Source organism: Pinisolibacter sp., from assembly GCF_036782435.1.
Classification (GTDB): Bacteria; Pseudomonadota; Alphaproteobacteria; order Rhizobiales; family Ancalomicrobiaceae; genus CALBKH01.
Map to the genome: position 1 here is coordinate 1 of NZ_DAIPZB010000032.1, position 56,325 is coordinate 56,325.

The window sequence follows — 56,325 nt, forward strand, 5'->3', positions numbered from 1 at the left end:
GCATCAAATCAACATGATGGTCCAACCGCGCACAGGTCTCCTCATACCATCGGCCGTTGGAAATGACCGATGGTGTTCCAGACGCGAATTTCTCATGCCTCTGACGCAAATGAGAAATTCGCGTGTGTTCGAAGGCCGGGTGCGTCAGCACCTTCGGCCTCTGGTATCAGCCCCGCCCCCGCGCCACCTCTTCGACGAGATCGGCGAGCCGCGCCACCGCGTCGGCCTTGCCGGCGGCCTTGGCCGCATTCGCGGCCTCCGCCAATTGCTCCGGGTCGGTCATCGCTTTCCCGAGTTCCTCGGCGAGCCGCTCCGGCGTCAACTCGTCCTGGCGGATCGGCCAAGCGCCGCCGGCGGCCTCCAGCACCGCGGCGTTGGCCGCCTGATCGTGATCGAGGGCGCCGGGAAACGGCACCAGGATCGCCGGACGACCGATCACCGCCAATTCGCCGACGCTCGATGCGCCGGATCGGCACACCACCAGATGCGCCGCGGCGATGCGCGCCGGCAGATCGACGAAGAACGGCGCCACCTCCGCCTCGACGCCCAGCCGCGCGTAGGCCGCCTTCACCGCCTCCGCGTCCTCGGCCCGTGCCTGTTGGACGAGACGGAGCCGCGCCCTGGACGCCGGATCGAGCTTCTCGATCGCCGGCGGCAGCGCTTCCGAAAAGAACCGCGCCCCCTGGCTGCCGCCGAAGACCAGCAGTCGAAAGTCGCCGTCGGGCGTCGGCGTCGCGTAGGGCACTCGTGACGCCGAGATCACCATGTCGCGCACCGGATTGCCGGTGTGCACCGCCTTGGCGCCGTCCGCCCCCATCATCCGCGTGCCCGGGAACGACAGCGCGATGCGCGTGACGCGCTTCGCCAGTGCCCGGTTGGCGCGCCCCATCACCGCGTTCTGCTCGTGCAGGACGGTCGGCACACCGCGCAGCTGCGCCGCGATCATCGGGGGGAAGGTCGGGTAGCCGCCGAAGCCGACCACCGCATCGGGACGGATCCGACCGATCAGACGAAACGCCTGCCACGTGCCCCGAGCCAGCGTCGCCACGGTGCGGGCGAGCGAGATCGGATCGCGCCCCTTGAAGGTGGCCGAGTGGATGATGTCGATCGCCCGGGCCGGAAAGGCGCGGCCGTATTTGTCGGCACGCTCGTCGGTGGCGAGTTCCACGGCATGGCCGCGGCGACCCAGTTCGGCGGCGAGCGACTCGGCTGGGAAGAGATGGCCGCCGGTTCCCCCGGCGGCGAGCAGGATGGTGAGGCTCATGGGTCGCGTCCCCCGTGGGGCTCCGATATCAACTGAGCGGATGAAGTTCCGACCGGTTCGGAACGTCATCCGCGAAGGCGAGCCCGAACGGGCGGCGGCCGGTCGGGCCGTAATTCCAAAGGCCGAAGGTGCTGACGCACCCGGCCTTCGAACACACGCGAATTTCTCATTTGCGTCAGAGGCATGAGAAATTCGCGTCAGGAATACCATCGGTCATTTTCACTGGCCGATGGTAACGCTCACGAATTTCGGACGAGTCCGGAATTCGTGAGCCCGGTATCAGACCGCGTGCGGCGTCGCTCCGATGCCGCTCTCCATCGCCTCCAACCGGATCGGCGCGGCGAAGCGCGTCGCCTGCGGCCGACGGCGGGTCAGCGCCAAGAGGCAACCCATCTCGAACGCCGTGGCGATCAGCGACGAGCCGCCGTAGGAGATGAACGGCAGCGTCATGCCCTTGGCCGGCATCAGCTGCAGGTTCACCGCGACGTTGATGCCCGACTGCACGCCGATCAGCACGACGAGGCCGACCACGGCATAGCGGATGAAGGGCTCGTCCTCGCGCATGGCGTGCGAGAGGCCGCGGAAGACGATCCAGGCGAAGATCGCCACCACCAGGGCGCACATGATCAGCCCGTATTCCTCGCCGATGACGGCGAAGATGTAGTCGGTGTGGCTGTCGGGAAGCAGGCGCTTCACCGTGCCCTCGCCCGGGCCGCGGCCGAACCAGCCGCCGTTGAGGAAGCTGTCGTGCGCCTGCTGCGCCTGATAGCCGTCGGCGGTCATGTGGCCGCCCTTGGCCGAGCCCTGCTTGTCGAAGAAGCGATTGATGCGGGCGTGGACGTGCGGCACGAAGGTGTAGGCCGCCCACACGCCGACGACACCGGCGCCGCCGAGGCCGACGATCCACCACAGCGACATGCCGGCGACGAAGAACACCGCGACCCATGCCGCCGAGGCGAGGATCGTCTGGCCGATGTCCGGCTGGGCGACGAGCAGCGCCGCGACGACGATGAACAGCAGGATGGCGAGCGCGTTGCCGGGAACGTTGAGATCCCGCCGCGTCTGGTTCTCCGCGAAGAACCACGCCGCCAGGATGACGAAGGCCGGCTTGACGAACTCCGACGGCTGCACCGAGACGCCGAGGAGATTGATCCAGCGCCGCGCGCCCTTGACCTCCTGGCCGAAGAACAGCACCGCCACCAGCATCACCAGTGACGCGGCGAAGACGAGGAGCGCCGCCCGGCGGATCCCGCGCGGCGTGAGGAACGAGACGCCGAACAGCACCGGCAGGGCCAGCACGAAGAAGGCTGTGTGGCGCTTGACGAAGTGGAAGCTGTCGGAGGCGCCGATGCGCTCGGCCACCACCGGCGAGGCGGCGAAGGAGAAGACCACCCCGGCGACCATCAGCACCACCGCAGCGGCGATCAGCGTCCGGTCGACCGTCCACCACCAGGATGCGAAGAGAGAACGATCGGTACGGTTCATGGCCCCACCCTTTCGAGTCCCGGGATCGCCCTCACCAGGGTACGGAAGTGATCGCCCCTGACCTCGAAGTTCTTGAACTGGTCGTAGGACGCGCAGGCCGGCGACAGGAGCACCACCGGCTCCCCCGCCCCGTCGGCCGCCGCATCCGCCGCCGCGAGTTCGAGCGCCCGCTCGATCGTGCCGGCGCGCTCGAAGGGCACGCGGCCCTCCAGCGTCGCGGCGAACTCGTCGCTCGCCGCCCCGATCAGATAGGCCTTGGCGATGCGGTCGAAGAAGCCGTCGAGCGAGGTGATGCCGCCCGACTTCGGCTTGCCGCCGGCGATCCAGTAGATGCGCTCGAAACTGGCCAGCGCCTGGGCGGTGGAATCGGCGTTGGTCGCCTTGGAGTCGTTGACGAACAGTACCCGCCCCTTGCGGCCGACCTGCTCCATGCGATGGGCGAGGCCGGGGAAGGTGGCGAGACCCGCCGCGATCGCGTCCGGGGGCAGACCGAGCGACCGGCAGGCCGCCACCGCGGCGCAGGCGTTCTGAGCGTTGTGGCGGCCGCGCAACGAGCCGATACCGGCGAGGTCGGCGATGATCGTCTCCACGCCCGCCTTCGCCTCGACGATCGTCGTGCCGCGCGCGAAGACGCCGTCGGCGAGCTCGCGCGTCGCCGAGATGCGGACGACGACGTGGCTCTCCGCCTCGATGCGGTTCGCGATCTCCGCCGACAGCGGATCGTCGACGCCGATCACCGCCGTTCCCGCCGCCTCGACCAGCCGCTCCTTGATGGCCGCGTAGTTCGCCATGGTGCCGTGGCGATCGAGGTGGTCCTCGGAGAGGTTGGTCAGGATGCCGACCGTCGGATCGAGGCTCGGCGCCAGATCGATCTGGAACGACGAACACTCGACCACATAGGTGCGCTCCGAACCGAGCGGGTCGAGCGACAGCACCGCCCGGCCGATGTTGCCGCCCATCTGGCTGTCGCGCCCGGCCGAGCGCAGGAGATGATCGATCAGCGCCGTCGTCGTCGACTTGCCGTTGGTGCCGGTGATCGCCACGAAGGGCGCGGTCGGTGAGGCACGACGCCGCTGGCGGGCGAAGAGTTCGACGTCGCCGATGATCGGCACGTAGGCCGAGCGCGCCATCCGTACCGTCCAATGCGGCTCGGGATGGGTGAGCGGCACACCCGGCGCCAACACCAGCGCCTCGACCTCACGCCAGGTGATCTCGGCGAGCGACACCACCTCGAGGCCGCGCTTCGCCGCCTCGGCTCGCGGCCCTTCGGCATCGTCCCACACGCGCAGATGCGCACCGCCGGCGGCGAGCGCTTCGGCCGTGGCGAGACCGGAGCCGCCGAGCCCGAACAGCGCCACGGCGCGATCCTCGAAGATGTCGACCGCGATCATCGCCTCACCTCAACTTCAGCGTCGCCAGCCCGATCAGGGCGAGGACGACGGCGATGATCCAGAAGCGGATGACGACCTGCGGCTCCTTCCAACCTAGCTGTTCGAAGTGGTGGTGGATCGGCGCCATCTTGAAGACGCGCTTGCCGGTGAGCTTGAAGCTCGCCACCTGGATGATCACCGACATCGCCTCGAGCACGAAGAGACCGCCGACGATGCCGAGCACGATCTCGTGCTTGACCGCCACCGCGACCGACCCGAGCAGGCCGCCGAGCGCCAGCGAACCGGTGTCGCCCATGAAGATCGCCGCCGGCGGCGCGTTGAACCACAGGAAGCCGAGCCCCGCCCCGACCACGGCGCCGAGCACCACGGAGAGTTCACCGGCACCGGGCACGTGGTTGATGCCGAGATAGGCGGAATAGTCGACGCGGCCGGTGAGATAGGCGATCGCCGCGAAGGTCGCCGCCGCGATCATCACCGGCACGATGGCGAGGCCGTCGAGCCCGTCGGTGAGGTTCACCGCATTGCCGAAGGAAACCACGACGAAGGCGCCGAAGACGATGAAGAACCAGCCGAGGTCGATGAAGAAGTCCTTGAAGAAAGGAAAGGCGACCGCCGTCGGGTGCGCGCCGCGGGCCATCCACACCATCACCGACACGGCGATGCCGGCGATGATGAATTCGAGCGCCAGACGCTGCTTGCCCGAGAAGCCCTTGTGGCTCTGTTTGGTGACCTTGAGATAGTCGTCCCAGAAGCCGATGGCGCCGAAGCCGAGCGTCACCGCGGTCACCGCCAACACGTAGATGTTGGAGAGGTTGGCCCACAACAGCGTCGAGAACAGGAAGCCCGACAGGATCATCAGCCCGCCCATGGTGGGCGTGCCCTTCTTGGTCAGGAGATGCGAGGCCGGCCCGTCCTCGCGGATCGGCTGGCCCTTGCCCTGCTTGACCTTGAGCGTGGCGATGATCGCCGGCCCGAACATGAAGACGAAGAGGAGCGCCGTCAGGATCGCCCCGCCGGTTCGGAAGCTCTGATAACGGAAGAGATTGAAGAGAATGAACCGGTCGGAGAGTTCCCCGAGAACGTAGAGCATCGGTCGGCCTCTCCGTCAGGCGTCTTCCGCGAGGGCGCGGGTGGAGGAAAAACGGGACTTCAGGGTCTCGACCACCGGTCCCATGCGGCTGCCGTTCGATCCCTTGACCATCAGCGCGTCGCCCGGGCGGATCGCCGCGACGAGTTTCGGCTCGAGCTCGGCGGCGGTCGGCGTCCAGGCGCCCTGAAGGTCGGTCGGCAGGGCGCGCCACAACGCGTGCATCAGCGGACCGGCGAGGAAGACGCGGTCGACCCGCGCCGCTCGCAGCGCCTCGGCGAGACCGGCGTGCAGTGCCTCGCCCTGCGTCCCCAGTTCCAGCATGTCGCCGAGCACCGCGATGCGCCGGCCTTCGAGCCCCACCGGCGTGTGGGCGAGCAGGTCGATCGCCGCGCGCATCGACGCCGGATTGGCGTTGTAGCTCTCGTCGATCAGCACCGCCTCGCCGTGTCCGAGATGCAGCGTGTGACGTTCACCGCGCCCTTTGGGCGGCGCCATGTCGCCGAGCGCCAGACCGGCCAGAGCGAGGTCGGCGCCGGCGAGCGCCGCCGAGGCCAGCACCGCCAGCGAATTCTTCACGACGTGCATGCCCGGTGCGCCGATCTTGTAGGTGATCGCCTCGCCGAGGACCGTCGCCATCACGGTGGAATTGTCGGCCTGCAGCGAGGCGCGTTCGAGATGCGCCTCGAACCCCTCGCCGATGCCGAAGCGGACGACGCGGGCCCCCTCGGCGCGCGCCGCATCGACCAGGATCCCGGCTTGCGGCACGTCGCCGTCGACGACCGCCGCACCCTCGGGCTCGAGGCCGGAGAAGATCTCCGCCTTCGCCTCGGCGATCGCCTCGACGTCGCGAAAGAACTCGAGATGCACCGGCGCCACGGTGGTCACCACGGCGACGTGCGGCCGCACCATGGCGGTGAGCGGCGTGATCTCGCCGGCGTGGTTCATGCCGATCTCGAAGATGCCGTAGGCGCAATCGGCCGGCATCCGGGCGAGGGTGAGCGGCACGCCCCAATGATTGTTGTAGGAGGCGACCGACGCGTGGGTCTTGCCCTGGGCCGCGAGCACATGGCGCAGCGCCTCCTTGGTCGAGGTCTTGCCGACCGAGCCGGTCACCGCGACGATGCGCGCCGAGGTCCGCGCCCGCGCCGCCCGGGCGAGCCGGCGCAGCGCCTCGAACACGTCGTCGACCACCACGAAACGGCCGTCCGCCGGCAACGCCCCGAGCTTCGCCTCGGAGACGACGCAGAGGCTCGCGCCGCGCTGCAACGCCACCTCGACGAAGTCGTGGCCGTCGCGGGCGTCGCCGACGATGGCGAAGAACGCCTCGCCGTCGCCGATCGTCCGGCTGTCGATCGAGATGCCGGTGATCGCCGCGCCGGGCGAACCGACGACCCGTCCGGCCGTGGCGGCGACGAGATCGGCGAGGGTCCAGAGCGGGGCGGTCATCGGCGAAGATCCTCGAGGGCGGCGGCCACGGAGTCGTGGTCCGAGAAGGGCAACGTCGTCTTGCCGACGATCTGGCCCGTTTCATGGCCTTTGCCGGCGACGACCAACACGTCCCCCGCTTCGAGCATCGCCACCGCTTCCCGGATCGCCCGACCACGATCGCCGATCTCGATCGCGCCCGGCGCCGCCGCGAGGATCCGCCGGCGGATCTCCGCCGGATCTTCCGAACGCGGATTGTCGTCGGTGACGATCGCCACGTCGGCGAGCCGGGTGGCGATCTCGCCCATGATCGGCCGCTTGCCCGGATCACGGTCGCCGCCGCAGCCGAAGACGACGATCAGCCGCCGCTCGGTATAGGGGCGCAACGCCTCGAGCACCTTCTCCAGCGCATCGGGCTTGTGGGCGTAGTCGACGAAGGCCGGCGCCCCCGCCGCCGTCGCCCCGACGAGATCGAGCCGTCCCGGCGCACCCTCGAGATGGTCGAGCGCCGCGAGCGCCGCCTCGACCGGCAGGCCGGTGACGATGGCGAGGCCGCTCGCGACCAGCGCGTTGGAGACCTGGAAGGTGCCGAGGAGCGGCAATCGGACGGTGTGGGTCGCCCCCGCCGCTTCGACGGTCAGCACCTGCCTGCCGGCTTCGGCTTCGACCCCGACGAGCCGCAGGTCGGCGCCGTTGCGCCCCACCTCGAACACCCGCCGCCTCGCGGCGCGCGCCCGTTCCGCCGCCCGTAGGCCGTCGGCGGTGTCCATCTCGACGACCACCGGCCCACCGACGGGAACCAGATCCTCGAACAGGCGCATCTTGGAATCGAAATAGTGTTCGACCGTCGGGTGGTAGTCGAGGTGGTCGCGCGACAGATTGGTGAAGGCCCCGGCGGCGACGCGGACGCCGTCGAGCCGGTGCTGGTCGAGCCCGTGCGACGACGCCTCCAGCGCCACGTGGGTGACGCCCTCGTGCGCCAGCATGGCGAGATCGCGGGCCAGATCGACCGGGTCGGGCGTGGTCAGCGAACCGTAGGCGGCGCCGTCCGGTTTGACGATGCCGATGGTGCCGATCGACGCCGCGGCGAGCCCCTGGTGTGCCCAGATCTGGCGGACGAAGGCGGCAACCGAGGTCTTGCCCGAGGTTCCGGTCACCGCGACGATGGTCGCCGGTTGGTCGGCGAAGACGCGCGCCGCGACCAGCGCCAGCGCCCGGCGCGGATCGTCCGTGGTGACGACCGGCACGCCGACGTCGCCGAGTTTCGCGTCGCGACCGGCGAGGATCGCCACGGCGCCCTTGTCCACGGCCTGCGCCGCATAGGTCGCGCCGTCGGCCTTCGTCCCGGCGAGCGCCGCGAACAGGAACCCCGGCCGGACCTTGCGGCTGTCGGCGGTGACGCCGACGACCTCGGGGTCCGCGGCGGTGACGCCGACGACCTCGGGGTCCGCGCCCCCGATCTCCGCGACGATCCCTCGGGTGAGTTCCCTGAGGCGCATGAACCAGAACCCCGTTCATCCCGTCCGTCGCGGCCGCGGCCGGCGGACGAGTTCAGTTGGAAGCGACCGTGGGCTTGCCCTGGTCGTATCGCGGCATCACCCCCAGGATGGGCGCGATGCGACGGATGATGGCGCCGACCGTCGGCGCCGTGTTGAGGCCCGCGGTGGCGGCGCCGACGTCCTTTTCCGCCTTGGGCTCGTCGAGCACCACCAGCACGACGAACTGCGGGTCGTCCATCGGGAAGGCCGAGAGGTACGAGTTGAACCGCTTGTTGCCCGAATAGCGGCCGTTCTCGAGCTTTTCCGCCGTTCCGGTCTTGCCGCCGACGAGATAGCCGGGCACGTCCGCCTTCGAGCCGGAGCCACCCGATCCCGGCGTGTTGTTGAGCCGGAACAGGTAGCGCATCTTGTCGCTCGTCTCCGGCCGGATCACCCGGACCGCGATCTTCTCCGCCTCCTCGCGCGTCCGCTTGAAGAAGGTCGGCGAGATGAAGAACCCGCCGTTGACCACCGCCGCGCCGGCGACCGCGGTGTGCATCGGCGTCACCGAGATGCCGTGACCGAAGGCCTGGGTGGCGGTGGAGACCTCCGAAAGGCGTTTGGGATAGAGCGGCGCCGCGACTTCGGGAAGCTCGGTGTCGAGTTTCCTGTGGAAACCGATCTTGTCGAAGAAGGCGCTCTGCGCCTCCGGACCGACCTTCAGCGCCATCCGCGCCGAACCGATGTTCGACGAATAGATGAAGATCTCCGGCACGCTCAGCACCCGCCCCTTGGCGTGGAAGTCCGAGATCTTCTGCGAGCCGAAGTGGAGCGAGGCGGAAGCGTCGAAACTGTCGTTGAGACCGACCCTGCCGCTGTCGAGGGCGAAGGCCGAATTGAAGGTCTTGAACACCGACCCCATCTCGAACACGCCGGCGGTCGCCCGGTTCATGTTCTGCTTCTCGAGCGCCTGCTCGGGGTGGTTGGGATCGAAGTCGGGCAGCGACGACATCGCCAGCACTTCGCCGGTCTTGGCGTCGAGGACGATGCCGATCGCCGCCACCGCGTGGAAGCGCCGCATCGCGTCGGCGATCTCGTCGCGCACCACGTGCTGGACCCTGAGATCGAGCGACAGCCGCCGCGCCTTGAGGCCGCGATCGACGACCAGCCCGGTGGCGCGCAGATCGGCGAGCCCCATCTCGTGGTCGACGTATTTCTCCAGCCCCGAGATGCCCTGGTTGTCGACGTTGACCGTGCCGAGGACGTGACCGGCGAGCCCGGCGCCGGGATAGAAGCGCCGATTCTCCTCCATGAAGCCGATGCCGGGGATGCCGAGACGGAAGATCTTCTGTCGCTGCTGCTTGGTCACCTCGCGCTTCAGCCAGACGAACCCCGCCTTCGACGACAACCGCTTGCGGATGGTCTCGTCGTGCCGCATCTCGGGGATGACCGTGGCGAGCGCCTCGATCGCCTCGTCGACGTCGAGGATGCGCTTCGGCTCGGCGTAGAGCGAGGCCGACTTCACGTCGGTCGCCAGGACCTCGCCGTTGCGATCGAGCAGGTCGGGCCGCGCGGTGGAGACCTGCGAGCTGCCCGAGGCGAGCGCGTCGGAATGATCGTCGCTGGCGACGCCGAGATCGACGAGCCGCATCGCCACCGCGAAATAGACCGTCGCGAAGGTGAGGCCGGCGACGACGATGCGGCGACGCGACGCCGAGAGGTCGCGCACCGCCCGCGCTTCCGGGTGTTCGTGCTCTTCGGACTGCTCGGCGATGTCACTCATGGACACGAGACCTCACCGGTTGGCTTTCGCCGGCGACTGGGCCGGCACGGGGACGACGATCTTGGGAACCAACATCAACGGCGCGCCGGTGGCCGGCGCCGCCTTCGGCTTCGCCACGCTGCCGGTCGTCGCCGGTCCGTCGTTGCGGGTGCCGGGCAGACGATCGAGCAGCTTGCCGATGCCGGCGCTCTTCTCGCCGCCCTTCTCCGGCTGGGCGAGCTTCACCGAGCCCTTCGGCGTCGGCGTCGCCACCGGGGCCGGCGCATCGCCGCTCACCGCCGGCTTGAACGGAATGTCGTCGATCGTCGCGATCTGGGTCGGATCGAGCGGATCGAGTTCGAGATAGGAGTGGTAGCGCTCGACCAGATCCTGCAGACGCTTGGGCTGGTTGAGCAGGCTCCACTCCGCCTTCAGCGTGGCGATGACGTCGCGCTCGGCGTCGATCTTGCGGTTGATCTTCGCCACCCGCGCGGTCGCCCGCTCGGCCTCGTATTTGAAATCGTAGACGATCGCCGCGCCGACGAGCATCAGGATGACCAGCAGGATGTTGATGGTCCTGAGCATCAGCGCCCTCCCCGCCCGCGCGTCTCGACCCGCGGCAGGCCGAGTGCCTCCGCATCGATCGGCCGCGCCGGCGCACTCGTCCTGACCGCCGCCCGGAGCTTGGCCGAGCGCGCCCGCGGATTGCCGGCGATCTCCGCCTCGTCCGCCTCGTCGACGCCCCTGGTGAGGAGCTCGAACGTCGCCGGCGCCACCGTGGCGATCGGCGCGTGGCGCGAGCCGCCCGGCGCGAGCTTCGAACGATCGGCGAAGAAGCGCTTGACGATGCGGTCCTCGAGCGAATGGAAGGTGACGACCACCAGCCGCCCGCCCGGCTTCAGCACCCGTTCGGCGGCGGCGAGCGCCCGCACCAGTTCGCCGAGTTCGTCGTTGACGTGGATGCGCAGCGCCTGGAAGACGCGCGTCGCCGGATGGATCTCGTGTGGTTTGGCGCGGATCACACCCTCGATCAGCTTGGCCAACTGCCGCGTCGTGGTGAAGGGCGCCTCCTTGCGTGCCTCGACGATGGCGCGCGCCACCTGACCCGAGCGCTTCTCCTCGCCATAGGCCCAGAAGATGCGGGCGAGCATGCCGACGTCCGCCGTGTTGACCACGTCCGCCGCGGTCTCGCCGTCGTCGCCCATGCGCATGTCGAGCGGCCCGTCGAGGCGGAAGGAGAAGCCGCGTTCCGCCCGGTCGAGCTGCATCGAGGAAACGCCGATGTCGAGCACCACGCCGTCGACCGCGTCGATGCCGAGCGCCGCGACGTGCTCGTCGAGATCGCCGAAGACGCCGGGCACCAGGGTCAACCGTCCCTCGGACGCCTCGACCAGCGCCTGCCCCGCCGCGATCGCCGTCGGATCACGATCGATGGCGATCACTCGCGCGCCGCTCGCCAGAATCGCACGGGTGTAGCCGCCGGCACCGAAGGTGCCGTCGACGTGGGTTTCGCCCGGCTTCGGCGCCAGACGCTCGATCACCCGACGCAGGAGGACCGGCAGATGCGGCGCGGTCGCCTCGCTCATCGTCCCTCCTCCGCCGATCCGCCGCCGAGCCGCCGCTCTGCGACGCCCGTGCGAACCCTCGTCCCCGACACGCCGACGCGCGTCCACCGAACTCGTCCGTCCCGCCGCCCGCCCCACGCGCACGACCGAACCGCCACGGCCGAAGGACGCCGCGCCGCGGATCGCCGGCGCGATCGCGGAAGGCTCCCTGGTCGGGTGAATTCGAAACGGGATGGCGCGGAATACCATGGGATCATTCGAGCGATCAACGAAACGCCGGCGCGTTTCGACCCGAACCACGCCCTTCTCCCATTGAAACTCCTTTAGGGTTAATCGGTCGTTTACGGTCGACCGATCCTCCCCCGAGAAATGCCGAGGGCCGATCCGTTGCGGCTCCGCCGACGCCGGTCTGCTCGCGCACGATCTCGCGCCGCCGCACCGCGTCGGGAAGGAGGAGAGAAGCGCCAGTCGGCCTGTAAGCCGGGTTCTGTATGGCGGGGCTCGCGCCCCACGTGGCGGCCATTCGTCTGGGACGCCCGTTGCCGGACGCCTCGCGCAACCAACCCGGGCGACTGGTCCGGAAAAGACTGGGCCGAAGCCCGCGCCGCCCCTATTCGGTCTTGCTCCCGGTGGGGTTTGCCGTGCCGTCCCCGTTGCCGGGTCCGCGGTGGGCTCTTACCCCACCTTTTCACCCTTACTCCCCTGGAACCTCCCGAAGGAGGTCTCCGTCTCTCAGCCGAACATCGGATGTTTCCGATGTTCGACTGGAACACGGCCGCCGGTGGACCGACGCCGGTATCGAAACCGGACATCGGATGTTTCCGATGTCCGCAGGAGAGCGGTATCTTCTCTGTGGCACTTTCCCTGAGGTCGCCCTCGCCGGTCGTTGACCGGCACCGTCTTTCCGTGGAGCCCGGACTTTCCTCCCCGAGTGAGACACCCGGAGCGGCCGCCCGGCCGACTGGCGGGGGACACATGAGCCCTGACGGGCGCGGGGTCAAGGGGGAGGTCGACCTCGTAGGGTGCGATGAGCCGCAGGCGAATTGCACCGGCGGCCTCACCCGCGACACGTATTCCTCACAGTTCGAAAGCGGAGCGATGCCCACATTCCAAGAAGACGTTACAAATCAAGATCTAAAATTCGCTTGCGTTCCTCATCAAGGTCGGACAGCCTTAAATAATTGACATTTGACATGCATATTGAAATAATAATAGATATTGTAGATACAAACGATAGCATTGGATCTATATCTCTATTATAACTAAAATTTAAAATTGTATCTATAACAAAAATAACCGGAGAAACTACACACATCCACTTTATTGCGTGGGATGATACACCGCGAGCTTCGAAAGACATCCTACCAACAGACTTATTACGATCATAGAATCGGAGCGAAACTGGGATTGCGCTATGACTTTCGATTTTATTTAGATACTTATTGAGAAATCCTATCTGCAAATCATTGTGAATGTATATAGAGATAAAATAATAAGAAATAAACGGAATTACCAGCAAGAAGAAATGAGGAGCATAAATATTAATATAATTACCCTGCGCAATTCTAGTAATTATAAATCCTGCAGAAAACGCTGTTATCGTTTGCATGTGGCCGATATTTATGGAAACACGAGAAAGAACCCTTGAGTTCAACTCGGCCTGCAGTGAAGTAAATAGCGTCTTACTGTCAGTAGGTTGATCACACATAATTTTAACCTGTTCGTTCCGGTCAATTTCGAATGACGACATATTGAGGCCTCACCCGCGACACCTACCGCTCCCGGTTCGACAGCCGGCCGACGCCCTACGCCGAAGAGGCGCCGCCGGTGCAATTCGCTCGCGCGCATCGCACGTTACGGCCGCCGTCGCCGCCCGGCCTCACCCCATCCCCGTCACCGTCTTGGCCTTGCGGCAATAGTCGGCAGCCGCCGGGGAGATCCGTTTGGTGCGGATGCCGCCCTTGTATTTGGCGATGGCGAGGCAGGCGTCGCCCTTGGCTTCTTTCCAGGTCCAGCCGAGTTCGCGCATGCCCCAGACGATGTTGGTCTCGGGATCGAGGAGCTTCTCCGTCGGCCCCTTGTAGCCCTGGTAGCGCGCCGTCGACGGCATCACCTGCATCAGCCCGACCACCCCGTGGGTGCCGCGTAGATTCGGCTGGTATTTGCTCTCCACCCAACCGACGCCGACGGCGAGCCACAGCGGCACCTTGTTGGCCGCCGCCTCGCGTCGCAGAAGCGCCATGTAGGGCTCCGCCGCCCTGGGGATCTTCTTCGGCTCGCCGAACACACCTTCCGCCGCGATCGGCGCCGCCTCCGGCGTCGGCCCGCGCACCGGCTCCGGTTCGAGCGAGGCGAGCCGCAACGTCGGCTCCGCCGCCGCCTCCGTCCCGCCGTCCGCCGGCCGCCGACGCGGCAGCGGTACGTTCATCGGCCGCGGCACGAAGGCACCGGCCAACGCCTGTGCCGTCGGCGCCCCGACGAAAACCCGATCGGTCGGCTGCGACGACATCGTCGTCGGCGCATAAGCGGCCATCGCGTCGCCCGCCATCGCCGCAACGGCCGGCGCAACCGGAATGTTCGGAACCGCCACCGGCACCGCCGGGCGTTCCACCGCCACCACGCCGGGCTCGACCTCGGCGATCGCCGCCGGCGGCGGCTGCGCCGGTTCGCTCCGCGTCGCCTCGACCTTCGGCGGCGGCGGGGTCGCCGCGCGCCGCGATGGGAAGAGATCGAAGGCCGCCCCCACCGGATCGGCCGGCGCCACATCGCCCGGGTCGGGCGAAAGACGCGCCGCGGCGGGCGCGATCTCGCGGTCGCGGCTGTCCTTCGCCGCCGGGCCGATCGACTGGGCATGCGCCGCCATCGCCACCAGCGTCGGCGCGATCAGCCCCGCCCTGCGGATCATCCGGAGCGCCCGCCGCCTCATGCGACCGCCTCCCGTCTCTCACGTTCTTCGAGCAGGGCGCGCAGGGTCGCCACCGTCCCCGGATCGGCGATGCCGTCGACGCGAGACGGGCGGAAATGCCGCTGGAACGCCTCGACCACCGCCGTGGTGGCGCCATCGTAGACGCCCGTCACCTCGACGCCGTAGCCGTGCAACCTCAGCATCGCCTGCAACGCCGCGACCGGCGGCGAGGCTTCGCCGGGGGCGAGCACGTGCCCCTCGCCGCGCTCCACCGGCGCCACCCACAGCCCGACCCCGCCGCGCGCCAGACGCGCCCACGGGAAGAGTTCGCCGGGGTCGCGCTTGCGCCCCGGCGCGATGTCGGAATGCGCCAGCACCCGGTCGGCCGGGATGCCGTTGCGGGCGATGATGTCGCGCCCGAGCGCGATCACCGCGTCGATCTGCTTGTCCGGGAACGGCCGGTAGCCCGGATGGACCTCGACCGGCGTCGCCGGATCGCGATCGGGCGAGAGGTTCATGTCCCACCAGTGGCCGGGATTGACGATCTCGATGCCGATCGAGGCGGAATTGACGTCGGCGTCCTCGCCCCAGGCGCCGCGCCCGGCGTGCCACGCCCGCCGCATCTCCGGCACCAGTTGGGTGATGCGGCCGCCCTCGTCGACGACGTAATGGGCCGAGACCTCCGAGGCCGGCATCGTCAGCCAACGGATCGCCCGCTCGGCGGCGCCGAGGCCACGCCCCGCCGGCATGCCGGTGTAGTGCAGCAGCAGCATGTCGGCGGGCGCATGGGCGAAACGCCCGCGCCGTTCGCCGTGATTGGGCGACGGACGCACCTCGTCGACCAGCGGCGTATCCGGTTCGAAGGCCACCGCCTCGGGGATCTCGGTCATGGGGGCATTCTACTCCGCCGCAGCGACGTCCGCCACGGTCCCCCACTTCCTCACTTCGCCAGCCCGCGTTCCAGGCGCACCGCCTCCCAGGCGGCGTTGAGCGCAGCGAGCCGGTCGGTGAGGATCGCCATCGCCTCGTCCGGCAGCCCGTGGGCGAAGTGGCGATCGGGATGGCATTCGGCCACCGCCCTGCGCCACGCTTTCTTCACCGCTTCGTCTTCGGCGTCGCGCGCCACCCCGAGCACCCGATAGGGATCGGGTCCGCGTCGCTTGACGAAACCCGCGGCGATCGACTCGAAGCGACGATCCTCGACGCCGAAGATCTCGGCCACTCGTTCGAGGAAGGCCATTTCCCGCTCGTGCACGAAGGTGTCGGCGGCGGCGATGAGGAAGAGCCCCTCGAGCACGTCCTCGAGGAACACCCGGTCGCCCTTGGCGAGATCGCGGATGCGCGCCGCATGGACCTCGTAACCGGCGATGTCGCGCTGCGCGAGATCGAACAGCCGCTCGACGTTCCTCTCCTCGCCCGGCGGAATCTCGACCACCCGACGGAAGGTCTGGACCTCTTCCGCCGTGACGATACCGTCGGCCTTGGCCATCTTGGCGGAAAGCGCGATCAGCGCCACGGTGAAGGCGACCGGCCCGCGCGCCGCCGCCCGCTCGCCGACCCACGACGAGATGCGGTCCCACAACGGCGACAGACCCGTCAGATCGCCGACGAAACCGGCGACCTGCGCCAGATTCTGCCACAGGCCGGCGCGCAGTTCGCGCACCTCTTCGAGCGCCTCGTCGAGCCGCTCCTCGACAGCCTCCGAGCGCTCGTCCCACCGCTTCCCCGACACCGGCCCCTCCGTCCGATACGATGACGTCCGCCGACGCCGCATCTCACCTTTTTGCGACGCCGTCGAAACGTCGAACATTGCCGGATCGTCGCATGCGTGCTTTCTAGCTGTCCAGGCGGGGCGAGCGACCCCGACCACGATCGGCGCCCACCGTCGCGCGCCCGAGGGATGCGGAATGACGTTCGACGACAAGCCGGAACCGGTCCGGCGGGCAGCCGGTTTCTCCGTCCACGTCTTCACCGCCTCCGGCGGCGCGGTGGCGCTGCTCGCCCTCTATGCGGCGATCGAGCGTGATTTCGCCATCTGTTTCGCCTGGCTCGGCCTCGCCCTGTTCATCGACGGCATCGACGGCACGCTCGCCCGCGCCGCCAAGGTCCACGAGACCGCGGCGCGCATCGACGGCGTCGTCCTCGATCTCGTCGTCGATTTCCTCACCTATGTGCTGGTGCCGGTGATCGCCCTGTGGCGCTCCGACCTGATGCCGACCCCGGTCGCCTTCTGGCTCGGCCTCGTGGTGACGCTCGCCTCGACGCTCTATTTCGCCGACACCCACATGAAGACCAAGGACCACTGGTTCCGCGGCTTCCCGGCCCTGTGGAACATCGCCGTCCTCTATCTCTTCGTGCTGCGCCTGCCGTGGATGGTCTCGGCCGCACTTCTCGTTCTCGGCACCGTCGCGATGTTCGTGCCGGTCGTCTTCGTCCACCCGCTCCGGGTGGTGAAGCTGCGCATCGTCACCATCGCCGTCACCATCCTGTGGTTCGCCCTGGCCAGCGCCGCCCTCGTCCAGGGGCTCGTGGTCGACTGGCCCATCAAGGTCGGCTTCGTCGTGGTGGCGCTCTATTTTCTCGCCCTGCCGTTGGTCCGCCACTCGCCCTGGGCGGAGTGAGCGACATCCGATGCGGGCGCCGACCGAGTGTGCCGGATCGTCGCCCGGGTCGCGGCCGGTCGGCTCCACCCGAGGCGTCACCACCAGGATTCCCCCATGCACGGTAAGGACGTTCGGTCGAAGAGCCTGTCGGTCGTCCACCGCGACACGGTCGCGCTCCACCCGACCGATCTCGACATCGCCGCCGGCGAGTTCTTCTCGATTCTCGGCCCCACCGGTGCCGGCAAGTCCTCGCTGCTGCGTGCCGTCGGCGGCTTCCTCACCCCGACGCTCGGTCGCGTGATGATCGGTGGCGTCGACGTCACCGATCTCGGCCCCGACCGCCGCCCGACGGTGACGATCTTCTCCGAGCCGGCGCTCTTCCCGCGCATGAGCGCGATCGACAACGTCGCCTTCGGTCTCGAGGCGCGCGGCGTCCCCCGGTCGACGCGCCGCACCCGCGCCGCCGAACTGCTCGACCGCGTCGGCCTTCCCGGTATCGGCGAGCGTCGTCCCGCCGACCTCGACGCGGCCGAGCGCAGCGGCGTCGCGCTCGCCCGCGCTCTAGCCGTCGAACCGGCGGTGCTCCTCCTCGACGAATGGCTCGCCGCCGTCGCGCTCGACCGCCGCCGCGACCTGCGCGCCGCGTTGAAGACGATCCGGCGCGACACCGGCACCACCGTGCTCGCCATCGGCGACGACCACGGCGAGGCCCTCGCCCTGTCCGACCGGGTGGCGGTGATGAACGCCGGTCGCATCGAACAGGTCGACACGCCCGATCGGCTCTACGGTCGTCCGTCCTCGGCCTTCGTCGCCCGCTTCGTCGGCGAGCAGAACGTCCTTCCCGGCCGCGTCGCCGAAGTGCGCGGTGCCCGCGTCGCGGTGGAGACCGCCGTCGGACCCGTCGTCGCGACCGCCCCGGGTCGCATCGCGCCCGGCGATGCGGTGGAGGTGATGATCCGCCCCGAACGCCTGCTGCTCGACCACGATCGCCGCGACGGCGGCCTCGCCGAGGCCGATGCCGAGGGCTGGAACCACCTGCGCGGCGATCTCGTCGGCCGCAGCGTCGAAGGCGCGACCATCGCCTACGACTTCGCTCTCGCCGACGTGCACCTGCGCATGCACCGGCCCAATCTCGGGCGGCGCGAACTGCTGATCGCCAGTCTCCACGCCCTCGCCGTCCATGCCGACGACGCGCTCGCCTTCCCGGCCGCAGCAACGGGAGACGGCGATGGCTGAGGTCTTCCGCGCCTTCGGTCTGCGCCTCGGCGCCGTGATCTGGCTCCTGGTCGGCGTCTGGGTGATCGGCCTCGTCACCGCCCCCTTCGCCGGTCTCGTCCTCCGCTCGGCCGTCACCGTCGAGACGAAGCCGACCGAAGCGGGCCTCGAACTCCGGCGCATCGAGGACGACCTCGCCGCCACCCGGCGCGACTGGGAACGCGCCACCGACCCCGAACGCCGCGCCGAACTCGACCGCCGCATCCGCCTGCTCGCCGATCGCGCCCGCTGGTCGGTGCGCCAGGGCGGCGAGCCGACCGTCGAGCCGACCATCGCCAATTATGCCGAGCTGGTGGGCACGCCCGGCCGCGCCCTCCTCTCCGGTCTCGGTCTTTCGCTGCTGACCACCGCCCTCACGCTCGTCGTCTGCTGGCCCGTGGCCTGGGCGGCCGCCCTCGCCGCGCGCGGCGCCCGGGCGCCGCTGCTTCTCGTCGCGCTGGTGCTGCCCTACGGCCTGCTCGAGCCGCTGCGCCTCCATGCGTGGCGGCTGTTCCTCGGACCGACCGGCCTCGGCGGCGATCTCGGGGCGTCGTGGTCGATCCTGCCGGCGATGATCCACACTCAGGCGGTCCTCATGATCCTGCCGATCGTCGCCGCCTTGCGGCGCTTCGATCGCCGGCTGGTCGATACGGCGCGCGATCTCGGGGCGTCGCACTCACGCATCCTCACCCGCATCGTCCTGCCCCAGGCCGCTCCGGGCCTCGCCGTCGGCGCGGCCGCGACCTTCCTGGTCTCCTTCGGATCCTTCGCCGTGCCGTGGATCATGGCCGGTGGCCGTGGCGGCGGCGGCTTCACCCTGCTGTTGTGGCAGCGGATCGCCGCGGCCGCTGGCGAAGGCCCCACCGCGGCCTTCGCGGTCACCGCCGCCGTCGTCGGCCTTCTCGGCGCCCTCCTCCTGTTGCGGCTCTTCGGCGTCCGCCCTTGCGACTTCGCCCTGCGGAGGTGCCGGTCGTGACCGAACCCCGCCGAAGCCTCGTCCGCATCCGGCGCGATCTCCCCGTCGGCCTCGTCCTGCTCTTCCTGTTCGCACCGATCCTCGTGATCCTCGCGACCCATCTCGGCCCGTCGTTCTCGGCCGCGGCATCGGGATCGCCGGCGCGCGGCGTCTCCGCACTCCTCGCCGACGCGGCGCTGATGCACGGGCTCGGCGTCTCCCTCCTCGTCGGCCTCGTGGTGACGGCGGTGACGGTCCCGCTCGGTCTCACCGGCGCTCTGGCTCTCGATCGGCTGTCGGTCCGCACCGCCGCGGTTCTCTTCGCAGCGATGGTCGCGCCGATCCTGGTCCCCGGTCTCGCGGTCGGTCTGGCGACGTCGGTCTTCTGGCACCGGTTCGGCATCGAGAGCGGTCTCGGGCTCGCGATCCTCGCCCAGTCGAGCCGGATCGCCGCCTGCACGACGACGCTCTTCCTGTTGCGGCTGGCGAGCCTCGACCGGGCCCTCGAACACGCCGCCGTCGACCTCGGCGCGTCGCCGGCGCTGGTGATGCGGCACATCCTCGCCCCGCATCTGGTGCCGGCCGTGCCGCTCGCCGCGATCGGCGCCTTCGTCCTGTCCTTCGTCGACCACGATGCGACCATCGCCGCCATCGGCACCGAACGAACCTTCGTCACCGAGCTCTCGGCGCGGATCGTCGCCGGCTCTTCCCCGGCGGTCGACGCCACCGGCCTCGTCGGCGCCCTCCTGGTGACCGCGGCGCTCGTCGTGGTCGTGATCCGAGCGTGGGTCGCCCGACGTCCGGGGTGAGACCCACACGGTCCGCGACCGACCGGCCCCTCGCCGTCACGACGCCCGGTCGGAATGCGGCGCCCGCGCCTCGTTCTCCCCCGCCACCGCTTCCGTCTCCGGTTCGCCCCAGGTCTCGACCGTGGCGAAGCCCTCGAGGCCGTCGCGATCGTCCTCGAAGGCGTGATCGACCTCGACGAAGGTGTCGGGATAGAAGCCGTTGAAGCGGGTCCTCAGCGACAGCGAATAGGCGCCGATGTGGCCGATCTCGATGAAGTCGCCGGTATCGACCGTCGACGGCAGCCAGAACGGCCGCGACAGGATGTCGACCGAGTCGCAGGTCACGCCGCAGATGCGGAAATCATCGAGCCGGGTCGGATCGCCCACCCGCCGCTTGCGCGCCGGATCGGGGATGAGGCGGGCCGGCAGGGTGATCTTGCCGGTCCAGCTGTCGGAGAGCGACCCCCAGATCCCGTCGTTGATGTAGATGCGCTTGCCATCGCGCAGCAGGACCCGCACGATCACCGACAGCGAGCGGGCCACCATCACCCGCCCCGGTTCCGCCACCAGCTCGACGTCGTCGAAGCCGTGTCGGGCGACGTCGGCGGCGATGTCGCGCGTGAGCCGCGCCGGATCCGGCACCGCCTTCTCCGGCCCGCGCGGATCGCGACCGTAGGGCGCGGGAAAGCCGCCGCCGATGTCGAGCCCGACGAGCCGCACCCCGGCCTGCCGCCGCACCTGCGCGGCGAGCGCCAGCGCCGTGTCGTAGGTGGCGATGTCCTCGACCTGGGAACCGACGTGGAAGCAGATCCCCGGCCGGAACCCGTGCCGCTCGACCCGTTGCAACAACTCCACCGCTTCACCCGGCGCCGCCCCGAATTTCTTCGAGAGCTCGTAGGCCGCATGGCCCTTGGTGGCGAGGCGGACGAACAGCGAGATCTCGCCGGGATCGAGATCGAGCGCCTGGACGACGAGACGGATCTTCTCGAACTCGTCCGGATGGTCGAGCGCCATGGTGCGGATGGAGAAACGCTCGAGCGCCGTGCGGATGTCGGAGAGCGCCTTGACCGGATGCATGTAGAGTTGCTCGGCCCGCGGCGCGACGCCGGCGACCGCCTCGAACTCGTGCCGCGAGGCGACGTCGAAGGCGCCGACCCCGGCCTCGGCGATCGTCTTCAGGACGAAGGGCTCGCCGTTGGTCTTCACCGCATAGGCGACCTTGCCCGGGAAAGCCTCGAGGAAGGTCTTCACGTCGCGGGTGAGCACCTTCGGCCGGAAGCAGTAGACCGGCGAATCCGGCCTCAGCTTCAGCGCCGCTTCGCGGCCGGTCTCGAACCTCGGCATGGTCATGGGCGTCCTCCCGACGTGGTCGTCGGGAGGATCGTGCAGGATCGGGTCATCGTCCAGATGCGCGCTCGCTCATTCCTCGATGTCGGCGTCGTCGGCCCACCCGTCGTCGAGACCGCCGCTCTTCGAGCCCTCGCCGATCGAACCGGTGATGATCGAATCGTCCTTGAAGAACGAGAACATCCGCCCGCCCTGCGGCACCGGGATGTCGCCGCCGCGGCAGACGCGCCGGCCCTTGGAATGGCGGGCGAGATCGAGGTGCAGATGGTCCTGGTGCGCGGCGTTGGCGCCGGGGCCGAGCACCGTGGTGAAGTCCTGACAGGCGTCGCCGCCGACCGCACGCAGGAAGTTCGCCTCCGACGCGTCGGCCGATCGCCAGCCCGACTTCACCCGCACGGTGCGCCCGTCGGCGAGCTTGAAGCCAGAGACGTCGATGGCGTTCATGTAGGCGTGTTCGGACATCTGCCGGTGGCCGGAGATGTTGCGGCAGGAATAGGTGCCCATGTGTTCGACGCCGACCACCGGCTGGCCGAACTGCGCCATCGCCTGCGGCTGGACGATGCGTTCGAGCCAACTGTCGACCGCCGCCACCATCGGGCAGTTCATGTCGGTCGGTTTGCTGAGCGGCACCTTGTAGGAGCGCCCGACCGCCGAGACCTTGAACGGCCGATCGGCACCGCAGGCCCCCGGACCGTCGTATTCGCCCATCGGACGCACGTCCGGTCCCGGCACCACGGCGCCGGAGGAGAGGCAGGCCGACTCGGCCTTCGAGCGCCAAGCGGCGCGCTTCGGCCCCCACCAGGAGCCGAACAGGGAGCAGCCGCCGACCGAGCCCGCGACCGTGCAAGCGAGAACGAGATACAGAGCACGCTTCATGATCTCGACGATGCGCGCCAATTCGGAAAGGGTCCGTTAACGTCACCGTGCCCGATCGCCGCGAATCGGCCGAAATGCGCCGCGAGAAGGGCGCGAACCACACGGCCCCCCCGCGATGCCGTCCCGCGCCGCCGCCCCCGCTCTCCTCGCGCTCCTTCTCGCCACCGCTGCAGCGGCGGCCGAAACGCCGGCGCCGCAGTGCGGCGCGCCCTGGTCGCCGGCGGAGAAGGTGGTCCACCCTCGCGCGCCCGGCGCCGCCGTCGCGATGCCGGATCTCGCCGCACTCCCCGCCGCCGCACCGCTCGCACCGAGCTTGCGCGGTTCGGTCCGCCGGGTCGACCTGCCGCCGGGTGTGAAGCTCGTGGCGCTGACCTTCGACTTCTGCGAGACCGCCGGCGAGGTCGCCGGCTACGACGGCGAGATCGTCGACGAACTGCGCCGCCGCAGGATTCCGGCGACCCTCTTCGTCGGCGGCCACTGGGCCGCCACCCATCCCGGCCGTTTCGGCGAGATGGCCGCCGATCCGCTGTTCGAGATCGCCAACCACACCTGGAGCCACGCCAATCTGCGCTTCGCCGAGGGCGACAAGCTGCGGCGCGAGATCCTCGCCCCCGAGGCCGCCTTCCGCGCCGCGGTCACCGGTCCGATCTGCCCGCACCCCGACGCCCGGGGTGCGACGCAGCGATCGAAATATCTGCGCTTCCCCTTCGGCGCCTGCGATGCCCGCTCGCTCGCGGCGGTCGCCGATGCCGGCATGGCGGCGATCCAGTGGGACGTGTCGACCGGCGATCCCTCGCCCTTCGTCTCCGCCGACGCGATCGTCGCCACGACGCTGGCCTCCGTCCGCCCCGGCTCGATCGTTCTCGCCCACGCCAACGGCCGCGGCTTCCGCACCGGCGCCGCCCTGCCACGCATCCTCGACGGGCTGGCGAAGCGCGGCTATCACTTCGTCACGGTCGGCGAACTCCTCGCCGCCGGCCGACCGGTGATCACCGAGACCTGTTTCGACGCCCGCCCCGGCGACACCGACAAATACGACGCCCGCGGTCGCAAGCCGAACCCGAAGCCTCTGCCCGAGCCGCAGAAGCCGGGCATCCCGGGCATACCGAGGGCCGCCGCCCCGAGCGGCCCTTCCGCCCCGGCCGCACTTCCGTTGCGCCCCTCCATCGTGAAGCCGACGCCATGACGACGCCCACCCCGCACCCCGCCCCCTTCTCGTCCGCGACCCACGACCTCGGCGTCTGCGTTCTCGGCCCGCTCGGCGACGACGTCGAGGAGATCGCCGCCCGCATCGCCACCCTCGATCCCTGGGCCTCGATGGGCCGCCCGGTATCGAGCTTCGTCGCCTACATGACCCGGCCGATGGCGGCGACCTTCCGCTATGCGGTGCGCATCGACGGCCGCCCGGTCGGCTTCGTGTCGCTGCGCCACCCGTTCATGCGCGGCCCCTACGTCGAGGTCCTCGCCCTCTTCGAAGAGGCGCAGCGCCGTGGCATCGGCCGCGCGATCGTCGACTGGATGGGCCGCGAGGTCGAAGGCGAGGCGACCAACATCTGGCTCTGCGTCACCGACTGGAACGCGCCGGCCCGCGCCGCCTATGCCGCCCTGGGCTTCGTCGAAGTGGGCCCGCTCCCCGACATCGCGATCCTCGGCCAGACCGAGTTCTTCCTGCGCAAGGTACTCGGCCCGCCGCTCGTCTGATCACCCGCGTCGCGGAGTGAGGAACGCGGCCCGAAGATCCCTGTCCCGCCGCCCCTTTCCCTTTGCGATCGAAGAGCCCATTCTTCTCGTGTTCGACCGTTTCGCGACAGGAGGCGACCCGCCATGGAGACGATCCTGATCACCGGTGCCAACCGCGGCATCGGCCTCGCCCTCGTCGAAGCCTTCGCCGGCCGCGGCGATCGGGTGATCGCCACCGTGCGCAAACCCGAACACCTCGAGAGCCTCGCCGCGGTGATGGCGCAGCACCCCGACCGGATCGAGGTGCACCACCTCGAGGTCACCGACGCCGCTTCTCTCGCAGCCCTCGCCGAACGTCTCGCCGGCCGGCCGATCGACGTGGTGATCAACAACGCCGGCACGAAGGGACCGGAGCGCCAATCGACCCTCGACATGGATTTCGACGGCTGGATCGAAACGCTGAAGGTCAACACCCTGGCGCCGCTCGCCGTCGCCCAGGCGTTCCTGCCCAACCTGCGGCTCGGCTCGCATCCCAAGATCCTCTCGGTGTCGAGCGGCATGGGGTCGATGGCCTTCACGCGCTCCGAACACGTCGCCTATCGCAGTTCGAAGGCGGCGCTGAACAAGGTGGTGCAGTGTCTGGCCACCGACCTCAAGGGCGAGGGCATCGCCGTCGCCGCCTGCCATCCCGGCTGGGTGAAGACCGAGATCGGCGGCCCCGACGCCGAGATCACACCGGAAATGAGCGCCACCGGCATCACCCGCATCGTCGACCGCATGAGCCTGTCGCACTCGCCGGAGTTCCTCGCCTGGGACGGCGCCACCGTGCCCTGGTGAGAGCCCTCGGCCTCGCCGGCGCCCGTCGCCGGCGAGGCCGTCCTTTCGCTGATGCGGAAACTTTTTGTCGGAATTCGACGGCATTGCAGCGACGAATTGCGCTTCCGCGAGGGGACACTCGCATTTACCCTTCCTTCGTGGACAGAAGAAATGAGGGAGGAACGATATGACCGCCATGTTGAGCCGGACCGTCGAAATCGTGATGGTCAGTGCCGCGTTCTTCGTCGTCACCGCCATCGTCGTCGGGATTCTGTGAGTTCGGTTTCGACGAGGCCGAGCGGCCCAGCCGCTCCCACCCGATGAGACAGAGCGGCCGAGCCGCTCTCGCAGTTTCGAAAGGCCCGGTCGCCCGATCGGGCCTTTCGCTTTTCTCGGCTGCTCCGATGCCCCCTTCGAGGTCCGGCGTGTCGCGAATGTCGCACCGCGACGGCGACGCCGATCCTTACCGACCTTTAAGTCGACATGGTCGTGGCGTCTGATACGCGAGAGACGACGGCGACGACCCGCGCGCCGCCTCTTTCGCGCTCGGAGATACCATGACCACGCTCGACACCACCGCCCGTCCCCTCGCCTGGGACCCCGTCACCAAGGCCCTGCACTGGTCGATGGCGCTGCTCATCCCGCTCGCCTGGGTGATCGGCGTCGTCGCCGAGGATGCCGCGCGCGAGACCCGCGGCACGCTGATGTTCGCCCACAAGAGCGTCGGCGTCCTGATCCTGGCGCTTCTCGCCCTGCGGCTGCTGTGGCGCGCCACCCATACCGCGCCCGAGACCGAGAAGACCCCGTTCGAGCCCTGGGCCGGTCTCGCCGCCAAGGCCGGACACGCCCTCCTCTATCTGCTGATGATCGGCGTGCCGATCGGCGGCATCGTCACCTCCTTCGCCAACGGCCGCTCGGTGCCCTTCTTCGGCCTCTTCGAGATCGCCTCGCCGTGGGCGACCAAGCAGCCCTTCGAAGGCACGGTCTCGGAGATGCACGAGATCTTCGCCCACCTGCTGATGCTCGTCGCCTTCGGTCACGCCGTCGCCGGCATCCTCCACCACGCGGTGCTGAAGGACCGCACGCTGATCAAGATGAAACCCTTCGCCAAGGGTTGAAGCGAACCGCACTCCGCCGAGCGATCGCAGGGCTGCGACGTCCGCCCATTCGCCGAAACGAAGAGAGCCCCGGATCGTCTCCGGGGCTCTCTTCGTTTCGCGCGCCTGGAACGCCTCACTCCGACGCCAGGATGACGTTGCGGACGATCGGGTAGATCTGGTGCTCCCAGCGCTTGCCGGAGAAGACGCCGTAGTGGCCGACGCCGGCCTGCATGTGGTGGCGCTTGCGATAGGGCTTCAGCGACGGCGTCAGATCGTGCGCCGCCGCGGTCTGGCCGAGCGAGCAGATGTCGTCGCGCTCGCCCTCCACCGTCAGGAGCGCTGTGCGGCGGATGGCGCGGGTGTCGATCTTCGAGCCGCGGAAGGTCATCTCGCCGCGCGGCAGCCGCGCCTCCTGGAACACCCAGCGCACCGTCTCGAGATAGAACTCGGCGGCGAGATCGAGCACGGCGAAATACTCGTCGTAGAAATCCTTGGTCGCCCTGGCCTTCTCGTGTTCGCCCTTGGCCAGGTTCTCGTAGAGTTCGGCGTGCGCCTTGATGTGACGGTCCATGTTCATCGACATGAAGGCGGAGAGTTGGACGAAGCCGGGATAGACCCGCCGTCCGGCGCCCGAATAGCGCCCCGGCACCGATGCGATGAGATTGCGCTCGAACCACTCGATCGGCTTCGACGTCGCCAGCTCGTTGACCTTGGTCGGGTTGACGCGCGTATCGATCGGCCCGGCCATCAGCGTCATCGATCGCGGCTGCGCCGGGTCGTCGGTCTCCGCCATCACCGCCGCCGCCGCCATCACCTGCACGCAGGGCTGGCACACCGCCACCACGTGGGTGCCGGGGCCCATGATCTGCAGGAAGGTGATCAGCGTCTCGACGTAGTCCTCGAATCCGAAGCCGCCGCGCGCCAGCGACACGTCGCGGGCGTTGTGCCAGTCGGTGATGTAGACGTCGTGCTCGGAGGAGAGCGTCTTCACCGTGTTGCGCAGCAGCGTCGAGAAATGACCGGACAGCGGCGCGACGACGAGGACGCGCGGCTGCGGCGACGCCACGTCCTTCTTGAAGTGGAGCAGCGTGCCGAAGGGCGCGACGAAGCGCGGCTTCTCCTCGACCTTCACCATCTCGTTGCCGACCATCACCTCGTCGATACCGTAGGACGGACGGGTGTGGCTGAGGCCGGCGCGGGCGATCATCTCGTAGGCCGCCGCCAGCGACGCGAAGCTCGACGCAGCACCGTTCGCGGCTCCGGTCCCGAGCATCCGCAGCATCGACACGGCGACAGTGCGGATCGGGTCCATGAGCCCGTTCTGGCTCTCGTAGGCGAGATAGAGCATCGACCCGTCACCGGCGGAGGAAGTTGGGGCATCGCCGCCGGTCTCTCCCCTGACGGCCGCGATACGTGAAAAGCCTAGTGCAATTTACTCGCACGTGCGAGATAATTCTCACATTCCACGGGCCGCCCTTCGTCGATCCCCGTGGCCATCCGAGACCCGTCCGATCACCGGGCTCTCGGTCCAGGGAGGACGGGTTCGATGTCCACGGCGACGCTCACCATCTCGAGCAAGAACTACTCGTCCTGGTCGCTGCGCGGCTGGTTGCTCTGCCGCATGAGCGGGCTCGCCTTCGAGGAGCGCGTCCTGCCGATCGACGATCCGAACACCCGCGCCGAACTGCTGCTGCTCTCGCCGTCGTTCCTGGTGCCGTGCCTGACCCACGACGGTCTCGACATCTGGGACACGCTGGCGATCGCCGAATATCTCGACGAGTTGAAGCCGAAGGCCGGCATTCTTCCGAAGGAGCGCGTCGCCCGCGCCCATTGCCGCTCGATCGCCGGCGAGATGCATTCCGGCTTCGCCAACCTGCGTTCGGCGCTGCCGATGAACCTCAAGGGGCACTACCCGAACTTCAAGGTCTGGGCCGGTGCCAACGGTGACATCGAACGCATCGCAACCATCTGGAAGGAAGCGCTCGCGCTCTCCGGCGGACCGTTCCTGTTCGGCGAAACGCCGACACTCGCCGACGCCATGTACGCCCCCGTCGCCGCCCGCTTCACCACCTACGACGTGAAGCTCGACCCGACCTGCGAGGCGTACCGCCGCGCCATCATGAACTGGGCGCCGATGCAGGACTGGATCGCCGCGGCGCTCGCCGAACCCGAGGAACTCGACGAACTCGACGTCGAGTTCTGACGCCGACCCTTCAGCCGGTCGCCTCTCGGGTGATCCGCGTCACCGCGGGCGCACCCGCCGCGGCCTCCGCCTCGAGCGCCTGACGCGCCGCGATCACCGCCGCGCCGAGCCGGCCGACGAGATCGGGACAATCCATGAGGCCGACCTCGCGGATCGCCGTGATCGCCGCCACGACGCCGGCACAGCCGACGTTCGACGCCGCCCCCGTCAGCGTGTGCAACACCCGCCGCACCCCGTCGCGATCGCTCGCCGCATAGGCGCCGGCGAGCTCGTCGACGAGCGCCGTGGCATCGGCGACGAAGACCTCGGTGAGTTCTGCGACGCCGTCCTCGCCGATCTGCTCGGCGAGATGGCGCCGGTGGACACGATCGAGCACGCTCGATGCGCCGGCCGTCTCTTCGGCGAATGTGGCCGGCACGACCGATGCCGTCGCGACGTCGCCCGGACCCGCCACGTCGATCTCCGGCAGATGCGCCGCCAGCGCCGCCCGGAGACGATCGCGGGTGACCGGCTTCATCACGAAATCGTCCATCCCCGCCTCGAAACAGGCCGCCCGGTCGGAGGCGAAGGCGTTGGCGGTGAGGCCGACGATCGGCACCGACGCCGACGTGCCGCCGTCGGCGCGGATCCGCCGCGTCGCCTCGAGCCCGTCCATCACCGGCATCTGCATGTCCATCAACACCAGATCGACACCGCCCTTGGCGAGACGCTCGACCGCCTGCAGACCGTCGACCACCGTCTCGGTCGAGAGCCCCATGCGGCCGAGGATGCCGACGGCGACCTTGCGATTGACCGGATTGTCCTCGACCACCAGCACGTGGCCGGTGAAGCGTGTTTCCACGCCGCGCGGGCGCGCCGCGTCGAAGGCGGACGAGGGCGCCGTGCCGGCGACCCGGTGCGTGAGAATGCGGGCGAGACGCCGCGTCGTCATCGCCCCGTCGACCACCGCCGACACCCGCCCGGCGAGCGTCCGCGTCCCGAAGCCGAAGACCACCGCCGCGACCGGATCGATCGCCTCCGGCCCGCCTTGGCGCGCCTCCCACCCGGCGTGATCGACGACCGTGAGATCGACCGGGACGCCGTGTCGCCAGAACGGAACGATCTCCACGCCGAGCGCCCTCAGATCGCGGGCGAGCGCCGTGCGCACCAGCGGCGAGGCGGCGAGCGGCGCACCCTTGAGGCCGGCGCCGGGCAACGTCTCGACGGCGCCCTCGACGACGCCCACCGGCACGTCGATCCAGAAGGTGGTACCGCGCCCCTCGACGCTGTCCACGCCGATACGGCCCTGCATCGCCTCGACGATGCGCTTGGAGATGGCGAGGCCGAGGCCGGTGCCGCCGAAGCGCCGGCCGATCGAGGCGTCGGCCTGCGAGAATTCGGTGAAGAGACGGCCGACGGCGCTCGCGGCGATGCCGACGCCGGTGTCCTCGACCTCGATGCGCAGTCGCCGTCCGCCGTCGAAGCCGACCACCTCGCGCGCCCGGATCACCACCGCGCCGTAATCGGTGAACTTGACCGCGTTGCCGACGAGATTGATCAGCACCTGACGCAGCCGCGTCGGATCGGTCTCGTAGGCCGCGAGCGGATAGGAGGCGACGAAGTCGAGCCCCTTCGCCTCCGCCTTGGGCGACAGCATCTCGACCACACCGTCGATCACCTCGGCGAGTTCGATCGGCCGCCGCTCGAGATCGATCGTGCCGGATTCGAGCTTGGAGAAGTCGAGGATGTCGTTGATCAGCGCGATCAACGCGTCGGAACACTGACGAATGGTCGACAGTTGTTCGATCTGTTCGGCGTCGAGCCTACCCGTCGACATCAGTTCGGCGGTGCCGATGATGCCGTTGAGCGGCGTGCGGATCTCGTGGCTCATGGTGGCGAGGAAGGCGGATTTCGCCTTGTTGCCCGCCTCCGCCGCCTCCACCGAGCGGCCCAGTTCTTCGCTGAGCCGTTGCAGACGGAAGCGCGAGATCTCGTTCTGCTTCAACTGGCGCCAGATCATCACGATCACCGCGCCGACCGCCGTCATCAGCGCCAGGACCGTGCCGGCGAGCCAAGCGTAGATGCGCGAGGTCGCCTCGCGATCCTCCACCTGGATGGAGAGTTGCACGTGGTTGGTGGCCTGGAGCAGGGCTTCGGTCGCCGACCGCAACGCCGTGACCTTGTCGATCGCCGTCTCGAGATCCGCCGCATCCGCTTGTTTCTCCGCGGCGAACCGGTCGAACAACGGCAATAGGTCGTGAATCTGCCGACTGAAGGCCTCCGTCAATCGCTGAAGCTTGCCGTCCGAACGGAACTTGCCGGGGAAATCCGCCTCTTCCATCACCTCGTGACGGCTGTAGAGGATGTCGAAACGCTGCAAGACCTCGTCGAACGTCCCGTTCGAGTGGCCGCTTGCGAAGTCGTGCAGGGCGAAATACAGCCTGCCGACCTCGCGATCCGTCTGATAGGTCGCCCACAGGGCATCCTCGCGGATGCTCACCGCCGACGAGTTCTGCCGGACCCACAGCGCGTGGAAGAACGCGATCACCGCGGCGAGAAGCATCAGACCGACGGCGATCAGCGACACCAGTCCCTTGTTGCGCACGACCGCCGCGCGCACCAGAGGCCACTTCGACGACGGCTTCGACATGGCGATCCCCCTCCGGCCGAGACGCGGCGAAGGCCCGCCGATCATCGGCGGGCCTCGCGGCTCACTGCACCTCGATCGACTTCACCTGCCACGCCGAGCGCGAGAAGATCTTCTCGTTGTAGAGCGCGTGATCGAGGTCGAAGGGATAGATGACGAAGATCGGTCCCTTGTCGCGCACCGGCATCGGCTTGCCGTCCTTGCGGGTCGCCAGGATCACCGGCCACTTGCGGAAGTCCTCGACCGGCACTTCGACGGCGTAGTCGTTGAGCGCCACGATCTTCAGCGTCGTGCCCGACGCGCCGATCTGGTCGAGGAGCGCCGCGCCGAGCGGCCCTTCGAACTTCACCTTGCCCTTGGTCCAGGGCGTCTCGGTCTCGGTGGCCCGGCCGGGCAGCGCCTCGAGCATCGCCAGATCGTAGGTCGCGGCGCCGCCGGCGTTGGCCTTTGCGATCTTGCCGGTGATGGTCAGGATCACCTCGCCGGTCGGCGTGGTGAGCCCTCCGGCATGAGCCGACAGGATCGCGGCGGGCGAGGCGAAGAAGCCGAAGCCGAGCGCGGCCACGGCGAAGAGGGCGGTGCGAAGGCTCATACGGGCGTTCCTTCGTTACGGGTGTCGGGGATGTCGGCGGCGCCGGGATCTTCCTCGTGGCGGGATTCTCACGCCGCCGCTTCGTCGTGATGTGCGGTGCCGGCGATGGCGACGATCTCGTCCCAGCGGGCGAAGAACGCCTCGACGCAGGCGGGATCGAAATGCTTGCCGGTGTTCTCCTCGATGAGGGCGCGCGCCTTCTCGAGCGGCCAGGCCGGCTTGTAGGGACGCACCGACATCAGCGCGTCGAAGACGTCGGAGAGCGCCGTGATGCGCCCGGCGAGCGGGATCGCCTCGCCGGAAAGACCGCGCGGATAGCCACGCCCGTCCCAGCGCTCGTGATGTGACACGGCGATGTCGGCGGCCATCTGCAGCAGGCGCGACTTCGACCCCTCGAGGATGTTCCAGCCGAGCGTCGCATGGGTCTCCATGACCCGGCGCTCCTCCGCCGACAACGGCCCGGGCTTGAACAGGATCTCGTCGGGAATGCCGACCTTGCCGACGTCGTGCATCTGGGAGGCGATCTCGACGAGACGGCACTCCTCTTCCGGCAGGCCGAGTTCCTCGGCGACGATGCCGCAGATCCGCGACATGCGGGCGATGTGGTCGCCTGTGTCGGTGTCGCGCCGTTCGGTCGCCTTCGACAGGCGCCAGATGATCTCGCGCTCGCGTTCGATCAGATCGCGGGTCTTCTCCGCCACTTCGGCGTCGAGCCGGGCGGCCCGTTCGGCGAGCCGCTTCTGCGCCCCGCGCAACGCCAGGAGATTGCGCATCCTGACCTTGAACTCGATCGGCTCCAGCGGCTTGGTGAGGAAATCGGTCGCCCCGGCCTCGAGCGCCTCGATGGTGACGTCGCGCTCGTCGACCGTCGTCACCATGACGATCGGCACGTGCTCGTGGCGCGGCATGGCGCGCATCCGGCGGATGAACTCGATGCCGTCGATCTCCGGCATGCGGTAGTCGACGAGGACGATGTCGACCTCGGTATCGGCGAGCGCGGCGAGCGCGGCCCCCGGATCGGTGAAGGCGAGAGCTTCGCAGCCCTCCATCCGCGTCACCAGATGTCGCACCAGCACCAGATTGGTCATGTTGTCGTCGACCATCAGAACCGTATGCATCGCATGCCTCCGTTCCATGGCCTCAGTGAATCCACGGATTGCGACTTTCATCAACAGAATACATACGCGATACGCGCAAAACGTCTTGCATGAGTGAATTGAATATGAATCCAATTATAAGGAAAGAATGAAGGCAGTCGCGACGGATACGTTTACGATGAGAGATCATTACTTTTTTTACTAAGATTTTAGCGAGCCCCCGGTATCGAGCCGCGATCACCGCCCCGGCGAGACCGTCACGATCCGGCACGGACCGGGTTCGCCCGGCGAACCCTTGACGCGACCGAGCGGCTTTCTCCGAAAGAGGGCTTTCCAACCGCGCCGCGCCGACTTAATCCATTCGACGGGAAAGCGACCGGGACGGAACATGGCGCGCACGACGGGATCGAACGGCGAGAAGACCGCTGCCGCGGTGCGCGAGGCCGGCATCCGCCTGATCTGGCAACACGGCTTCGAGGCGATGAGCCTGCGTCGCCTCGCGGCGGAAGTCGGCATCCAGCCGGGCTCGCTCTACAATCACTTCGAGACCAAGCAGGCGCTGCTCTACGACATCGTCCGCGATCACATGGAGACGCTGCTCGCCGCCTGCGACGCGGCGCTCACCGAACCGGTCGAGCCGCGCGACCGGTTGATCGCCTTCGCCGGCTTCCACCTGCGCTACCACATGACCCGGCGCATGCTGGTCTACATCGCCAACTCCGAATTGCGCAGCCTCGAGGCGGAGAACCGCGCCTCGATCGTCGCCTTGCGCAAGCGCTACGAGCAGAAGCTGACCGACATCCTGGTGGCCGGCGCCGAACGCGGTTTCTTCCGCGTCGCCGATCCGCGCGTCACCACCTTCGCCCTGATCTGGATGCTCACCGGCATCTGCGAGTGGTATCGCCCCGGCGGTCGCATGAACGAGGACGAACTCGTCGCCCTCCACGTCGACATGGTGCTCGGCGCCGTCGACGCCCGCTGACCCTGAATCGCGCGACCGCGGCTCACTCCGCGTCCGCCTGCCGCCCCGGTACGGCGTCGGCGAAGGCGGCCATCTCCATCGCCGCCGCCTCGGCCGCGAGCAGCCGCGGGAAGCGCGACACGTCGACACCGAAGCGCCGGGCGTTGCCGAGCTGCGGCACGACGCAGATCTCGGCGACCGTCGGCCGATCGCCGAAGAGGAACCCGCCGGGCCGATCGGCGACCATCGCCTCGCAGGCTTCCAGTCCTTCGGCGTTGACCGCCGCCGCCCAGGCGGTGACCCGTGCATCGTCGAAGCCGGCGTCACGGCGCAACCGGTTCAGTACCCCGAGGTTCTGCACCGGGTGGATCTCGCAGGCGATCGCCAGCGCGACGGCCCGCGCCTTCGCCCGCTCGAGCGGATCGGTGGGCAGCAGCGGCGGCGTCGGACGGGTCTCTTCGAGCCATTCGAGGATGGCGAGCGACTGGGTGAGCATCGTGCCGTCGTCGAGTTCGAGCACCGGCACGAGACCCTGAGGATTGCGCGCCAGATGCGCCGCCTCGCGCTGTTCGCCCTTGCGCAGATGAACGAAGACGTCGTCGTGAGCGAGCCCCTTGAGCGCCAGCGCGATCCTGAGCCGCCAAGCGGCGGAGGAACGGAAATAGCCGTAGAGCTTCATGGTGATCCTCATGCCTGTGGTGCCGTGCTCCCTCTCCCGGGGCGAGGGCTTCTCGTCACGTCCGGCGGCGCGCCGCCTCCCCCTCCCCCTCCCCCTTGCGGGGGAAGGAAGTGCCTGCGGCGCAGCCGTTCCCCGTCACCACCCCTCGCGCACGTGCGCCGGCAGGATCTCGCCTTCGCAGGTGCCGAAGCCGATCGAGAGGCCGTCCCGCTTCGCCCGGCCGGTGATGATCACCGTGTCGCCGTCCTCGAGGAAGGTCCGCGTCGAACCTTCGGAAAGCGTGATCGGCCGCTGGCCGTTCCAGGTGAGCTCGAGCAGCGAACCGAGGCTGTCCGGCGTCGGTCCCGAGATCGTCCCCGAACCGATGATGTCGCCGATGTTCATGGCGCAGCCGCAGATCGCGTGATGGGCGAGTTGTTGCGCCGTCGACCAGTACATGTGGGCGAAGTTGGTGCGCGAGATCACCGTCACCTCGCTCGCCCCCTTCGGGCGGATCGCCACCTCGAGTTCGACGTCGAGGTTCATCGGCCCAGGCTGCCGCAGATAGGGCAGCGGCGCGGGATCCTGTGCCGGTCCGTCGACCCGGAACGGCTCCAGCGCCTCGGCGGTGACGATCCACGCCCCCATCGAGGTGGCGAAGACCTTGGCCTGGAACGGTCCGAGCGGCACGTATTCCCAGGCCTGGATGTCGCGCGCCGACCAGTCGTCGAGCAGCGCCCAGCCGAAGATCGCTGCGTCGGCCTCGGCGACGGTCATCACCTCGCCCATCGGGTTCGACCGCCCGACGACGCCCGCCATCTCCAGTTCGAAGTCGAGCTTCCGGCACGCCCCGAAGGACGGCGCCGGCGCGCTCGGCGCCTTCATCTGCCCGAGCGGCCGGCGAACCGGCGTCCCCGAGACGACCATGGTGGAAGCTCGCCCGTTGTAGCCGATCGGAATCGACAGCCAGTTCGGCAACAGCGGCTCGGCGTCGGGCCGGAACATCTTCCCCACGTTGGTGGCGTGTTCGCGCGACGAATAGAAATCGGTGTAGCCGCCGACCGAGACGGCGAGATGCATCTCCGCCGCCGCGACCGGCACCAGCGCCCGGGTGCGCAGGATCGCGTCGTCGCGCAGCGTCGCGACGTCGGCGCGGAGCAGCTCCGACAGCCGCGCCCGCACCGCCGACCACGTCCCGCGCCCGAGGGCGATGAAGGCGTCGAGCGTGCCGGTGGCGAAGACGCCCTTCGGCAGCGACGCGTCGAGGAGCCCGGCCGCCTGCAACGCGTCGACGTCGAGGACACCGGCGCCGATGCGGATGCCGGCGCGCCGCCGCTCGTCGCCCTCGGTGGAGAAGATCCCCCACGGCAGGTTCTGGATCGGAAAGTCCGACCCTTGCGCGCTCGCCACCCAGGAGACGAGAGAGGGATCGTTGGTCGGGTTCATGAGTCTCGTACTCCGATCGATGCCCCCGTCTGACGGACCGGGAAGAAGTGCTGTCGAAGAAGGCCGCGCCGCCTGCGTCCCCTCCCCCCTCGAGGGGGGAGAGGACCGGATGAGAGGGTCTTCGCTCCGGCGTGCCGTCCCGGTCGAGGAGAGGCCCCTTCACCCCTCGAGCGCCGCCCACATGTCGCGGTCGCGCTCCGCGGTCCAGATCCGCGGATGGTCGAGCCCCTGCGCCTCGTCGAGGGCGCGGGTGACGTCGAAGGGCAGACAGTGATCGAAGATCACCCAGTGGCCGTACTTCGGCTTCAGCGCCGCGTAGGTGTCCTTGTAGATGCGGTTGAGGTCGTGCCCCGCCGCGGCTCCCGCCTTCACCGAGGCATAGAGATCGACGAGGAAGGACCGCGTCCCCTCGATGCCTTCCTTGACCTTGTCCTTACCGACCAGCGCCTCGCCGCGCCCCGGCACCAGCGCCACCGGATCGAGCGCCGCGATGCGGTCGAGGGTCGCCGGCCAGTCGCCGAAATGGGCGTCGCCGGCATAGGGCGTGGCGCCGTATTCGACGAGGTCGCCGGAGAACACCACGCCCTCCTGCGGCAGCCAGGCGATGGTGTCGCCCTTGGTGTGGCCGCGGCCGATCTGATCGAGCACCACTTCGACCTTGCCGAGACGGATGGTCAGCTTCTTGTCGAAGACGATGGTCGGCCAGGTCAGCCCCGGCACGCTCTCCACCGCCCGGAACAGGCGCGGGAAGCGGCCGATCTCGCTGTCCTTGTCCTGCTCGCCGCGCTCGACGATCATCTCCCAGGTGGCGCGGCTGGCGACGACGTTGCGGAGGCCCGCCGAGCGATAGCCCTCGGCGCCGAGGACGCGCACCGCGTGATAGTGCGACAGCACCGCCCATTCGATCGGCTTGTCCGTCACCTCGCGGATGCGGCGGATGACGTCCTGCGCCATCACCGGCGTCGCCTGGGTGTCGAGCACCATCACCGAGTCGTCGCCGATGACGATGCCGGTGTTGGGATCGCCCTCCGCCGTGTAGGCCCAGGCGTGCTCGGAGATCTGAGCGAAGGTGACCTTCTTCTCTTCGAGGTCGGCCTGCGAGGCGAAGGCCTTGGTCGTCGACATGGGGCACGTTCCTTTCGAGTGGTGGGGCGTCGGCTCACATGCCCAGATAGGCGCGGCGGACGTCGTCGTTCTTCAGAAGCTCGGGACCCGATCCCTCGAGGGTGACCGAGCCGGTCTCGAGCACATAGGCGTGGTCGGCGACGGCGAGCGCGGCACGGGCGTTCTGCTCGACCAAGAGGATGGTGATGCCGGCCTCCTTCAGCATCTTCACGATGCGGAAGATCTCCTCGACGATCAGCGGCGCCAGACCCATCGACGGCTCGTCGAGGAGCAGCAGCTTCGGCCGGCTCATCATGGCGCGACCCACCGCCAGCATCTGCTGCTGGCCGCCCGAGAGCGTGCCGGCGGAAAGCTTGCGCCGCTCCCGCAGGATCGGGAAGAGGTCGTAGACCTCGTCGAGCCCGGCGCGGATCTCCGAGGACGGCCGCGTGTAGGCCCCCATGACGAGGTTGTCCTCGATCGACATCGGCCCGAACACCTGGCGGCCTTCCGGCACCTGGGCGATGCCGGCGCGCACCCGCGCGTCCGCCCGCATCCGGGTGATGTCCTGCCCGCCGTAGCGGATCGCCCCGACCGCCGCCGGCTGGACGCCGGAGATGCAGCGCAGGAGAGTCGTCTTGCCGGCACCGTTGGCCCCCACCAGCGCGACGAGTTCGCCGGCGCCGATCTCGAGGCTCACCCCGTGCAGCGCCTCGATGCGGCCGTAACGGCAGGTGAGGTCGGAGACCGCGAGCAGCGTCCCCTCGGCCTTGGCGCGCCGCGGGGTGAGCTTCTCCACCACCGTGTCGGAATGGCCGCCGAGCCCTTCCGGCGCCGGCAGCAGCGCTGTTATGCGGGCGCGCAGGAGCGCGATCTCGGCCGGCGCATGCGGATCGCCGAGCGGATCCACATGAGCGTCGAAGGACGCGTCGACGTCGGCCCAGTCCTCCGCCGTCAACACCTTGCGCGCCAGCGGGAAGGTCACGTCCTCCTCGAGCCGCATGTGTTCGCCGAGGCGAGTGCGGAACGAGCCGATCTCCTCGACCAGCTTCGCCGCCCGTTCGCCCTCCGGCGCCACCGGTTTTCCCGCGACCGGCCGCGCCAGATCGCGGATCCGCTCGACCTGATGCGGGCTCATCTCGTGGTCGCGTTCGAGCCGGTCGATGATCGCCGCGGCTTCGTTCGATCGCCGCCGGATGCGGGCGAAGAGCAGGTCGCTCTCTTTCGGGTGATGGAACCGTTCGGTGAAGGTCTCGAGATAGTCGGCGATCAGCGCCACAGTGGCGAGGTCGGTCGCCCGATCCTGTGCCGCGCGCTCGCCGGCGAGGCGATCGGCGAGGACGCCGAGCGCGTTGGTGACGCGCCACATGTTGCGATGTTCGGCTTCGATGACGCCAAGCGCTCGCATCTCACACCCCCTCGCTCTCGGCGCCGAGATAGGCGGCGACGACGTCGGGGTTCACCCGGATCTCGGCCGGCGTCCCCTCCGCGAGCTTCTTGCCGTAGTCGAGCACGACGATGCGATCCGAGACGTTCATGACCAGCTTCATGTCGTGTTCGACCAGCACCACGGTGACGCCGGTCTTCCCCAGTTGCGCGATCAGGTCCTCGATCTCGTGCGTCTCGGTGTGGTTGAGGCCGGCGGCCGGCTCGTCGAGGAAGAGGATGCGCGGGTTCGCCATCAGCGCCCGGGCGATCTCCAGCCGCTTCAGCGCCCCGTAGGGCATCGAGCGCGCCTCGGCCCCGATGTAGGCGCCGCAGCCGACGAACTCCATCGCCTCGGCGGCGCGGATGCGCGTCGCCTTCTCGCGGCCGCCGAACGAGGCGAGACCGAGGAGGCCGGCGACGACGCTCGAGTTGAGCCCGAGATGCGCACCGGTCATGACGTTCTCGATCGCCGAGAGGTTCATCGAGATCTGCAGGTTCTGGAAGGTGCGGCTCATGCCGAGCGCCGCGAGCTTCTCCGGCGCCTCGCCGCCGATCTCCTGCCCCTCGAAGCGGATCGAGCCGGAGGACGGCGTGTAGACGCCGGTGATCAGATTGAAGAGCGTCGTCTTGCCGGCGCCGTTGGGACCGATCACCGCGTGGATCGTGCCCTTGGTCACCTCGAAGGTGACGTCGGAGACCGCGGTGACGCCGCCGAAGGACTTGGTGAGGGTCTCGACCTTCAACATGCCTCAGCCCTCCCGCCGGATCAGACGGAGAAGCGACGGCACGATACCGCGCGGCAGGAAGATCATGGTGGCGACCAGGATGACGCCGAAGATCACCGTCTCGAACCCTTCGAAGTGGGCGAGGAGATCCGGCAGCAGCGACAGCAGCGCCGCCCCGAACACCGACCCCCAGATCGACGCCATGCCGCCGACCACCACCATCGTCACCAGTTCCACCGACTTGTGGAACGAGGCGACCTGCGGGGTGATGAAGCCGAGATAATGGGCGGTGAGCGATCCCATGATCGCCGCGACCACCGCCGAGAGCACGAAGACGCGGGTCTTGAACGAGGCGGTGTCGATGCCGACCACCCGCGCCGCCACTTCCGAGCCGTGCAGCGCCCGGAGCGCCCGGCCCGCCGGACTCTCGACCAGATTGCCGGCGACGAGAATGGCGACGACGAGAAGCCCGGCGAAGACCGGATACCACACCCGCTCGCCATAGAGCCGGATGCCGAAGACCGAGAGATCGCCGACCGCCATGCCGTCCGGCCCGCCGGTGAGGCTCGACTCGTTGGTCAGCACGATGGTGACGATGATGCCGAGGCCGAGCGTCGCCATGGCGAGATAGTGGCCCTTGAGGCGCAGGATGACGCGGGCGACGATCCAGGCGAGAACGCCGACCACCGCCGCCGAGACGACGAGGGCGACGGGCGCCTTCCAGTCGTAGTGCGTCGTCAGGATCGCGGAACCATAGGCGCCGAGACCGAAGAAGCCGGCGTGACCGAGACTGATCTGGCCGCAGTAGCCGATCAGCAGGTTGAGTGCGATGGCCAGCACCGCGTTCGCCATGATGCGGATCACCACGTCGAAGTAGAAGGCGTTGGGCAGCACCAGGGGCAGCACCGCCAGCACGGCGACGAGCACCAGGGTCGGCGCGTGACGCGTCGCCAAGGACGGCGCGGTGGCGAGCGCCGCCGCCGCCGTCTCCGGCGAGGCGCGACCGAGGATCGAAGAAGTCGAGGCGTCGTTCATCGTCCCCTCACACGCGATCCGACGACCCGAGACCGAAGAGGCCGCGCGGTCTGACGACGAGAATGACGAGCACCAGCACGAAGGGCACCGCGTCCTTGTAGGAGGAGGAGACGTAGCCCGCCGTCATCGTCTCGATCAGGCCGAGCAGCACGCCACCGGCGATCGCTCCGACGCCCGAGCCGAGCCCGCCGAAGGTCGCCGCGACGAAGCCCTTGAGGCCGAGCATAAGGCCGGCGTCGTAGGAGGTGGTGGCGATCGGCGTGATCAGCACGCCGCCGACCGCGCCGAGCGCCGCGGCGAGGCCGAAACTGGCGAGCAGCACCTTCTTGACGTCGACGCCGACGAGCTGCGCCGCCAGGCGATTGTGGGCGGTGGCGAGAATGCCCTTGCCGGTGCGGGTGCGGCCGAAGAAGACGGCCAGCGCCACGACCACCACCGCGGTGACGACCATCACCCACAGGCTCTGCGGCAGCAGCGTCGCCCCGCCGATGGCGATCGGCGTGTCGCCGGAGAAATGCGGCAGCGTCAGATTGCCCTTGCCGAGGGTCACTTCGACGACGCCGCGCAGGATCATCGACACGCCGATGGTGATGATGATGATCGAGGTGATGTCGGCGTCGCGCGCCGGCTCGATGGCGAGCTTCTCGACCAGCAGGCCGACGAACGCCACCACCAGGATCGCCGCGAGGACCGCGAGCGGCAAGGGAATGCCCGAGGCGGCCAGCACCGCCGCCACCATGCCGCCGAGCATGATGAACTCGCCCTGGGCGAAATTGATGACGCCGGAAGCGTTGTAGATCATCGAGAAGCCGAGCGCCGACAAGGCGTAGGTCGCGCCGACCGTCAGCCCGCTGAACAGCAACTGCAGAAACTGCGACATGGGGCTCTCCGGCTCCGCTCGGTCGTCACGAGGGGCGTCGCGCGAGAAACGTCGGAAGAGGAACCGGGAGCGCGAGCCGCGCCCCCGGTCGATCACGAGGCGCTCGTCAGTCGACGAGAGTCCACTTGCCGCCCTTGATCTCGAGCATCTTGAAGGCGGTGACGTCGAGGCCCATGTGGTCCGTCACGCTCATGTTGACGACGCCACCGGTGCCGACGAAGCCCTTGGTCGCTTCGATGGCGTCGCGCACCTTGGCCTTGTCGGTGGTGCCGGCCCGCTTGACCGCATCGGCGTAGATCATCAGCGCGTCGTAGGCATGACCGCCGAAGGTCGACACGCCCGACTTGAAGGCTTCGGTGTAGGCCTTCGAGTAGCCGACGACGACCGGCTTCTGCGGGTCGTTCGCCGGCAGGTCGTCGGCGACGATCAGCGCCGCCGCGGGCAGGCGCACGCCCTCGGCGGCATCACCGGAGAGCTTGATGTAGGACTCGGAAGCGACGCCGTGGCTCTCGTAGTGCGGCAGCTCGAGGCCGAGCTGGGCGATGTTCTTGGTGACGATCGCCGGACCCTGACCGAGACCGAACACCAGGAGCGCCTGAGCGCCGGCGATGCCCTTGATCTTGGTGAGCTGGGCGGTGACGTCGGTGTCCTTCGGTCCGTAGGTCTCGTCGGCGACGATCTCGATGCCGGCCTTGGCGGCGGCGGCGATCGTCTCCTTGCGGCCCGACTGGCCGAAGCCGGAGGTCTCGGAGAGCAGCGCCAGCTTGGAGAAGCCGCGCTTCTTCATGTCGGCGAAGACGCGCTCGGCCGCCATGCGGTCGGTGTGCGGGGTCTTGAACACCCACTTCTTCACCGGCTCGACGATGACCACCGCGCCGGCGAGGCTGATGAACGGAACTTCGGCCTTCTCGACCAGCGGCACCATGCCCATGGTGGCGCCGGTGGTGGTGCCGCCGAGGATGACGTCGACCTTGTCGTCTTCGATCAGACGCTTGGTGAAGCCGTTGGCCTTGGCCGCGTCGGAGCCGTCGTCGTAGGTGACGAGCTCGAGCTTGCGGCCGAGCAGGCCGCCGGCCGCGTTCAGCTTCTCGACGTAGAGCTGCAGCGTCTTGGCTTCCGGATCGCCGAGGAAGGCGGCCGGGCCGGTGACGGACAGCACCGAACCGATCTTGATCGGATCGGCGGCGAGCGCGGGAACCGCCGCGACGGCGGCGAACGAAAGGGCGGCGACCGCCGTCTTCACGAATCTCTGCATCGGATTTCCTCCCGGTCGAATGGGGTCGGTTCATGCCCGACCCTCGGCTTCTGGAGACACATGATACATTGACCAACCGGTCGGTCAACTATCTTCGCTCTCCGTCTTTCACCACCCCGGCCTCGTCGAGGCGAGACGGCCATGATCGGCCCCGGCCGAGGCCGGCGCAACCCGCACTCATTCGCCTCCGACCCGCCCTCCGGCGACCTTCAGCGCCTCGCTCAACACGGCGCGGTCGCCGATGTGGTTGGCGAGAACGAGAATGAGCTTGCAGTTCACCATCTGCGCCTGAGCGTCGGTCATGTCGCGCTGGCTGTCGATCAGCTCCTGATAGAAGCCGTCCGGGTCGGGAATGTTGGGATCGAGGTTCAGGTTCACGGCGTCTCTCCTCCGGCGGCCGAGGCGCGGGCGATGGCGGCGGCGATCTTCGCGGCGTCGAAAGCGCGCCAGCGCGCGGCGACGTGTTGATCGGGGCGGACGAGATAGGTGGTGCCGGCCGCACCGTCGTAGCGCGCCGCGACGAGACCCTTCACGTCGACGACATCCTCGCCGATCGAAACGACCTTCGCCTCGATCTCGCCCCGGCGCACCGCCTTCGTCGGCGCCGGGCCGAAGGTGAGGACGGTGAAGCCGTCGCCCAGATGATGCAGCAGCCAGTCGTCGCGACCGTCGACCGTCACCGGCGCGTCGGCGCAGTTGGTGCCCGGCGCCATCTTGCTCGCGAAGGCCTCTTCGTCGGGCGTGACGAGCGACGAGCCGACATAGGGCGTCGGCGTCGACAGCCGCCCCGAATTGACCAGCGGCCGCGCGAAGGCGTGATCGGCGGCGAGCTCCAGCACGGCGTTGCGGAAACGCCGACTCATCTCGCTCTTCGGCGTGATGAAGTCGGTCGAGCGGGTCGACTGGAGGAGATTGTCGTCGGCTGCGAAGGCGCGCTCCTCGTGATAGCTGTCGATCAGCGCTTCCGGCGCCGCGCCGTCGAGGACGAGCTTCAGCTTCCAGCCGAGATTGTCGATGTCCTGGACGCCGGTGTTGGCGCCGCGCGCGCCGAAGGGCGAGACCTGATGCGCCGCGTCGCCGGCGAAGATCACCCGGCCGTGGCGGAACTGGTCGATGCGGCGGCAGGCGAACTGGTAGATCGACACCCACTCGAGTTCGAATTCGGTGTCTTCGCCGAGCATCGCCTTCAGCCGCGGGATCACCTTCTCCGGCTTCTTCTCCTCGTTCGGGTCGGCGTCCCACCCGAGCTGGAAGTCGATGCGCCAGACGTCGTCGGACTGCTTGTGCAGCAGCGTCGACTGGTTGCGGTGGAACGGCGGATCGAACCAGAACCAGCGCTCGGTCGGGAAGTCGGCCTTCATCACCACGTCGGCGATGAGGAAGCGATCCTGGAAGAAGCGGCCGGTGAACTCCGCCCCGACCATCTTGCGCGTGTCGGAGTTGGCGCCGTCGCAGGCCACCACCCAGTCGGCCTCCATGGTGAAGATCCCGTCGGGCGTCTCCACCGTCAGGACCGCGTGGTCGGCCTCCTGACGCAGCGCGATCACCTTGTGCTTCCAGCGCAGGTCGACGTTCGCGAGCCCGCCGATCGCTTCGATCAGATACTCCTCCAGATAGTACTGCTGGAGATTGATCATCGCCGGCATCTCGTGATCGGCCTCCGGCAGGAGGTCGAACCGGTAGCGCAGGTCGTTCTCGAAGAAGACCTTGCCGACCTTCCACGACACACCCTTCTCCACCATCGGCGTCGCGCAGCCGAGGCGGTTCCAGATCTCCAGCGGCCGCTTGGCGTAGCAGACGGCGCGGCTGCCGATCGACACCGTGTCGTTGTCGTCGAGCACCACGGTCGCGATGCCGCGCTTGCCGAAATCGAGCGCCGCGGTCAGGCCGATCGGACCGGCACCGATCACCACCGCCGGGTGACGGACGACACGGCCCTCCGCCTGTTCCGCCGAGCGCCGATGGGCGAACTTCGGATAGGTGTAGGTCTTCAGCATGGACACTCTCCCCCGGGGGCGGCCCGCCGTCGCCGGCCCCGCTGAGGGCCGAAGGTCGCGACGGGCTCGTTGGTGCGGGATCGCTCGGGATCAATCGGTCCCGAATTCCTTCTCGTGCAGCCAGGCGGTGTGACGCGGCGGCTTCTTGGTGACCGCCCACTCGTCGACCATCTCGTGCGCGACCGCCTTCATCTTCGCCATCTCCTCCGGCGTCGTCGTCCAGGCGGCGAGCTCGAGGCGATGGCCGGACGGATCGAAGAAGTAGATCGACTTGAAGATGGCGTGGTCGGTCGGCCCGACCACCTCGATCCCCGCCGCCTCGCAGCGCGCCTTCACCCTCGTCAGAACGTCGATGCCGGCGACCTGGAAGGCGATGTGCTGGGTCCAGTCCGGCGTGTTGGGATCGCGTCCCATCGGCGGCGAATTGGGCAGCTCGAAGAAGGCGAGGATGTTGCCCATCCCCGCATCGAGGAAGATGTGCATGTAGGGATCCGGTGCCTTGGTCGACGGCACCTTGTCCTCGGCGATGGCACCGATCAGGTCCATGTCGAGAATCCGGCCGTAGAACTCGACCGTCTCTTTGGCGTCGCGACAACGGTAGGCGACGTGGTGGATCTTCTCCACGATCATGGGCGTCTCCCCTCGGATCTGGCGTCCGTCGATCCAATCGGTAACAACTGTTACCATCTGCGACAAGCTGTCTCGGTCGCATCTGCCACCGTCGTTCGCAATGCGAACGCAAAAAAGCGTCCTGGCATCGCGCCGCACCCCAGAGCGGCTTGCGAAGATCCGCCGTTTCGGCCGATATTGTCGTTGTCGGTGAAGATCTTCGGAAGATCGCCACGCCGCTTCCCCACCGCAGTGCCATCTCGCAGCTGCGAAGATGGTAACAACGGATACTCGATCGGACGGACCCCATGGCGCACGGCGACGACCTCACCGCGACGGATGCGGAAGCGACGGCGGAGACCGATCGCGGCCGCGGCGGTGTCGACGGGTTCGATCTGACCGGCTTCTTTCCCTATCGTCTGGCGGTCCTCGCCGAGCGGGTGTCGCTCGCCGTCTCCCAGCTCTATGCCGACCGTTTCGATCTCACTCGCGCCGAGTGGCGGGTGATCGCCGCGCTGGGCGCCAACCGCACCATGTCGGCGCGCGACATCGGCCCCTACTCGACCCTCGACAAGATGCAGGTGTCGCGTGCCGTCGCCCGCCTCGAGGAGCGCGGCCTCCTGCGCCGCGAAGACCACGCCGGTGACCGCCGCACCAAGATCCTGTCGCTGACACCCGCCGGACGGACGCTCTACCGGCGCATCGTGCCGTTGGTGCGAGCCCGCGAAGACGATCTCCTCGCCGCGCTGGAGCCGGCCGAACGCGCCCTCTTCGAACGCTGTATGCGCGACGTCCAGGCGCGCGCCGACGGCCTCATCGCCCGCGGCTGATCGACGCCACGGAGCCTCCGCGACGCTCCTCGGCACCCGCTCCGGTAGGGGCTCCGGGTTGCCGAAAACTCGTGCGACGAAAGTCGGTTCACCCTCTTGACCGTACGTCCGGCGATCGGGCCTACTGACCGCCTCGTGACGATCTCATGACGGTGACGTCGTCGTCGCAGGCCACCCGAGAGGCCGCGGGAATCGCAGCGTTTCGCCCGACACGAAAGTGTCGTCTCGTCTTGGTAGCCAACCTCGTCGTGCATCTCGTGAAGATGTTCGCCGCGCGCCGACCGGGTCGGTGAGACGGGGTTGTAAGGTAAGGGGTGTCGCAAGTGATGAAGACCGAACGTGCTCTGATGATCTCCGTGGCCGTCGCCGCGCTCGCCGGCTTCGCCGGGACCGCTTCGGCCCAGTCGATGGACGAACTGGTCGCCGCGGCCAAGAAGGAAGGCCAGCTCACCGTCATCGCCCTGCCCCACGACTGGTGCGGCTACGGTGGCCTGATCGACAGCTTCAAGGCCAAGTACGGTCTCACCGTCAACGAACTCAACCCCGACGCCGGCTCCGGCGACGAGATCGAGGCGATCAAGGCCAACAAGGGCAACAAGGGCCCGCAGGCCCCCGACGTCATCGACGTCGGCCTCAGCTTCGGCCCCTCCGCCAAGGCCGACGGCCTGATCCAGCCCTACAAGGTCGCGACCTGGGCCTCGATCCCCGACACCGCCAAGGACGCCGACGGCTTCTGGTACGGCGACTACTACGGCGTCCTCGCCTTCGAGGTGAACAAGGACATCGTCAAGACCTCGCCGACCGACTGGGCCGACCTCCTGAAGCCCGAGTTCAAGAACGCCGTGGCGCTCGCCGGTGATCCGCGCGCCTCCTCCCAGGCGATCCAGGGCGTCTACGCCGCCGGCCTCTCGGCTGCGGGTGGCGACGCCGCCAAGGCCGGCACCGCCGGCCTCGACTACTTCTCCAAGCTGAACAAGGCCGGCAACTTCGTGCCCGTGATCGGCAAGGCCGCCTCGCTGGCGCAGGGTGCCACCCCGGTCGTCATCCGCTGGGACTACAACGCCCTCGCCGACCGCGACACCCTCAAGGGCAACCCGCCGGTCGACGTCGTCATCCCCAAGACCGGCGTCGTCGCCGGTGTCTACGTCCAGGCGATCTCGGCCTACGCGCCGCACCCGAACGCCGCCAAACTGTGGATGGAGCACCTCTATTCCGACGAGGGCCAGATCGGCTGGCTGAAGGGCTACTGCCACCCGATCCGCTTCAACGATCTCGCCTCCAAGGGCAAGATCCCGGCCGATCTGCTCGCCAAACTGCCGCCGGCCGAAGCCTACGCCAAGGCGACCTTCCCGACGCTCGCCGAACAGTCGGCCGCCAAGGAAGTGATCACCAAGCAGTGGGACGCCGTCGTCGGCGCCAACGTCACCAAGTGAGCCACGTTCCCGGCCGCCGATCGCGACGATCGGCGGCCGGGTCGTGTCGTGCAGCCGCCCGCCGCGGAACAGCCCACGGCGTTCGGCCATCCGGCGTCCGAGCGAGGGGATCCGACGCGTGTCAGAACCATCGACAGCCACCGCCCACCGACCGGGCGGGTCCGGTCTGCCATGGGCGTGGTTCGGCGTCGCCCCGTTCTTCCTCTTCGCCGTCCTGTTCCTGATCCTGCCGACCGCCTTCCTCATCGTCGGCGCCTTCCAGACGGCCGACGGTGAGTTCACGCTGGCCAACATCCGCGATCTGACCCACCCGTCGATCGTCGCCGCCTATCGCATCTCGATCGAGATCTCGGCGGCCTCCGCGATCGGCGGCGCGATCGTCGGGGCGCTGCTCGCCTATGCCGCGGTCGGCGGCGGTCTGCCCAGCTGGATCCGGCCGACGCTGATGACCTTCTCCGGCGTCGCCTCCAATTTCGCCGGCGTGCCGCTCGCCTTCGCCTTCCTGGCGACGCTGGGGCGCACCGGTCTCGTCACCTGGGCGCTGTCGAACTGGCTCGGCTTCAACCTCTACGCCACCGGCTTCAATCTGCTGAGCTTCCTCGGTCTGACGCTGACCTATCTCTACTTCCAGATCCCGTTGATGGTGCTGATCCTCACCCCCGCCCTCGACGGCCTGAAGAAGGAGTGGCGCGAAGCCTCGCAGATCCTCGGCGCCTCGACCTTCCAGTACTGGCGCTGGATCGGCCTTCCCGTCCTGTGGCCGAGCCTGCTCGGCGCGACGCTGCTGCTCTTCGCCAACGCCTTCGGTGCGGTGGCCACGGCTTATGCGCTGACCGGCTCGTCGCTCAACATCGTCACCATCCTGCTCTACGCCCAGATCCGCGGCGACGTGCTGCACAATCAGAATCTCGGCTACGCCCTGGCGCTCGGCATGATCCTCATCACCGGCGTCTCCAACGTCGCCTACATCTGGCTGCGCGGCCGCGCCGAGAGGTGGTCGCGATGAAGAAATCGACCTTCGGCCCCTGGCTGGCGATGATCCTCGGCGCCGCCTATTTCCTGATCCCGCTGATCGGCACGCTCGAATTCTCGATGCGCATGAAGCGCGGCGAGTACTCCTTCGAGGCCTACAAGGTCGTTCTCGGCGATCCGCGCTTCCAGGAGTCCTTCAGCTATTCGGTGGTGCTGGCGCTGGTGACCATCGCCATCGGCGTCCTCCTCGTCGTGCCGACCGCCTACTGGGTGCAACTGCGGCTGCCGAAACTCCGCCCTGTGGTCGAGTTCGTCACCCTGCTGCCGCTGGTCATCCCGGCGATCGTCATCGTCTTCGGCTACCTGCGCATGTACAATTCGCAGAGCTGGCTGCCGCTCACCGATAGCCGCCGCGGCACCGACCTGCTGCTCGCCTTCGGCTATGTCACGCTCGCCCTGCCCTACATGTACCGCTCGGTCGACACCGGGCTGCGCGCCATCGACGTGCGCACCCTGACGGAAGCGGCGGAGAGCCTCGGCGCCGGTTGGGCGACGATCCTCTTCAAGGTGATCTTCCCCAACATCCGTTCGGCGATCCTGTCGGGGGCGTTCCTGACCTTCGCCATCGTCATCGGCGAATTCACCTTCGCCGCGCTGCTCGACCGGCCGGCCTTCGGCCCCTATCTGCAACTGGTCGGCGCCAATCGCGCCTACGAACCGGCGGCTCTGGCGATCATCGCCTTCGTCGTCACCTGGGCCTGCATGGGCCTCATCCAGGTCTTCGGTGCCGCCCGCGGTACCGGATCGAAATCGTGATCGGGGGCCGGATGAGCTTCATCGATATTCACGGGCTGAAGAAGTCCTTCGGGCCGGTCACCGTCGTCCACGACTTCCACCTCGCCGTCGAGCGCGGCGAATTCGTCTCCTTCCTCGGCCCCTCGGGCTGCGGCAAGACGACGATCCTGCGCATGATCGCCGGCTTCGAGACCGCGACCGCCGGCTCGATCGCCATCGACGGCAAACAGGTCGCCCATCTGCCGCCCGCCAAGCGCGACGTCGGCATGGTGTTCCAGGCCTACGCCCTCTTCCCCAACATGACGGTGGCGCAGAACATCGCCTTCGGCCTGCGCGTCGCCAAGAAGAGCGCCGCCGAGATCCGCACCCGCGTCGGCGAGATGCTCGATCTGATCAAGCTGCCGGACCTCGGCGACCGCTACCCCTACCAGCTCTCCGGCGGCCAGCAGCAGCGCGTGGCGCTCGCCCGCGCCATCGCTGTGAAGCCGCAGGTGCTCCTCCTCGACGAGCCGCTCTCGGCGCTCGACGCCAAGATCCGCGTCTCCTTGCGCGAGGAGATCCGGGCGCTACAGAAGGACCTCGGCATCACCACCATCTTCGTCACCCACGACCAGGAGGAGGCGCTGTCGATGTCCGATCGCATCGTCGTCCTCAACGAGGGACGCGCCGAGCAGGTCGGCTCCCCCTTCGAGGTCTACAACTTCCCGCGCACCCGCTTCGTCGCCTCCTTCGTCGGCACCCTCAATCTGATGACCGCGGTGGTGGTCGACGCCGCCGCCGGCCGCCTCACCCTCGACGGGCGCGACGTCGCCACCGCGAAGCCGATCGTCGGCCGCCGCGCCGGCGACACGGTGACGGTGGCGCTGCGCCCCGAGGCGGTGAACCTCGGCGACGGGACGGCGCGGTCCGACACCCTGCCGGGCGTCGTCGAGGACGTCGCCTTCCTCGGCGCGGTGGTGCGCATCCGCGTTCGCCTCGACGCCCAGACCGTCACGCTCGACACGTTCAACCAGCCGAGCGTCGCCTTGCCGAAGCAGGGAGAGGCGGTGAAACTGACCTTCGCGCGAGAGGACCTTCTCGTGCTCGACGGAGACGCGTGAGGCGATGGGTACCCCCAGAGCCATCCTCTTCGACAAGGACGGCACCCTCCTCGACTACTGGGCGAGCTGGGGTCCGGTGAACCGCGCCGCCGTGAACCTCGCCTCCGCCGGCGACCCCCGGCTCGCCGCGCGCCTCTACCATGTCGGCGGAGTCGACGAGACCGGCCGCGCCGCCAACACCCATTCGCTGCTCGCCGCCGGCTCGGCCTTCGACATCGCCCGCATCTGGGTCGCCGCCGGCGCCCGCTTCACCGTGCCGATGCTCACCCGCGCCCTCGACGACCTGTTCCGCGCCTCGGTCGACGACATGGTCCCGGTCGGCGATCTCGCCGCCATACTCGGACGCCTCGACGCCCGAGGCCTCGCCCTCGGCATCGCCTCCTCCGACGGCGAAGCGGCGATCCGCGCCACCGTCGCCCGCTTCGGCCTCGGCGACGTCATCGACTTCGTCGCCGGCTACGACAGCGGCCACGGCCCCAAGCCCGAGCCGGGCATGGTCCACGCGTTCTGCCGCGCCGTCGGCGTCGAACCGCACGAGGTCGCGGTGGTCGGCGACACGCTGCACGATCTCGACATGGGCCGCGCCGCCGGCTGCGGCTTGCGGGTCGGCGTCCTCACCGGCACCGGCACCCGCGACGTCCTGGTCGAGGCCGCCGACCTCGTCCTCGACGACATCGCCGCACTCGAAGCCGCCCTCTTCGGCTGATCGCTCCCGTCCGCGGTCGACACGCCACGCGATCGTTCCGCACGGGGTGCCGGGCCGCCGCTTGCCGACATCGACGCTCTCGGCCATCCTCTCCCCGGGCGGAAGGGCGACGGACGACGGACGACGGACGACGTGATGTTCGCCCTTCGAACCTTCGTCGAGGGCGCGCCTCTCGCCGCTTGACTTCGGGCATCAAAAAAACGAACGTTCGTTCATATAATCGAGACCGTGGCGTCACCCGCGCCGCGACCGGGAGGGGACCCGCCCCAGATGGCCAGGATCGAAGACGAAATCGACCGCCGCGCGCCGGCCTACGCCGAGAATCACGCCGCCCTCGCCGACAAGGTCGCGGAGTTGCGCGCTCGCGCCACTCGCGTCGCCGCCGGCGGTGGCGAAACGGCGCGCGCGCGCCACGTCGCCCGCGGCAAGCTGCTGCCGCGCGACCGCATCCGCCTGTTGCTCGACCGCGGCTCGCCCTTCCTCGAACTCTCGCAACTCGCGGCCCAGGGCATGTACCGCGACGAGGTGCCCTCCGCCGGCATCATCACCGGCATCGGCCGCATCGAGGGCCGCGAATGCCTGATCGTCGTCAACGACGCGACGGTGAAGGGCGGCACCTACTTCCCCATGACGGTGAAGAAGCACCTGCGCGCCCAGGAGATCGCCGCCAAGAACGAGTTACCCTGCGTCTACCTCGTCGACAGTGGTGGCGCCAATCTGCCCAACCAGGACGAGGTCTTCCCCGATCGCGATCACTTCGGCCGCATCTTCTACAATCAGGCCAACATGTCGGCGCGCGGCATCCCGCAGATCGCCGTGGTGATGGGGTCGTGTACCGCCGGCGGCGCCTATGTCCCTGCGATGTCCGACCAGTCGATCATGGTGCGCGATCAGGCGACCATCTTCCTCGGCGGCCCGCCGCTGGTTAAGGCGGCGACCGGCGAGGTGGTCACCGCCGAAGACCTCGGCGGCGCCGACGTCCACACCCGCACGTCGGGTGTGTCGGACCTGATGGCCGAAGATGACGCCCACGCCCTCGGTCTCGCCCGTCAGGCGGTGAAGAATCTCGCCAGACCGAAGCCCGCCGGCCCGATGCTGCGGAGCCCACGCGAGCCCGTCCTCGACCCAGCCGATCTCTATTCGATCGTCTCGGCCGATCCGAAGAAGCCCTTCGACATCCGCCAGATCATCGGCCGCATCGTCGACGGCTCCGACTTCGAGGAGTTCAAGCCGCTCTACGGCACGACTCTGGTCTGCGGCTTCGCCCATGTCTGGGGCTATCCGGTCGGCATCGTCGCCAACAACGGCATCCTCTTCTCCGAGAGCGCGCTCAAGGGCGCACATTTCGTCGAGCTCTGCGCCCAGCGCGGCATCCCGCTCTTGTTCCTGCAGAACATCACCGGCTTCATGGTCGGACGGAAGTACGAATCCGGCGGCATCGCCAAGGACGGCGCCAAGATGGTCAACGCCGTCGCCTGCGCGAGCGTCCCGAAGATCACCGTGGTGATCGGCAACTCCTTCGGTGCCGGCAACTACGGCATGTGCGGCCGCGCCTACGACCCCAACTTCCTCTACATGTGGCCCAACGCCCGCATCTCGGTGATGGGCGGCGAGCAGGCCGCGAACGTTCTCGCCCAGGTCCGCCGCGATGGGCTGGAGGCCAAGGGCGGCGCCTGGTCGGCCGAGGACGAGGAGGCGTTCAAAGCGCCGATCCGCGCCCAGTACGAAGAGCAGGGCTCGGCCTGGTACTCCTCGGCGCGCCTCTGGGACGACGGCGTCATCGATCCGATGGACACCCGCCTCGTCGTCGCCCTGTCGCTGTCGGCCGCCTTCAACGCGCCCCCGAAGGAAACCCGCTTCGGCGTCTTCCGCATGTGACGGCGCACTCGCCGTCCCGCCGTCCTCTCCTTCCGACGCCCGAGGGTCACCGATGACCACCCGTCCGATCCGCCCGATCCGCACCCTGCTCGTCGCCAACCGCGGCGAGATCGCGTGCCGCATCTTCTCCACCGCCCGCCGCATGGGGATCCGCACCGTCGCCGTCCATTCGGAGGCCGACGCCGACGCGCTCCACGTCCGCACCGCCGACGAGGCCCACCTCATCGGCCCGGCCGCGGCGCGCGACAGCTACCTGCGCATCGACCGCATCCTCGAAGCGGCGAAGGCGTCCGGTGCCGATGCCATCCACCCCGGCTACGGCTTCCTCTCCGAGAACGCCGAATTCGCCGAGGCCGTCGCCGCTGCCGGCCTGATCTTCGTCGGCCCGCCGGCCTCCGCCATCCGCGCCATGGGCTCGAAGAGCGCCGCCAAGTCGCTGATGGAGACCGCCGGCGTGCCCCTGGTCCCCGGCTATCACGGCGCCGATCAGGACCCGGAACTGCTCGCCCGCGAGGCGACCCGCATCGGCTATCCCGTGCTGATCAAGGCCTCCGCCGGCGGCGGCGGCAAGGGCATGAAGGTGGTCGAGCGCGCCGAGGATTTCGCCGCGACCCTCGCTTCGGCCAAGCGCGAGGCCGCCTCGTCCTTCGGTGACGATCGCGTGCTGATCGAACGCTACCTGACCAAGCCGCGCCACATCGAGGTGCAGGTCTTCGCCGACGCTCACGGCGACACCCTCCATCTCTTCGAGCGCGACTGCTCGGTGCAGCGCCGTCACCAGAAGGTCATCGAGGAAGCCCCCGCCCCCGGCATGACGCCCGAGCGCCGCGCCGCGATGGGCACCGCCGCCGTCGAAGCGGCGCGCGCCGTCGGCTACGTCGGCGCCGGCACCGTCGAGTTCATCGCCGAAGGCGACGACTTCTTCTTCATGGAGATGAACACCCGCCTGCAGGTCGAGCATCCCGTCACCGAGGCGATCACCGGCGAGGATCTCGTCGAGTGGCAGATCCGTGTCGCCCGCGGCGAGGCGCTGCCCTGCCGCCAGGAAGATCTCGTGGTCATGGGCCATGCCGTCGAGGCGCGCCTCTACGCCGAGGACGCGGATCGCGACTTCCTGCCCCAGACCGGCCGGCTCGATCATCTCGCCTTCCCGACGAACGTCCGCATCGACGCCGGCGTGGCGACCGGCGACGTGGTCTCGCATCACTACGATCCGATGATCGCCAAGCTGATCGCCCACGGCGCCACCCGCGAGGAGGCGCTGGAGCGGCTCGCCGACGCGCTCGCCGCGACCGAGGTGATGGGCCTCGTCACCAACCGCGCCTTCCTCGAGCGCATCCTGCGCCATCCCGAATTCGTCGAAGCCCGTCACGACACCGGCTTCATCGCCCGCAACGCCGACGCCCTCTTCGCCCCGGCGATCGCCGACGATCGCCTCGCCGTTCTCGCCGCCCTCGCCGTTCTCGAACGCGAGAAGGCGACCATGCCCCACGCCCCCGCCGATCCCCATTCTCCCTGGGGAGAGGCGGGGGCGTGGTGCATGAACCTCCCCGCCCGCTCGGAAGTGAGCTTCCGCGACGGCGCCGACACCCGCACCCTCGCCTTCGACCGCCTCGCCGGCCGCACCACTCATGTCGGCCCCGAAGGCGAGGTCGAGGTCGCCGCCACCCTCCTCGCCGACGGCCGGCTCGACGCCCGCCTCGGCGCGACCCGGCTCACCGCCCGCGTCGTCTTCGTCGCCGATCGCATCGCGATCTACACCGGCCGCGATCAGGCGAGCTTCACCCTGGTCGACCCGCGCGCCGGCGACGACGCCCACCACCACCACGCCGACCGGCTGGTGGCGCCGATGCCCGGTTCCGTCGTCCAGGTGCTGGTCGAGGCCGGCGCCACCGTCGCCAAGGGCGATCCGTTGGTGGTGGTCGAGGCGATGAAGATGGAACATGTCATCCGCGCCCCCCACGACGGCGTCGTCGAACGCGTCGACGTCGCCGTCGGCGACGTGGTGGCCGACGGTACCGAACTGGCGGTGATGGCGGCGGAGGACTGAGATCGGGGTCCGGCCGATCACGGCCGGACCGCCGCCGTCGATCATCCCCCGGACCTTTCGCCGCGTCGATCGATTTTTTCGCGCGACGATCGCCATCGCGATTCCGCCTCGTCATGCGCCTCCACGCCCCCGGACTCGGCGTCGCGTGGCCGATTCCGCGCCCGAATTCGCGAAATCGCCGTCCGCCGCCGCGCGGCTCCTGCGCAGTCGAGCCTCTTGACGGGCGCGGCGTCATTCGCTCCGATCGCCTCCACTCGTGATCACATTCGATGGAGAAGCGGCATGTCGGCGAAGAACCCGTGGCTGAGAGAGGCGAACCTGATCGGCGGCGCCTGGGTCGGTGCCGACGGCGGCGCCACCCTCACCGTCACCAACCCGGCGACCGGCGAGGTGCTCGGCACCATTCCCGACGTCGGCCGCGCCGAGGTCGCCCGCGCCATCGCCGCGGCGGAAGCCGCCTTCCCCGCCTGGGCGGCGAAGACCGCGGCCGAGCGCGCCACCATCCTGATGAAGCTGGCGAACCTGATCCGCGCCAACGTCGACGCCCTCGGCGAGCTTCTCACCATGGAGCAGGGCAAGCCGCTCGCCGAAGCCAAGGGAGAGGTCCTCGGCTCGGCCGGCTACGTCCAGTGGTTCGCCGAAGAGGCCCGCCGCGTCTACGGCGACACCATTCCCTCGCCCTGGGCCGACCGCCGCATCCTGGTGCTCAAGGAGCCGGTCGGCGTCGTCGCCGCGATCACGCCGTGGAACTTCCCCTCCTCGATGATCTCGAGGAAGCTCGGCGCGGCGCTCGCCGCCGGCTGCACCGCGGTGATCAAGCCGGCCGAACTCACCCCCTATTCCGGCATCGCCTGGGGCATGCTGGCGGAAGAGGCGGGCGTCCCCGCCGGTGTCGTCAACATCGTGACGGGCAAGCCGGCGCCGATCGGCGACGAGTTCCTCGAGAACCCGGCGGTGCGCAAGATCACCTTCACCGGCTCGACCGCCGTCGGCCGCATGCTCGCCGGCCGCGGCGCCGAGCGGCTCAAGCGCGTGTCGATGGAACTGGGCGGCAACGCGCCGCTCATCGTCTTCGACGATGCCGACGTCGACCGGGCGGTGGCCGGGGCGGTCGCCTCGAAGTTCCGCAACTCCGGCCAGACCTGCGTCTGCACCAACCGCTTCATCGTCCAGGCCGGCATCTACGACGAATTCGCCGAGAAGTTCGCCGCCGCGGTGGCGGCGCTGAAGGTCGGCAACGGTCTCGAGGCCGGCACCGTCCAGGGCCCGCTGATCGAGGAGAAGGCGGTCGCCAAGGTCGAGAGCTTCGTCGCCGATGCGTTGGAGAAGGGCGGCCGCGTCACCGTCGGCGGCAAGCGCCACGCGCTCGGCCACGGCTTCTTCGAGCCGACCGTCATCTGCGACGCCCACATCGACATGAAGTTCGCCCAGGACGAGATCTTCGGCCCCGTCGCGCCGCTCTTCCGCTTCGACACCGAGGAGGAAGCGGTGGCGATCGCCAACGGCTCGCCCTACGGGCTGGCCGGCTACTTCTACACCCGCGACCTCGGCCGCGCCTTCCGCCTCGCCGAGAAGCTGAAGTTCGGCCAGATCGGCATCAACGAATCGGTGCTGACCACGGAAGTCGCGCCCTTCGGCGGCGTGAAGGATTCGGGCTTCGGCCGCGAGGGCTCGAAGTACGGCCTCGACGACTATCTCGACGTCAAATACGTCTGCGTCGGCGGCCTCTGACGGTGAACGCGTGAGGACCCGGCCCGTTCGGGGCTCCACGAGCGAGGCCGGGCTCGACGCGCGGCGGCCGGTCGGGCCGTGACCACGGGGAAATTCCGCGGTGTCGGATTACCTCGTGACGGCGCCGACCGCGCCTCCCGCCCGGACGGCGAAGTGGAAGCCGCGACTTCCGCGCGGAACGCGCCTCGGGCGGCCGAGCGGGCCGAGGGTGCGTTCGCCGCAGCGCGATGCCGATCCGCGGCCGGCGGCTCGCCGGCCGCTCGTGGATGGTTCGGCGACGAACGTCATTTCCCGCTTGCCACGATCGGACGGGGTCGCTATATCCACCCCGTCCGGCGGCACCACCGCCCGCTGCTCCCTTCGTCTAGCGGCCCAGGACGTCGCCCTCTCACGGCGAAAACAGGGGTTCGAGTCCCCTAGGGAGCGCCAC

48 protein-coding genes, 1 tRNA gene, 1 other RNA gene and 1 pseudogene are annotated in these 56,325 nt (G+C 68.8%); 20 read left to right on the forward strand and 31 right to left on the reverse strand.

Going from position 1 to position 56,325, the window contains the following annotated elements:
* Positions 1–166: 166 nt before the first annotated feature.
* From murG to V7Q42_RS14405, 13 genes are all read right to left on the reverse strand, one after another.
* Positions 167–1,264: an undecaprenyldiphospho-muramoylpentapeptide beta-N-acetylglucosaminyltransferase gene (gene murG / locus V7Q42_RS14345; protein ID WP_333824777.1), complete on the reverse strand. Its 1,098-nt coding sequence runs from the start codon at positions 1,262–1,264 to the stop codon at positions 167–169.
* A gap of 279 nt (positions 1,265–1,543) precedes the next feature.
* Positions 1,544–2,749, reverse strand: a complete 1,206-nt coding sequence (gene ftsW / locus V7Q42_RS14350; RefSeq protein ID WP_333824778.1) for a putative lipid II flippase FtsW — start codon at positions 2,747–2,749, stop codon at positions 1,544–1,546.
* The gene (murD, locus tag V7Q42_RS14355; RefSeq protein ID WP_333824779.1) at positions 2,746–4,140 is read right to left on the reverse strand and encodes a UDP-N-acetylmuramoyl-L-alanine--D-glutamate ligase; all 1,395 of its coding nucleotides are present in this window, start codon (positions 4,138–4,140) and stop codon (positions 2,746–2,748) included. The genes ftsW and murD overlap by 4 nt, the downstream gene beginning before the upstream one ends.
* A 4-nt stretch (positions 4,141–4,144) precedes the next feature.
* A complete protein-coding gene (gene mraY / locus V7Q42_RS14360) occupies positions 4,145–5,230 on the reverse strand; it encodes a phospho-N-acetylmuramoyl-pentapeptide-transferase (RefSeq protein WP_333824780.1) in 1,086 nt (361 codons plus the stop codon).
* Between the two features lie 15 nt (positions 5,231–5,245).
* Complete coding sequence (locus V7Q42_RS14365; protein ID WP_333824781.1) at positions 5,246–6,676, reverse strand: UDP-N-acetylmuramoylalanyl-D-glutamyl-2,6-diaminopimelate--D-alanyl-D-alanine ligase; 1,431 nt, start codon at positions 6,674–6,676, stop codon at positions 5,246–5,248.
* Positions 6,673–8,154, reverse strand: a complete 1,482-nt coding sequence (locus V7Q42_RS14370; protein WP_333824782.1) for a UDP-N-acetylmuramoyl-L-alanyl-D-glutamate--2,6-diaminopimelate ligase — start codon at positions 8,152–8,154, stop codon at positions 6,673–6,675. The genes V7Q42_RS14365 and V7Q42_RS14370 overlap by 4 nt, the downstream gene beginning before the upstream one ends.
* A gap of 52 nt (positions 8,155–8,206) precedes the next feature.
* Positions 8,207–9,916, reverse strand: a complete 1,710-nt coding sequence (locus V7Q42_RS14375; RefSeq protein WP_333824783.1) for a peptidoglycan D,D-transpeptidase FtsI family protein — start codon at positions 9,914–9,916, stop codon at positions 8,207–8,209.
* Positions 9,917–9,928: 12 nt separating this feature from the next.
* Complete coding sequence (gene ftsL / locus V7Q42_RS14380; RefSeq protein ID WP_333824784.1) at positions 9,929–10,480, reverse strand: cell division protein FtsL; 552 nt, start codon at positions 10,478–10,480, stop codon at positions 9,929–9,931.
* A complete protein-coding gene (rsmH, locus tag V7Q42_RS14385; protein ID WP_333824785.1) occupies positions 10,480–11,481 on the reverse strand; it encodes a 16S rRNA (cytosine(1402)-N(4))-methyltransferase RsmH in 1,002 nt (333 codons plus the stop codon). Before rsmH ends, ftsL begins: the two co-directional genes overlap by 1 nt.
* 439 nt (positions 11,482–11,920) lie before the next feature.
* An RNA gene (gene rnpB / locus V7Q42_RS14390) (RNase P RNA component class A) lies at positions 11,921–12,425 on the reverse strand.
* Between the two features lie 914 nt (positions 12,426–13,339).
* Positions 13,340–14,386: a transglycosylase SLT domain-containing protein gene (locus tag V7Q42_RS14395; RefSeq protein WP_333824786.1), complete on the reverse strand. Its 1,047-nt coding sequence runs from the start codon at positions 14,384–14,386 to the stop codon at positions 13,340–13,342.
* Complete coding sequence (locus V7Q42_RS14400; protein WP_333824787.1) at positions 14,383–15,255, reverse strand: N-acetylmuramoyl-L-alanine amidase; 873 nt, start codon at positions 15,253–15,255, stop codon at positions 14,383–14,385. Before V7Q42_RS14400 ends, V7Q42_RS14395 begins: the two co-directional genes overlap by 4 nt.
* 50 nt (positions 15,256–15,305) lie before the next feature.
* Positions 15,306–16,097 carry a DnaJ family molecular chaperone gene (locus tag V7Q42_RS14405; RefSeq protein WP_333824788.1) on the reverse strand — a complete coding sequence of 264 codons (792 nt, stop codon included), beginning with the start codon at positions 16,095–16,097 and terminating at the stop codon, positions 15,306–15,308.
* 175 nt (positions 16,098–16,272) lie between these two features.
* Between V7Q42_RS14405 and V7Q42_RS14410 the strand changes: the two genes are divergently transcribed.
* From V7Q42_RS14410 to V7Q42_RS14425, 4 genes are all read left to right on the forward strand, one after another.
* Complete coding sequence (locus V7Q42_RS14410; RefSeq protein WP_333824789.1) at positions 16,273–16,986, forward strand: CDP-alcohol phosphatidyltransferase family protein; 714 nt, start codon at positions 16,273–16,275, stop codon at positions 16,984–16,986.
* Positions 16,987–17,082: 96 nt separating this feature from the next.
* The gene (locus V7Q42_RS14415; RefSeq protein WP_333824790.1) at positions 17,083–18,204 is read left to right on the forward strand and encodes an ABC transporter ATP-binding protein; all 1,122 of its coding nucleotides are present in this window, start codon (positions 17,083–17,085) and stop codon (positions 18,202–18,204) included.
* Positions 18,197–19,198 (forward strand): ABC transporter permease subunit, encoded by a 1,002-nt coding sequence (locus V7Q42_RS14420; protein WP_333824791.1) that lies wholly within the window; start codon positions 18,197–18,199, stop codon positions 19,196–19,198. The genes V7Q42_RS14415 and V7Q42_RS14420 overlap by 8 nt, the downstream gene beginning before the upstream one ends.
* Positions 19,195–19,986, forward strand: a complete 792-nt coding sequence (locus V7Q42_RS14425; protein ID WP_333824792.1) for an ABC transporter permease — start codon at positions 19,195–19,197, stop codon at positions 19,984–19,986. The genes V7Q42_RS14420 and V7Q42_RS14425 overlap by 4 nt, the downstream gene beginning before the upstream one ends.
* Positions 19,987–20,022: 36 nt before the next feature.
* Here the strand turns inward: V7Q42_RS14425 and V7Q42_RS14430 are convergent, their stop codons facing one another.
* Positions 20,023–21,309: an ornithine decarboxylase gene (locus tag V7Q42_RS14430; protein WP_333824822.1), complete on the reverse strand. Its 1,287-nt coding sequence runs from the start codon at positions 21,307–21,309 to the stop codon at positions 20,023–20,025.
* A 75-nt stretch (positions 21,310–21,384) separates the two neighbouring features.
* Positions 21,385–22,188 carry an extensin-like domain-containing protein gene (locus tag V7Q42_RS14435; RefSeq protein WP_333824793.1) on the reverse strand — a complete coding sequence of 268 codons (804 nt, stop codon included), beginning with the start codon at positions 22,186–22,188 and terminating at the stop codon, positions 21,385–21,387.
* Between the two features lie 115 nt (positions 22,189–22,303).
* On the opposite strand from V7Q42_RS14435, the gene V7Q42_RS14440 reads away from it, so the two are divergent.
* The 4 genes from V7Q42_RS14440 to V7Q42_RS14455 all read left to right on the forward strand — a co-directional run bounded on the left by V7Q42_RS14440 (position 22,304) and on the right by V7Q42_RS14455 (position 25,802).
* Positions 22,304–23,374 (forward strand): polysaccharide deacetylase family protein, encoded by a 1,071-nt coding sequence (locus V7Q42_RS14440; protein ID WP_333824794.1) that lies wholly within the window; start codon positions 22,304–22,306, stop codon positions 23,372–23,374.
* Positions 23,371–23,889, forward strand: coding sequence for a GNAT family N-acetyltransferase (locus V7Q42_RS14445; protein ID WP_333824795.1), 519 nt, complete (start codon positions 23,371–23,373; stop codon positions 23,887–23,889). Before V7Q42_RS14440 ends, V7Q42_RS14445 begins: the two co-directional genes overlap by 4 nt.
* Before the next feature lie 123 nt (positions 23,890–24,012).
* Positions 24,013–24,705, forward strand: a complete 693-nt coding sequence (locus V7Q42_RS14450; protein ID WP_333824796.1) for an SDR family oxidoreductase — start codon at positions 24,013–24,015, stop codon at positions 24,703–24,705.
* 536 nt (positions 24,706–25,241) lie between these two features.
* On the forward strand, positions 25,242–25,802 hold the full coding sequence (locus V7Q42_RS14455; protein ID WP_333824797.1) for a cytochrome b: 561 nt from the start codon (positions 25,242–25,244) through the stop codon (positions 25,800–25,802).
* A gap of 115 nt (positions 25,803–25,917) precedes the next feature.
* Here V7Q42_RS14455 and V7Q42_RS14460 read toward each other — a convergent pair whose 3' ends face one another.
* The gene (locus V7Q42_RS14460; RefSeq protein ID WP_333824798.1) at positions 25,918–27,132 is read right to left on the reverse strand and encodes a polyhydroxyalkanoate depolymerase; all 1,215 of its coding nucleotides are present in this window, start codon (positions 27,130–27,132) and stop codon (positions 25,918–25,920) included.
* A 198-nt stretch (positions 27,133–27,330) separates the two neighbouring features.
* Between V7Q42_RS14460 and V7Q42_RS14465 the strand changes: the two genes are divergently transcribed.
* Positions 27,331–27,987, forward strand: coding sequence for a glutathione S-transferase family protein (locus V7Q42_RS14465; protein ID WP_333824799.1), 657 nt, complete (start codon positions 27,331–27,333; stop codon positions 27,985–27,987).
* Between the two features lie 10 nt (positions 27,988–27,997).
* Here V7Q42_RS14465 and V7Q42_RS14470 read toward each other — a convergent pair whose 3' ends face one another.
* The 3 genes from V7Q42_RS14470 to V7Q42_RS14480 form a co-directional block, all read right to left on the reverse strand.
* Positions 27,998–30,616 carry an ATP-binding protein gene (locus V7Q42_RS14470; RefSeq protein ID WP_333824800.1) on the reverse strand — a complete coding sequence of 873 codons (2,619 nt, stop codon included), beginning with the start codon at positions 30,614–30,616 and terminating at the stop codon, positions 27,998–28,000.
* A gap of 61 nt (positions 30,617–30,677) precedes the next feature.
* Positions 30,678–31,205: a hypothetical protein gene (locus V7Q42_RS14475; RefSeq protein WP_333824801.1), complete on the reverse strand. Its 528-nt coding sequence runs from the start codon at positions 31,203–31,205 to the stop codon at positions 30,678–30,680.
* A 68-nt stretch (positions 31,206–31,273) separates the two neighbouring features.
* Positions 31,274–32,323, reverse strand: a complete 1,050-nt coding sequence (locus V7Q42_RS14480; protein ID WP_333824802.1) for an HD-GYP domain-containing protein — start codon at positions 32,321–32,323, stop codon at positions 31,274–31,276.
* A 367-nt stretch (positions 32,324–32,690) separates the two neighbouring features.
* Between V7Q42_RS14480 and V7Q42_RS14485 the strand changes: the two genes are divergently transcribed.
* Positions 32,691–33,284, forward strand: a complete 594-nt coding sequence (locus V7Q42_RS14485) for a TetR/AcrR family transcriptional regulator (protein WP_333824803.1) — start codon at positions 32,691–32,693, stop codon at positions 33,282–33,284.
* Positions 33,285–33,306: 22 nt separating this feature from the next.
* Here V7Q42_RS14485 and maiA read toward each other — a convergent pair whose 3' ends face one another.
* The 12 genes and pseudogenes from maiA to V7Q42_RS14545 all read right to left on the reverse strand — a co-directional run bounded on the left by maiA (position 33,307) and on the right by V7Q42_RS14545 (position 44,421).
* On the reverse strand, positions 33,307–33,942 hold the full coding sequence (gene maiA, locus V7Q42_RS14490) for a maleylacetoacetate isomerase (protein WP_333824823.1): 636 nt from the start codon (positions 33,940–33,942) through the stop codon (positions 33,307–33,309).
* A 135-nt stretch (positions 33,943–34,077) separates the two neighbouring features.
* Positions 34,078–35,367: a fumarylacetoacetase gene (gene fahA / locus V7Q42_RS14495; RefSeq protein ID WP_333824804.1), complete on the reverse strand. Its 1,290-nt coding sequence runs from the start codon at positions 35,365–35,367 to the stop codon at positions 34,078–34,080.
* Between the two features lie 159 nt (positions 35,368–35,526).
* A complete protein-coding gene (locus tag V7Q42_RS14500) occupies positions 35,527–36,492 on the reverse strand; it encodes an MBL fold metallo-hydrolase (RefSeq protein WP_333824805.1) in 966 nt (321 codons plus the stop codon).
* Positions 36,493–36,526: 34 nt separating this feature from the next.
* A complete protein-coding gene (locus V7Q42_RS14505) occupies positions 36,527–37,228 on the reverse strand; it encodes an ABC transporter ATP-binding protein (protein ID WP_333824824.1) in 702 nt (233 codons plus the stop codon).
* Positions 37,229–37,450: 222 nt separating this feature from the next.
* Positions 37,451–37,879: pseudogene (locus tag V7Q42_RS14510) on the reverse strand (hemerythrin domain-containing protein); the annotation flags it as partial.
* Position 37,880: 1 nt separating this feature from the next.
* Complete coding sequence (locus V7Q42_RS14515) at positions 37,881–38,645, reverse strand: ABC transporter ATP-binding protein (RefSeq protein WP_333824806.1); 765 nt, start codon at positions 38,643–38,645, stop codon at positions 37,881–37,883.
* A gap of 3 nt (positions 38,646–38,648) precedes the next feature.
* On the reverse strand, positions 38,649–39,659 hold the full coding sequence (locus tag V7Q42_RS14520) for a branched-chain amino acid ABC transporter permease (RefSeq protein ID WP_333824807.1): 1,011 nt from the start codon (positions 39,657–39,659) through the stop codon (positions 38,649–38,651).
* Positions 39,660–39,666: 7 nt separating this feature from the next.
* Positions 39,667–40,539, reverse strand: a complete 873-nt coding sequence (locus V7Q42_RS14525; protein ID WP_333824808.1) for a branched-chain amino acid ABC transporter permease — start codon at positions 40,537–40,539, stop codon at positions 39,667–39,669.
* Positions 40,540–40,645: 106 nt separating this feature from the next.
* Positions 40,646–41,794: an ABC transporter substrate-binding protein gene (locus V7Q42_RS14530; protein WP_333824809.1), complete on the reverse strand. Its 1,149-nt coding sequence runs from the start codon at positions 41,792–41,794 to the stop codon at positions 40,646–40,648.
* A gap of 177 nt (positions 41,795–41,971) precedes the next feature.
* Entirely contained in the window at positions 41,972–42,172 is a 201-nt protein-coding gene (locus V7Q42_RS14535; RefSeq protein ID WP_333824810.1) for a DUF2783 domain-containing protein, read from the reverse strand.
* Positions 42,169–43,791 (reverse strand): FAD-dependent oxidoreductase, encoded by a 1,623-nt coding sequence (locus V7Q42_RS14540; protein WP_333824811.1) that lies wholly within the window; start codon positions 43,789–43,791, stop codon positions 42,169–42,171. The genes V7Q42_RS14535 and V7Q42_RS14540 overlap by 4 nt, the downstream gene beginning before the upstream one ends.
* Before the next feature lie 90 nt (positions 43,792–43,881).
* Positions 43,882–44,421, reverse strand: coding sequence for a VOC family protein (locus V7Q42_RS14545; protein WP_333824812.1), 540 nt, complete (start codon positions 44,419–44,421; stop codon positions 43,882–43,884).
* Between the two features lie 287 nt (positions 44,422–44,708).
* Here V7Q42_RS14545 and V7Q42_RS14550 point away from each other — a divergent pair, with 287 nt between their 5' ends.
* The 10 genes from V7Q42_RS14550 to V7Q42_RS14595 all read left to right on the forward strand — a co-directional run bounded on the left by V7Q42_RS14550 (position 44,709) and on the right by V7Q42_RS14595 (position 56,324).
* Entirely contained in the window at positions 44,709–45,230 is a 522-nt protein-coding gene (locus V7Q42_RS14550) for a MarR family winged helix-turn-helix transcriptional regulator (RefSeq protein WP_333824813.1), read from the forward strand.
* A 347-nt stretch (positions 45,231–45,577) separates the two neighbouring features.
* The gene (locus V7Q42_RS14555; RefSeq protein ID WP_442958206.1) at positions 45,578–46,663 is read left to right on the forward strand and encodes an ABC transporter substrate-binding protein; all 1,086 of its coding nucleotides are present in this window, start codon (positions 45,578–45,580) and stop codon (positions 46,661–46,663) included.
* 118 nt (positions 46,664–46,781) lie between these two features.
* Positions 46,782–47,669, forward strand: coding sequence for an ABC transporter permease (locus V7Q42_RS14560; protein WP_333824815.1), 888 nt, complete (start codon positions 46,782–46,784; stop codon positions 47,667–47,669).
* On the forward strand, positions 47,666–48,451 hold the full coding sequence (locus V7Q42_RS14565; RefSeq protein ID WP_333824816.1) for an ABC transporter permease: 786 nt from the start codon (positions 47,666–47,668) through the stop codon (positions 48,449–48,451). Before V7Q42_RS14560 ends, V7Q42_RS14565 begins: the two co-directional genes overlap by 4 nt.
* A gap of 11 nt (positions 48,452–48,462) precedes the next feature.
* Positions 48,463–49,530: an ABC transporter ATP-binding protein gene (locus tag V7Q42_RS14570; RefSeq protein WP_333824817.1), complete on the forward strand. Its 1,068-nt coding sequence runs from the start codon at positions 48,463–48,465 to the stop codon at positions 49,528–49,530.
* A gap of 4 nt (positions 49,531–49,534) precedes the next feature.
* Entirely contained in the window at positions 49,535–50,236 is a 702-nt protein-coding gene (locus V7Q42_RS14575) for an HAD family hydrolase (RefSeq protein WP_333824818.1), read from the forward strand.
* Positions 50,237–50,506: 270 nt separating this feature from the next.
* A complete protein-coding gene (locus V7Q42_RS14580; protein WP_333824819.1) occupies positions 50,507–52,114 on the forward strand; it encodes a carboxyl transferase domain-containing protein in 1,608 nt (535 codons plus the stop codon).
* Positions 52,115–52,166: 52 nt separating this feature from the next.
* Entirely contained in the window at positions 52,167–54,164 is a 1,998-nt protein-coding gene (locus tag V7Q42_RS14585) for an acetyl/propionyl/methylcrotonyl-CoA carboxylase subunit alpha (protein ID WP_333824820.1), read from the forward strand.
* Positions 54,165–54,446: 282 nt separating this feature from the next.
* Positions 54,447–55,895, forward strand: a complete 1,449-nt coding sequence (locus V7Q42_RS14590; protein ID WP_333824821.1) for an NAD-dependent succinate-semialdehyde dehydrogenase — start codon at positions 54,447–54,449, stop codon at positions 55,893–55,895.
* A 353-nt stretch (positions 55,896–56,248) separates the two neighbouring features.
* Positions 56,249–56,324, forward strand: a tRNA-Glu gene (locus tag V7Q42_RS14595).
* The last annotated feature ends 1 nt before the right edge of the window (position 56,325 follow it).

Bases quoted from the DNA above. Each gene is read 5' to 3' on its own strand.
- murG (WP_333824777.1), bottom strand. From the start codon at position 1,264: ATGAGCCTCACCATCCTGCTCGCCGCCGGGGGAACCGGCGGCCATCTC.
- ftsW (WP_333824778.1), bottom strand. From the start codon at position 2,749: ATGAACCGTACCGATCGTTCTCTCTTCGCATCCTGGTGGTGGACGGTC.
- murD (WP_333824779.1), bottom strand. From the start codon at position 4,140: ATGATCGCGGTCGACATCTTCGAGGATCGCGCCGTGGCGCTGTTCGGG.
- mraY (WP_333824780.1), bottom strand. From the start codon at position 5,230: ATGCTCTACGTTCTCGGGGAACTCTCCGACCGGTTCATTCTCTTCAAT.
- V7Q42_RS14365 (WP_333824781.1), bottom strand. From the start codon at position 6,676: ATGACCGCCCCGCTCTGGACCCTCGCCGATCTCGTCGCCGCCACGGCC.
- V7Q42_RS14370 (WP_333824782.1), bottom strand. From the start codon at position 8,154: ATGCGCCTCAGGGAACTCACCCGAGGGATCGTCGCGGAGATCGGGGGC.
- V7Q42_RS14375 (WP_333824783.1), bottom strand. From the start codon at position 9,916: ATGAGTGACATCGCCGAGCAGTCCGAAGAGCACGAACACCCGGAAGCG.
- ftsL (WP_333824784.1), bottom strand. From the start codon at position 10,480: ATGCTCAGGACCATCAACATCCTGCTGGTCATCCTGATGCTCGTCGGC.
- rsmH (WP_333824785.1), bottom strand. From the start codon at position 11,481: ATGAGCGAGGCGACCGCGCCGCATCTGCCGGTCCTCCTGCGTCGGGTG.
- V7Q42_RS14395 (WP_333824786.1), bottom strand. From the start codon at position 14,386: ATGAGGCGGCGGGCGCTCCGGATGATCCGCAGGGCGGGGCTGATCGCG.
- V7Q42_RS14400 (WP_333824787.1), bottom strand. From the start codon at position 15,255: ATGACCGAGATCCCCGAGGCGGTGGCCTTCGAACCGGATACGCCGCTG.
- V7Q42_RS14410 (WP_333824789.1), top strand. From the start codon at position 16,273: ATGACGTTCGACGACAAGCCGGAACCGGTCCGGCGGGCAGCCGGTTTC.
- V7Q42_RS14415 (WP_333824790.1), top strand. From the start codon at position 17,083: ATGCACGGTAAGGACGTTCGGTCGAAGAGCCTGTCGGTCGTCCACCGC.
- V7Q42_RS14420 (WP_333824791.1), top strand. From the start codon at position 18,197: ATGGCTGAGGTCTTCCGCGCCTTCGGTCTGCGCCTCGGCGCCGTGATC.
- V7Q42_RS14430 (WP_333824822.1), bottom strand. From the start codon at position 21,309: ATGCCGAGGTTCGAGACCGGCCGCGAAGCGGCGCTGAAGCTGAGGCCG.
- V7Q42_RS14435 (WP_333824793.1), bottom strand. From the start codon at position 22,188: ATGAAGCGTGCTCTGTATCTCGTTCTCGCTTGCACGGTCGCGGGCTCG.
- V7Q42_RS14440 (WP_333824794.1), top strand. From the start codon at position 22,304: ATGCCGTCCCGCGCCGCCGCCCCCGCTCTCCTCGCGCTCCTTCTCGCC.
- V7Q42_RS14445 (WP_333824795.1), top strand. From the start codon at position 23,371: ATGACGACGCCCACCCCGCACCCCGCCCCCTTCTCGTCCGCGACCCAC.
- V7Q42_RS14450 (WP_333824796.1), top strand. From the start codon at position 24,013: ATGGAGACGATCCTGATCACCGGTGCCAACCGCGGCATCGGCCTCGCC.
- V7Q42_RS14455 (WP_333824797.1), top strand. From the start codon at position 25,242: ATGACCACGCTCGACACCACCGCCCGTCCCCTCGCCTGGGACCCCGTC.
- V7Q42_RS14460 (WP_333824798.1), bottom strand. From the start codon at position 27,132: ATGCTCTATCTCGCCTACGAGAGCCAGAACGGGCTCATGGACCCGATC.
- V7Q42_RS14465 (WP_333824799.1), top strand. From the start codon at position 27,331: ATGTCCACGGCGACGCTCACCATCTCGAGCAAGAACTACTCGTCCTGG.
- V7Q42_RS14470 (WP_333824800.1), bottom strand. From the start codon at position 30,616: ATGTCGAAGCCGTCGTCGAAGTGGCCTCTGGTGCGCGCGGCGGTCGTG.
- V7Q42_RS14475 (WP_333824801.1), bottom strand. From the start codon at position 31,205: ATGAGCCTTCGCACCGCCCTCTTCGCCGTGGCCGCGCTCGGCTTCGGC.
- V7Q42_RS14480 (WP_333824802.1), bottom strand. From the start codon at position 32,323: ATGCATACGGTTCTGATGGTCGACGACAACATGACCAATCTGGTGCTG.
- V7Q42_RS14485 (WP_333824803.1), top strand. From the start codon at position 32,691: ATGGCGCGCACGACGGGATCGAACGGCGAGAAGACCGCTGCCGCGGTG.
- maiA (WP_333824823.1), bottom strand. From the start codon at position 33,942: ATGAAGCTCTACGGCTATTTCCGTTCCTCCGCCGCTTGGCGGCTCAGG.
- fahA (WP_333824804.1), bottom strand. From the start codon at position 35,367: ATGAACCCGACCAACGATCCCTCTCTCGTCTCCTGGGTGGCGAGCGCG.
- V7Q42_RS14500 (WP_333824805.1), bottom strand. From the start codon at position 36,492: ATGTCGACGACCAAGGCCTTCGCCTCGCAGGCCGACCTCGAAGAGAAG.
- V7Q42_RS14515 (WP_333824806.1), bottom strand. From the start codon at position 38,645: ATGTTGAAGGTCGAGACCCTCACCAAGTCCTTCGGCGGCGTCACCGCG.
- V7Q42_RS14520 (WP_333824807.1), bottom strand. From the start codon at position 39,659: ATGAACGACGCCTCGACTTCTTCGATCCTCGGTCGCGCCTCGCCGGAG.
- V7Q42_RS14525 (WP_333824808.1), bottom strand. From the start codon at position 40,539: ATGTCGCAGTTTCTGCAGTTGCTGTTCAGCGGGCTGACGGTCGGCGCG.
- V7Q42_RS14530 (WP_333824809.1), bottom strand. From the start codon at position 41,794: ATGCAGAGATTCGTGAAGACGGCGGTCGCCGCCCTTTCGTTCGCCGCC.
- V7Q42_RS14540 (WP_333824811.1), bottom strand. From the start codon at position 43,791: ATGCTGAAGACCTACACCTATCCGAAGTTCGCCCATCGGCGCTCGGCG.
- V7Q42_RS14545 (WP_333824812.1), bottom strand. From the start codon at position 44,421: ATGATCGTGGAGAAGATCCACCACGTCGCCTACCGTTGTCGCGACGCC.
- V7Q42_RS14550 (WP_333824813.1), top strand. From the start codon at position 44,709: ATGGCGCACGGCGACGACCTCACCGCGACGGATGCGGAAGCGACGGCG.
- V7Q42_RS14555 (WP_442958206.1), top strand. From the start codon at position 45,578: ATGATCTCCGTGGCCGTCGCCGCGCTCGCCGGCTTCGCCGGGACCGCT.
- V7Q42_RS14565 (WP_333824816.1), top strand. From the start codon at position 47,666: ATGAAGAAATCGACCTTCGGCCCCTGGCTGGCGATGATCCTCGGCGCC.
- V7Q42_RS14570 (WP_333824817.1), top strand. From the start codon at position 48,463: ATGAGCTTCATCGATATTCACGGGCTGAAGAAGTCCTTCGGGCCGGTC.
- V7Q42_RS14575 (WP_333824818.1), top strand. From the start codon at position 49,535: ATGGGTACCCCCAGAGCCATCCTCTTCGACAAGGACGGCACCCTCCTC.
- V7Q42_RS14580 (WP_333824819.1), top strand. From the start codon at position 50,507: ATGGCCAGGATCGAAGACGAAATCGACCGCCGCGCGCCGGCCTACGCC.
- V7Q42_RS14585 (WP_333824820.1), top strand. From the start codon at position 52,167: ATGACCACCCGTCCGATCCGCCCGATCCGCACCCTGCTCGTCGCCAAC.
- V7Q42_RS14590 (WP_333824821.1), top strand. From the start codon at position 54,447: ATGTCGGCGAAGAACCCGTGGCTGAGAGAGGCGAACCTGATCGGCGGC.